This is a genomic window from Brevundimonas sp. (assembly GCF_046299535.1).
Taxonomy (GTDB): Bacteria; Pseudomonadota; Alphaproteobacteria; order Caulobacterales; family Caulobacteraceae; genus Brevundimonas.
This window is the reverse complement of sequence record NZ_JBKBIB010000001.1, coordinates 54,118-109,402: the sequence shown is the minus strand read 5'-3', so window position 1 is coordinate 109,402 and position 55,285 is coordinate 54,118. Positions and strand designations below refer to the sequence as shown.

Sequence of the window (55,285 nt, the reverse complement as noted above, 5' to 3'; positions counted from 1 at the left end):
CCAGCTGGCCTTCCTGCGCACCATGGCCGGACTCGAGGCGGTGGAGGTGATCCGCTACGGCTACGCCATCGAGTATGACTACATCGACCCGCGCGAGCTGGACCCGAGCCTTCAGATGAAGCGCCTGCCGGGCCTGTGGTGCGCCGGCCAGATCAACGGCACCACGGGCTATGAGGAGGCGGGGGCCCAGGGGCTGGTGGCCGGGCTGAACGCCGCGCGCGCCGCCTCCGGCGCCGACGCCGTCACCTTCGGCCGCGACGAAGCCTATATCGGCGTCATGATCGACGACCTGGTGACGCGCGGTGTGACCGAGCCCTACCGCATGTTCACCAGCCGGGCCGAGTACAGATTGACTCTGCGGGCCGACAACGCCGATCAACGCTTGACCGGACGCGGTGTGGACCTGGGTCTGGTGGGCCCCGGGCGCGCCGCCGCCTTTGCCCACAAGGCCCGCCTGCTGAAGGCGGCCGATGAGGTGGTCCGCACCACCATCTTCACTCCCAATGAAGCGAAAGCCCTGGGCGTGGCGGTCAATGCGGACGGCCAGCGCCGTTCGATCCGTGACCTGCTGGCCTATCCGGGCGTGACCCTGGACAACTTCTCCGCAGTCGTCCCCGCCATGGCCGACTGGCCCGAGGGGGTGCGCGAACAGGTGGTCATCGACGCGGGCTACGCGGGCTATATCGACCGCCAGCGGATCGAGGCCGAGTCCCTGCAGCGGGAAGAGGCCCTGATCCTGCCCGACGGGCTGGATTACGCCGCCGTGGGCGGCCTCTCCAACGAGGTGCGCGAGAAGCTGGAGCGCATCCGCCCGCGCACCCTCGGTCAGGCCGGCCGCATCGAGGGTATGACCCCCGGCGCCCTCACGGCCCTGCTGTTTCACGTGAAACACCGCCGGACCGTCGCGGCGTGAGCCTGACTGTGGAGCAATTTCAGGCCCTCAGTGGCGCCACCGACGCCCAGATGGCCGATCTGGAGCGCTTCCGGGTCCTGCTGACCGAGGCCAATCAGGTCATGAATCTCGTCGGACCCTCAACCTTGCCCGACTACTGGGCCCGCCACGTGCAGGACAGCTGGCAACTGTTCGAACACGCGCCCGAGGCCCTGACCTGGGCCGATCTGGGGGCTGGGGCTGGCGTGCCCGGCGTGGTGTTGGCCATCTTCATGAAAGGGCGCCCGGGCGCCCACGTCCATCTGATCGACAGTTTGGGCAAGCGCTGCCGCTTTCTGGATCAGGTGAAGGCCGAGCTGGATCTGCCCGCCACGGTCATCAATGGGCGAGCTGAAGACCAGACGATCACCGTCGATGTCGTCACCGCCCGCGCTGTCGCCCCCATGGACAAGCTGCTCGGTTATGCACAGCCCTACATGGATCGCGGTGCACAAGGTCTGTTCCTCAAGGGAGAAAAGGCCCCCGACGAGTTGAAGTCGGCGCGCTTATCCTGGCATTTCAAGGCTCAGCTCCATCCGTCGCGTCTCACCGACGGCCGGGGCCATGTTGTTCACGTCCGGGGATTGCGCCGTGCCCGCTGATCGTCACCAGACCCGAGTCCTCGCGGTCTCCAACCAGAAGGGCGGGGTGGGCAAGACCACCACGGCCATCAATCTGGGCACCGCCCTGGCCGCCATCGGCCAGCGCTGCCTGATCGTGGACATGGATCCCCAGGGCAACGCCTCCACCGGTCTGGGCGTGGGCCGCGAATCCCGCACCGTGACCATCTATGACGTGGTGGTGGACGGCCGTTCCATCGACGACGCGGCGGTGAAGACCGCCGTGCCGGGCCTGGACATCGTGCCCGCCGATGCGGACATGTCCGGGGTCGAGATCGAACTCAGCCAGGCCGATCGCCGCGCCTATCGCCTGCGCGACGCCCTTCGCGCGCAAGGCGAGGGCGGCCATACCCGGTATGACTATGTGCTCATCGACTGCCCGCCGTCCCTGAACCTGCTGACCCTCAACGCCATGAGCGCGGCGGACGCGGTGCTGGTGCCCCTTCAGTGCGAATTCTTCGCCCTGGAAGGCCTGACCCAGCTCATGAAGACCATCGAAATGGTCCGCCAAAGCCTTAATCCGGCTCTGGAAATTCAGGGATTGGTGCTGACCATGTACGATCGGCGCAACAGCCTGTCGTCCCAGGTGGAGGCCGATGTGCGGGCCCATTTCGGCGACAAGGTCTATGACGCCGTGATCCCCCGCAACGTCCGGGTGTCCGAGGCGCCGTCCTTCGGCAAGCCGGCCCTGATCTATGACCTGAAGTGTGCGGGCAGCCAGGCGTACCTGCGTCTGGCGCGCGAACTGGTGGCCCGGGAGAAGTCCCGCCGCCAGGCCATCGCTGCCTGATTAGTGTAACGGAATCAAACAAGTGGCTGAACGTCAAAGAGGATTGGGTCGGGGTCTGTCGGCCCTGATCGGGGACACCGCCGAAGCGGTGGCCGCGGACATCGAGGCCCGCGCCGGCGTGCGCGAGATCCCCATCGAGCAGCTGCACCCCAATCCGGACCAGCCCCGCACCCATTTCTCGGACGACGAGATCGCCGAACTGTCCGCCTCCATCCGCGACAAGGGCGTGCTCCAGCCCCTGCTGGTGCGCCCGGCGCCCGGCGGAGACGGCTGGCAGATCATCGCCGGCGAGCGGCGCTGGCGCGCCTCCCAGAAGGCGGGCCTCAAGACCATTCCCGTGCTGGTGCGCGAGCTGGACGACGGACAGGTGCTGGAAATCGCCATCGTCGAGAACGTCCAGCGCGAGGACCTGAACCCGGTGGAGGAGGCGCGCGCCTACCGCACCCTGATGGAGCGCTTCAACCGCACCCAGGACGTGGTGGCCGGCGTGGTGGGCAAGAGCCGCAGCCATGTGGCCAACACCCTGCGCCTGCTGGCCCTGCCGGACCCGGTGCTGGACCATGTGGTGGCCGGGCGCCTGTCCGCCGGCCACGCCCGCGCCCTGATCACCGCTCCCAACCCCGATGAGCTCGCCGACACCATCATCAAGAGCGGCCTGTCGGTACGCCAGACCGAGGCCCTGGCCCGTCAGGCGGCCGAGGGGCCCAAACCGGCCAAGGCGAAGCCCGCCCTCGACCGCTCCGCCGACACCGTGGCCCTCGAACAGGATCTGGGCGACGCCCTGGGCCTCAAGGTCGAGGTCCGCGACAAGGGCGGCAAGGGCGAACTGGTCATCCGCTACGGCGCCCTCGAGCAGCTGGACGACCTCTGCCGCCGCCTGACGCGAGGCTGAGACAAAGCGGTGGAGGGCTCTGCTTCTCCCTCCCCGTTCGGGGAGGGCGGTCGGCGCGAAGCGACGGCCGGGTGGGGCGGGCGCGGCGACGAGGGCGCTGTTTCGCCTTAGCCGCCCCCCCCCGCTTCGCCTTCGGCTCAGCGCCCTCCCCGAACGGGGAGGGAGAAAAAAGCGGGACGAACTCCGTCCCAACACCCGCATTTTTCCGGGCCAATGCATTGGCGGACAAGGGTTCGAGAACATTCTTCGTCCAGTTTTCCGACCGCGTTCCCCCGGCCCGTATGCTTTTCCCATCCCGTCGCACGGGAAGGGCGCTCGGCCGGCGACCTTGCGGCGACGGGCTGTGATCGAGCGGGACTCAAGCGGCGGGGCGGATTACTCGCCGGGTCCGGGACATGGAGCGCTGTCCATGCCCGCCCGTTCAGGGCCTAAACACCGGCTAGCGCCTAAGACGCGTGCCTACCGGGGGCTCTGGCAGAACGATCGCGCGGGGCGTCAGCCTTCGTCGAAACGGTATTTGTCTATCCCTACACCGGGCGATGGCCCGGCGCCCCGTTCCCTTCCCATCAACCCGCACCGACGGGCGCTTCAGCCTGTCCGGCGTTCAGGAACCTGCGCAATGACTCGACCCCGACCGCCCCGTCCCGAACCTGTCGATCCGCTGGACCGCGAATTGGCCGAGGCGTGCGCTGAAGCCGAGGAGATCGAAAAGCGTGACTTTCTGGCGCTGATCCGGCGCGCTAACGCTGAATGGTGGGACGAACAGCCCCGCCAGCCCTGCGCCCCGCGTCCCTAGAGCCCCAGACGCCGGGCCCGGCCCGCCACCTCGAGCAGAAGCCGCTCGGCCAGCAGGGCGTCGGGGGAGCCGGCCGTCTTGCACGCCTTCTCACATTCGAGAGTGTTATCAAGGACTTGTGACAAGTCCTCATGCCGCCACGACCGCATCTGGCGCAGCATTTCCGCTTCCTGCTTCCAGAACACGCCCGCAGCCTTTGTGGCCTCCTTGGGCCCGGCGCCGTTGTCGGTCAAGGCGCGGATGCGGCGCAGGCGGTTCAGGTGGCCGCTGACCGCGCGCACGGCGGCCACGGGGCTTTCGCCCTCCGCAAAGGCCCGGCGCACGTTGGCTTGCGCCTGCGCCGCCCGTCCCCCGAAGGCCTGCAGCGCCGCCTCGAACAGGGAGGCGTCCGGCTCCACCCCCAGATGCTGCTCCAGTTCGTCGGGGCCCAGGGTCCGGTCGCTGCCCGGGCCGATGAACAGGGCCAGGCGCTCGATCTCCTGGCGCATAAGGCCCCGTTCGCGGGGCAGGCGGGCGGTGAACTGGGCCAGGGCGTCGGACGTCAGGCCCACCCGGTCTTTCGCAAGGGCCTCGCGCACCATGCGGGCCACATCGCCCACCTCGTCCTCATAACAGGCGATGCTGACGGCCGCCTTGGACGCTTCGGCGGCCTTGCGCAGGGCAGACTCCCGGCCAAGCGCCCCGGCCTCCACCACGAACATGGCGTCGGGGTTGAAGCCGCCGTCGGCGTGAATCTTCAGCGCCGCGGCCACGGCCTTGTCGGTCGACGCCTTGTCGGTGGACAGACGCAGCCGCACCAGCCGCCGTCCGCCGGTCATGGACTGGGCCGACAGGGCGTCGTCCAGCGCCGCGCCGTCGGCTTCCACATCGCTGTCGGTCAACAGGGTGACGTCGAAGGGGTCGTTCAGGTCGGGCACGATCTTCAGGCACAGGGCCTGACCCCGTTCGCCGACGCCGCCCCGGTCCTTGCCGTGGATCACCACCGCCCGCACCGCCGGGTCCGGCGCGGCCAGAAACCGCTCGACCTCGGGGCGCTTGGACAGGATCATTTTTGGCGGGTCAGTCCCAGCGGGTGAAGACGCCGCCGCCCTCGTCCCATTCGCCGCCGGCGTCAAAGGCGTCGTCGAAATTGAGCAGCCGGTCCAGCACCACGCCGGCGATCAGGCCCAGCCCCGCCACGGCGATCAGGGTCGCAGCCGAGCCGATGCCGATCTTCTGGGCCCCGGTCAGGGGCGCGCGCACGGCGCGGACGGCCTTGCGGCGGGCGTTGGCGCGGGCCATCATGCCGCCACCCGTTCGCGCATGACCTTCTTGACCTTGGTCATGGCCCGGTCCCGGCGCAGCCGCGACAGGTGGTCGATGAACAGCACGCCGTTGAGGTGGTCGATCTCGTGCTGGATGCAGACGGCGTAAAGGCCGTCGGCCTCTTCCTCCACCGTTTCGCCCTCGCGGTTCAGATAGCGCAGCCGGATCCGCGCCGGCCGCTGAACCTCGTCGAAATACTCGGGGATCGACAGGCAGCCTTCCTCATAGGGCGTGGTCTCTTCCGACGCCCACAGGATCTCGGGATTGATGAAGAAGCGCGGGTTGGGCTTGCGCGCGTCCTCGCTCTCGGGGGCCTCGCCGTCCTCGCCGCCGTCGCCCAGATCCATCACCACGATCCGGCGCGTGTCGCCGATCTGTACGGCGGCCAGGCCGATGCCCGGCGCGTCGTACATGGTTTCAAGCATGTCATCCATCAGGGCGCGCACCTCATCCGTCACCGTCTCCACAGGGGTGCAGACGGTCTTGAGCACCGCCAGGTCAGCGGGATTGTTCACGGTCAGGATGCGACGAATAGCCATGACTGGGAGGTAGGCGCAAAGGCCCCGCCGGTCAAGAAATCCGCCCCTGGCGCAGGGTCACTCCCCGCCGGGCAGGGGCCGGGGCTTGCGGTCCTGATCGATGGCCACATAGGTGAACACGCCCTCGGTCACGCGCACCATCTCGTCCTTGCCGCGGCCCCGTTTCCAAGCCTCCACATGCACGCCGATGGAGGTGCGGCCGGTGCGGATGACCTTCGCATAGATGCTGACCTCGTCGCCCACGGACACCGGCTGGTGAAACACCATGGAGTCCACCGCGACGGTGGCGCAGCGGCCCCGCGCCAGATTGAAGGCCGGCGAGGACCCGGCCAGGTCCATCTGCGCCAGCAGCCAGCCGCCGAAGATGTCCCCCTCGGGATTGGTGTCGGCGGGCATGGCGATCATGCGACCCACGGGCGGCTCGTCGGGCGGGCAGGGGGACAGGGCGGCTGTATCGGTCATGGGCGCGGATTAGCGCCCGGTACGGGGCAAGTCTATTGCGTCTTGCCTGCGTCTGACGCGCTCTCGATCAGTTCGGGACGGCTCAGGATGCGCGTGGATTGCTCCACAGGCGCCAGTTCGGGCAGATCCTTGCCCTCGTGATCGACCTGCAGGTCCTCGAACCGGCGGGCCTGCACCATCACCTGGCTCTCCAGCGAGCCGACGAACTGGTTGTAGCGCTTAACGGCCCGATCCAGATCCGCCCCCAGCGAGGAGGCGTATCCGCCCATGGTGGCCAGGCGCTTGTAGAGCTCCTTGCCCAGCCGGGCCACGTGCTCGGCGTTGGCGCTCTGCTCCTCGGCCCGCCAGCCATAGGCCACCGCCTTGCACAGGGCGAACAGGGTGGTGGGGGTGACGATGACCACCCGGGAATCCATGGCCTGGGTCATGATGTCGGGCGCATGGTCCAGCGCCGAGGAGAGGAAGGCGTCGCCGGGCACGAACAGGGCCACGAAATCGGGGCTGGGCTTGAACTGGTCCTGATAGGCCTTGGACGCCAACTGGCGCACATGGGTCTTCAGGCTGGCGGCGATGCGCAGCGAGCGGGCCTGGGCCCGGCTGTCCTCGTCGCCCTCCTCGTCGGCGTCGAAGGCCAGCGGCACCTTGGCGTCGATCACGAACATGCCGCCGCCCGGCAGGCGCACGATGAAGTCCGGCCGCGACTGGCGGCCCTCGTCATTGGCCTGGGACGTCTGTTCCTGAAAATCGAAGCGGCCCGCCATGCCGGCGGCCTCCAGCACATTGCGGCAGGTCTGCTCGCCCCAGCGGCCGCGCCGCCCGGTGTTGCCGCGCAGGGCCTCGGTCAGCTTGCGGGTCTCGTCCCGGGTGGCGGTGTGGGCGGTCATCAGCAGGCCCAGCTGCTCCTTGAGCCCGCCGGTCTCCTCGGACCTTGCCTTCTCCAGCGCCTGCACGTGCTCCTGAAACTTCGCCAGGGTCTCGCTGACCGGCTTCAGCTGGGCCTCCATGCGCTCGCGGGCCACCCGGTCCTGGGCCTGAAAGGTTTCGGTGGCGCGGGCCACCATCTGGTTGGCCACCGACTGGGCCGATTCCGCCGCCTGGGCGCGCAGATAGTCGGCCATGGAGGCTCGGGCCTCCTCGATCACCTCGATCTTGTGGTGGGCCGCGTCGGCGGCGGATTTCGCCTTCTGCCAGCCCAAGAAGGCCCAGACGAAGGCGGCCGAAGCGGCCACGAAAAGCCCGGCGAAGACGAGGATCAAGGTGTTCATGCTCCGTTCCTAGCCGGAGTCGGCGTCAGGCGAAAGCCGGAGGGCGTCAGGCCGGACGGCGCTGCCGCATGGCCTGGACGATGGTGCCGTCGTCGAGCCAGTCCAGCTCGCCGCCCACGGGCACGCCCCGGGCCAGGCTGGTGATCTGGACCTCCGTCCCCGAAAGCCTGTCGACCAGATAGTGGGCGGTGGTCTGGCCGTCGACAGTGGCGGGCAGGGCCAGCACCACTTCCTTGACCGCGCCTTCGCGGGCCCGGCCCACCAGCTCGCTGATACGCAGCGCCTCGGGGCCTACCCCGTCCAGAGCCGACAGCAGGCCGCCCAGCACATGGTATTTGCCGCGAAAGGCGCCGGACCGCTCCATGGCCCACAGGGCGCCGGCCTCCTCCACCACGCAGATCAGGCCGCCATCGCGGGACGTGTCGGCGCAGATGGAGCAGGGATCGCGGGTGTCCGGCGCGCCGCAGACCGAACAGGACCGAACCTTGGCCGCCGTCTCCGCCAGCGACGCCGCCAGCGGTTCCAGCAGTTGCTCGCGCCGCTTCAACAGAGCCAGCGCCGCGCGGCGGGCCGAGCGCGGGCCCATGCCCGGCAGCTTGGCCAGCAGGCCGATCAGGCGCTCGATCTCGGGTCCGGCGGACGCGGCCATGGAGGCGTCAGAACAATTTGGGCATGCCGGGGATGTTCATGCCCGCCATGGGACCGGCGGCCTCGCGCATCAGCTCGGCGTTTACGGCATCCAGCTTGCGCTTGGCGTCGGCGTGGGCGGCCACGATCAGGTCGGCCAGGATTTCCCCCTCGCCGGGCGCCATCAGGCTGTCGTCGATCCGCACATGGGTGATGTCGCCGGGACCCTTGAGGCCTACCGTCACCAGACCCCCGCCCGAGGTGCCCTCGGCCGAGGAGTCCGCCATCTTCGCCTGGGCGTCCTGCAGCTTCTCCTGCATGGCCTGGGCCTGCTTCATCAGTTCGTTGAGGTCCTTCATGACGCCTATCTAATCGTCCCTGCCGAAGGATGACAGGGGGCGAAGACGATTGCCGCTCAACAGTCGGTGCAGCGCACCTGCTCCACCTTGCGGGGCCGCAGATAGTAGGTGTGGCTGAATCGCGTCAGCCCGGGCAACAGTTCGCCAAAGGGCGATTCGTAGTCATAGACGATCTCGGTCATCACCAGGCTTTCGCCGTTCGCGATCAGTCCGGCGGGAATGTCCACCGTCGATCCGGCGCCTCGCGCCGTCATGCCTTCGGCGCGGGACCAGTCTACGCGGATCTGGCCGTTGTCGCGTCGCGTCACAGCGGTGACCCGTTGCTCCAGCGGACGGGCCGGGAAGGGCCGCATCATCAGTACGCCCACCTCAAACACATCGGCGATGTCCGCGCGCGTGACCGTCTCGTTCTGGGTGACGAGGTCGGCCACGGTGGCGGCGGTCCGACCCATGCGCTTCTGGGCCATGAAGCCCTGACAGAACTCGGCCAGACCGAAATAGAACAGCAGGATCACCGGGGCGATCAGGGCGAATTCCACCGCAGAAACGCCGCGCCGGTCGCCGCGGAGGCGTTTCAGCAGGCCAGGCGTGCGGTTTCCCTCCACCACTAGAACGGCTCGTTGCGGAAGGCGGTGGTGACGTTCAGCACCCTGTGGCCCGCCACCCGCTCGGCGCCCTGGCTGACCAGGGGCGTGAACAGGGGCTGGGGATACCATGCGCTCAGCAGGATGATGTCGCGGGGTCCGCCGATGGCGAACAGCAGGCCGCTTTCCGAAAGCTCGCCGTCCGCGTCCACGGGATCGGGCGGCGTTTGACCGGTAAAGCGGGGAATCACCCGCACGTCCACCAGAAGCCGGTTGTCGCACTGGCTCTCGAACACTCCCATCCGTGAGCAGACGTCCTGCTTGAACTCGGAAACGGTCAGGGCGCGATCATGGGCCTGGCCTGTGCGGACCAGCCGCCCGGTCTGGCTGACCGCCGATTCCAGGGCCACGTCGACCACGAACAGCACGCCCAGTTCGATCAGGGCGAACATCATGAAGAAGAAGGGCGCCGCCACAAAGGCGAACTCGATAGCGGTGGCGCCGCTTTCGTCACGCCGAAAGCGGCCCAGACCCCGCCGTTTCAATGCTGATCGTCCCATCATCCTGGCCCCGGTCTGTGTCAGGGGGTTCCGTCGGGCGCGGAGGCGGGGGCCGGCGCCTGATGCTGGCTCGGCGCGCAGCCGGTGGTGCACGACATTTCCGTCGCGACGCCGCCGCGCCATACCCGCACATGGCCGGCGGACGGCGCGGTCACATTGATTACGGACTGGAACAGGGTTCGCCCGATGGCGTCCACAACCACAACCTCGGTGGAGCCGTAGCCGCGCCCGGTCACGTAAAGGGTAGAGGCGTCCACCACAGTGACGTCGGCCACAGCCGGGTTGGCCACGATCACCGAAGAGGCCGCGCCGCGCAGCTGGACGCGCTGCGCGCGGTCGATCTCCACATCCATGCCGCGGCTCTGGGCCAATGCGGGAGCAGCGGCGGCGAGCACGGCGGAAAGTGTCAGGAGGAGGCGCATGGGCGGTCTCATTCAAGGAGCGCGTAAGCGCGCGCGAGAGCCGACACCCTGGCGGCGAACCCTCAATAAATTCTGAAGGTGGAAGGGGAGGCGCCGGCATGGTTAACAGATATTCAGCGTAAATACTTGGTAACTATAGAAACTGCCGGAACTTCTTTGTCATTTTACTTGGTATTAACAGGAGCGCGGGCATTGTCGGTCGCGTAAACGGGGGTCTGGCGGGCAATCCGGCGGCCCTTACCAACCGTCAAGTTGCTCGCTTGGATAAAAGGAAAATCCACATGAAGACGTTCATCAACAAGTTCGCCAAGGATGAGTCCGGCGCCACGGCCATCGAATACGGCCTCATCGCCGCGCTGATCGCCGTGGTCATCATCGGCGCCCTGCAGCTGCTGGGTGGAAATATGCGCGATGCGTTCAACTCGGTGGCTGACGCCGTCGGCACTGAATAAAGATCCCGTAGTTAGGCGTAACGGGGGCCGTGGCGGAACGCTGCGGCCCCTTGTTATTGGCCGATGTGCGAAACACGTTCTTAAGGGATCGCCCGCCACACCCGCCCCATGGATGTTCTGACCATCGTCTTCCTCGCCATGCTGCCAGTGGTCGCCGTGATGGCGGGCGTGCGCGACCTAGCCACCATGACCATTCCCAACTGGATGTCGCTGATCCTGATCGCCGCCTTCATCCCGGCTGCCCTGTTGGCCGGGCTGGGATGGCAGGCCTTGCTGGTTCACCTCGGCATCGGCGTTGCGGCGCTCATCATCGGAATAGGCCTGTTTGCGCTTCGGGTGATTGGCGGCGGCGACGCAAAGTTGATGGCGGCCCTGAGCCTGTGGATGGGCCCAGAAGCGGTTCTGATGTTTGTGCTTTGGACGGCAATGATCGGCGGGCTGTTCAGCTTGGGCCTGATCCTGGCCAGGCGCCACTTCGCCGACTTCACCCCGCTCGGCCTGGCCTGGGTGGGCCGCCTTCTTGAGCCAAAGGGCGACATCCCTTATGGCGTGGCCATCGCAGCCGGCGCGCTTCTGGCCTGGCCGTCCAGCGCCATGATGGCCGCCGCCTTCTGAAATTCCCGGCTTAGGGGCGCGTTAACCCGCGCCCGGCATGTTCGTTAACGGCAAGGGAGTCGGAGTCCGATTCCGCTCGCTTCTTCGGAGACGGACAGGATGAGACCCGCCCGCATCGCAGTCATCGGCATCGCCGCTGTCGCCGCCGTCGCGCTGGCCCTGGTGGTGCGCGCAATGGGTAATTCCGGCCAGCCCGCCGCCACGGCCGAGGCCGCAGTCGAAGCGCCCCGCATGGCGAGAGTTCTGGTCGCCGCCAGGGACATCCCGGTCGGCAAGCGGCTCGACGCCGGCGACATGGAATGGAAGGACTGGCCCATCGAGGGCTTGAATCCGGCCTATGTCACTGACGGATCCGTGCCTCTGCCGGCCTCTGCGCCTGCGCCCGCCAGCGAGGCCGCTTCACAGAATCAGGTGGAAGGCGCCGTCGAGACCGTCACCCGCGCTGTAAACGCTGTCGCCGGAATCGGCGCCCAGTCCGACTTCGTAGGGGCCGTGGTCCGCGAAGGCTTCGTGGCCGGCGAACCCATCGTCACGCGCAAGATCGTGCGTTCGGGCGACAGCGGTTTCCTGGCCGCCTATCTGGAGCCGGGCATGCGCGCCATGGCCATCCGCGTCTCGGTCGAGACGGCCGCCGGCGGCTTCATCCTGCCGGGCGATCGGGTGGACGTGATCGTGACCCGCGAAATCCGCAATGACAACAATCAGGGGGGGGGCGCCCAGCGCCACACCACGGCGACGGTCATGCAGAACGTCAAGGTCCTGGCCATCGACCAGACATCGCAGGCGCAAGATGACGCCCAGACCGTCGTCGGCGCCACCGCCACCCTTGAGGTTTCCCCCGGAGACGCCGAAGTGCTGTCCCTGGCCCGCGCCGAGGGCGACCTTTCGCTGGTGCTGCGGTCCTACGCTGATGCGGCCGGGCCATCGGGACGCACGGGTCGACTGGCGTCGGGCGGCGGGGAATCGCGCGTCGTGCGCATCCATCGCGGGGATCAGGTCGAGACGGTGGTGGTGCAATGAGACGCTCCCTCGCCCTCCTCTCGGCTCTCGCCCTGGCCTTGGCGCCGCTGTCAGGCGCTCCCGCTTCGGCCCAGTCCAGCGTCCGCGTAGCGGTGGGCGGAGAAAGCCAGTCCCTGAACCTGCCGCGCGGCCGTTCCGCCGCAGTCGACCTTCCGGTGGACGCCCGCGACGTCATCGTCTCCAACCCGGCGGTTGCCGAAGCCATGCTGCACTCACCGCGCCGTATCACCGTGGTGGGGATTGCGCCGGGCGAGACGGACGCGGTTTTCCTGGACGCATCGGGCCGGGCTATCCTCAATCTGTCCATTCGCGTGGACGCCGGAGTCGGCGCCCTGTCAGACACGATCGCCCGCCTTCTGCCGGGATCCTCCATTCGCGCCGAGGCGGTGAACGAGAGCATCGTCCTCACCGGCACGTCCCCCACGCCTGCCGAGGCCGATCGCGCCGTCCAGATCGCCCGCCAGTTTGTCAGCGACCCCGACCGGGTGCTGAACCTGATTGGCGTCGACAGCCCTGATCAGGTCACCCTGCGCGCCCGGATCGTGGAGGTTCAGCGGTCTTCGGTGAAGCAGTTGGGCATCGATCTGGACGCGATCATCGCCGACGCCAGTGATAACCTCGCCTTTGTCCAAGGCTCCACATTTCCCATCAATTCGGGCCAGCAGGGCGGGGGCCTGCTCCGCTACGAGCATACCGGACCCGACGGCGGCGTCGCGGGGACCTTGCGAGCCTTCGAGCGTGTCGGCTTGGTCCGCACCCTGGCCGAGCCCAATCTGACGGCGGTCAGCGGAGAGAACGCCAACTTCCTGGCGGGCGGAGAGTTTCCGGTTCCGGTGGGCCGCGACCAGCAAGGCAACATCCTGGTGGAGTTCAAGCCCTACGGCGTCTCCCTGTCCTTCCGGCCCATTGTCCTCAGCGGCGGGCGCATTTCGCTTCAGCTTTCCACGGAAGTGTCCGAACTGAGCAATGCGGGCGCCCTCACCCTGGGGGGCGGCGCCGACAACGCCATCACCCTGTCGGGACTGAATGTACGCCGGGCGCAGACCACGGTGGAGATGCCGTCGGGCGGCGCCATGATGATCGCCGGTCTACTGCAGGAATCGACGCGCCAGAACATTGACGCCCTGCCCGGCATGACAAGCCTGCCAGTGCTGGGCGCGCTGTTTCGGTCGCGTGACTATCTGATGGGCGAGACCGAGCTGGTGATCATCATCGAGCCTTTCATCGTCTCACCCACCGGCCGCGGCGTCCAGCAGACCCCCGCCGACGGCCTGCAGATCGCCGGCGACGCCCAGACCATCTTCTTCGGCCAGTTGAACCGCAGCTACGGCACCCCCGCCCCCTCCGCCGCCTCGGCCGGTTGGCAGGGCCCGGTGGGCTATGTGATCGAATAAGGAGACGGCCATGTCGCTCACCCGCCCCTTCATTCTGATTGGCGCCCTGGCCGCCGCCGCCGTGCTGTCCGCCTGCGCCGGCGGAGCGGGCACGACCACGCCCCTTCCCCTGAACCCGACCTCCCGCTGGAGCCTGCAGGTGGAGGAAGGCCACGACCGGATCGCCCTGGCCGTGCATCAGACCGGTCTCTCCGCCAATCAACGCGCCGCCCTGTCGGCCCTGGCGGGGCGCTTCGCGCAAGCCGGCGGCGATGTTCTCGTGGTTCAGGCGCCCGCCGGGAACGATCCTGTAGCCGGCGAGGCGGCATGGAGCGCACGCGCGGCCCTTCAGGATATGGGCGTACCCCCCCACCGTATCCGCGTTGAAAGCTATTACGCCCCCGATCCCCGTGCGCCGATCCTGGCAGGGTTCACGACGGTTCAGGCGCGCGTCCCCAGATGCGGCACGGCCTGGGAAGGCCTGTCGCAAACCGCGTCCAACCAGTCACAGTCCAACTTCGGCTGCGCTGTGAACGCAAACCTGGCCGCCCAGATCGCTGACCCGCGTGACATCGTCCAGCCGCAGGCCATGACGCCCGGCGACGCCGCACGCCGTACGGTGGTGTTCGATAACTACCGTGCGGGCCAACCCACCTCGGCCCCCCAGGAAGACCTGGTGCGCAGCCGGGTCTCCCAGGCTGTGGACTAGGAGCGGGCAAGACCGATGACCAACGCCTTCGCGCCGCAGCCTTATGAAGAGTTCGAGGACGACCTCGATCTTGATCTCGGTCCTCCGCCCGGTGCGGGCGCTACGCCCGACACCAGGCGGCAGCCCGCGCAGGTCATCGGACCGAACGAGCCCGTCCCCGCGCCGCTCCCGGCTGCACCTCCACCCTTCAATCCCGTAGGCGAGCTGGTGGCCGGCGCCGCCACGGCCCTGACGCCCGTGGGCGCCCAGGTGGCGGTTTCGGTGCCTCGCATCGCCATCCACATCTTCGCCGAACGTCAGGACACCCTGGCCGCCGCCGAGCGGGCGGGTCAGGACAGGCGCTTGTCTCGCGCCACCACCCAGGTGCGGCTGGGCGGTGTCGCGGCGGCCGTGGAGACCTATGGCCATGAGCCGACACCACCCCTGATCGTGGTGGAATGTCTGGCCGGGGCGCAGGATCTGCTCAACGAGATCGATCATCTGGCCCAGGTCTGCGACCAGGGCACCAAGGTGGTGGTGATCGGTCCCACCAACGACATCCTGCTGTACCGCGAACTGATGCGGCGCGGGGTCAGCGAATACCTGGTGGCTCCCATCCAGCCGCTGCAGCTGATCGCAGCCATCGGCGGGCTGTTCAACGACCCGGCGCAGCCATTCGTGGGCCGCTCGATCGCCTTCGTGGGCGCGCGCGGCGGCGCTGGCGCCTCGGCGGTGGCCCACAACACGGCATACGCCATGTCCGAAAGGATCGGCGCCAACACCGTCATCGTGGATTATGACCTGCCGTTCGGAACGGCGGGTCTGGATTTCAATCAGGATCCCCTGAACGGCGTCGCCGACGCCCTGGGCCAGCCGGAGCGGCTGGACCAGACCCTGCTGGACCGCATGATGGTGCGCTGCACCGACCGGCTCAGCCTGTTCGCGGCGCCCGCCACCCTCGACGGCGACTGGGACATCGCGCCCGAAGCCTTCGAGGAAGTCACCACCCGTATCCGCCAGACGGCGCCGTTTGTGGTGCTGGACCTGCCCCATCTGTGGTCGGGCTGGATGCGCCGGACCCTGATCGCGGCTGACGAGGTGGTCGTGGTGGCGACGCCGGACCTGGCCTCGCTCCGCAACGCCAAGAACATGATGGATCTGATCCGTCAGGGCCGGCCTAATGACGCACCGCCCCGGCTGGTGCTGAATCAGGTGGGCGTGCCGGGTCGGCCCGAGATTCCGGCCAAGGATTTCGGCGCGGCGCTGGGCGTTCATCCCAGCCTGACCATTCCGTTCGAGCCCAAGGTGTTCGGCGCCGCCGCCAACAACGGCCAGATGATTCTGGACGCTGCGGCCCGATCGAAATCGGCCGAGGCCTTTCAGACCCTCGCCCAGATCGTCTCGCGTCGCGAGATCGCCGCCGCGCCATCCGCCAGAAAGTCGGGTGGCAAATCGTTGTTCGGCAAGCTGTTCAAGCGCTAGGGAGGCAGGGCTGCATCGTGTTCGGCAAGCGCACAGGATCGGCCGGCCAGACCCTGGCGCCCGCACGCCCGGCGCCGGCCCAGGCCGCGCCCGTCGAGGCATTCGGATTCGATGACACGGATGTGGTCCCGGCGCCGGGACAGGGCCGTCAGGCCCAGCCTTATGTCTCGCCGCCCCTCGACGATCCCCCGTCCGATCGGCTGGAGGCGCTGGCTGCCCGGCCCCAGGTGAATCGCCCCGCCTCGCCTTCGGGTGGAAGCCCTCGCCCGTCCGGATCCGGGCCCCGCGCCACCCCCGGCTTCGAGCAGCTGAAGAAGGCCCAGGCGGTCGCCGAGATCGTCAGCGAGCAGTCCGACTATTACCACGCCACGAAGACCACCATCTTCAACGCGTTGATGAACACCATCGACCTGGCCCAGCTGGCCCAGCTGGACACCAAGGCCGCGTCGGAGGAGATCCGGGACATCGTCGCCGAGCTGGTGGCGATCAAGAACGTCTCCATGTCGGTGGCCGAGCAGGAGCACCTGGTCCAGGACATCGTCAACGACGTCCTCGGCTATGGCCCGCTGGAGCCGCTTCTGGCCCGCGACGACATCGCCGACATCATGGTCAACGGCGCCACCCGTGTGTTCATCGAGGTGGGCGGCAAGGTCCAGCTGACCAATGTCCGATTCCGCGACAACACGCAGTTGATGAACATCTGCCAGCGGATCGTGTCGCAGGTCGGCCGCCGCGTGGATGAGAGCTCCCCGATCTGCGACGCCCGCCTGCCGGACGGGTCTCGGGTCAATGTCATCGCCCCGCCGCTGGCCATCGACGGCCCGACCCTGACGATCCGGAAGTTCAAGAAAGACAAGCTGACGATGAAGAATCTGGTGGAGTACGCCTCCATCAGCCCCGAGGGCGCGCGCGTGCTCGGCGTCATCGGCGCCTCGCGATGCAATCTGGTGATCTCGGGCGGCACCGGTTCCGGCAAGACGACCCTTCTGAACACCCTCACAGCCTTTATCGACCCCACCGAGCGGGTCGTGACCTGCGAGGATGCGGCCGAACTTCAGCTTCAGCAGCCGCACGTGGTGCGGCTCGAGACCCGCCCGCCGAACCTTGAGGGCCAGGGCCAGATCACCATGCGCGATCTGGTCAAGAACTGCCTGCGCATGCGTCCCGAGCGGATCATCGTCGGCGAGGTGCGCGGCCCGGAAGCCTTTGACCTGTTGCAGGCCATGAACACCGGCCACGACGGCTCCATGGGCACCCTGCACGCCAACTCTCCGCGCGAAGCCATCAGCCGGATGGAGTCCATGATCACCATGGGCGGCTACGGCCTGCCCTCCAAGACCATCCGCGAGATGATCGTCGGCTCGGTGGATGTGATTATCCAGGCCGCGCGTCTGCGCGACGGCTCGCGCCGCATCACCCACATCACCGAGGTGGTGGGGCTGGAAGGCGACGTGATCGTCACCCAGGATCTGTTCGTCTACGAAATCACCGGAGAGGACGAAAACGGTCGCGTCATCGGCCGTCACCGCTCCACCGGCATCGCCCGGCCCCGTTTCTGGGACCGCGCCCGCTATTACGGGCTGGAGCGCGAACTGGCCGAAGCCCTGGACGCGGCGGAATAGGCCATGCTGGAGCTCACCGCCGCCGTTCTCGCCTTCGTCGTCATCGCCAGCCTGGGCTGGGTGTTCGTAGGCGGCGAGGATTCCTCGGGCCGGGCCGTCAAACGCGCCCAGGCGTTCGGAAATCCCCGGAAGGCCCAGGCCGCCCGCGCCGCCGCAGCCAACACGCCCGAACAGCGCCGCAAGCAGATCATGGATCAGCTGAAAGAGGTCGACCGCAAGGAGCGCAAGGCCCGGGTGACCATGTCCGCGAGACTGCGCCAGGCGGGCCTGGCCATGAGCATGCGCACCTTTATCGTGTTCAGCCTCATCTCCGGTCTTGTGTTCGGCCTGATCGCCTTGGTGCTCGGCCTCAATCCCCTGTTGACCCTGGGAGTCGCGCTGGTCACGGGCGTGGGCCTGCCCCGCTGGGTGGTGGGGTTCCTGGCCCGGCGGCGGATGAAAAAATTCTCCGGTGAGTTCGCCAACGCCGTGGACGTAATCGTGCGCGGCATAAAGTCGGGTCTGCCAGTCCACGACTGTTTCAAGATCATCGCCCGCGAAAGTCCCGCCCCACTGGGGCCGGAATTTCAGCGGCTGGTGGAGGGTCTGGGCGTGGGCCTGACCCTGTCGCAGGCCCTGGACCGGATGTACGAACGCATGCCGACCCCGGAACTGCGCTTCTTCGCCATCGTCATCGCCATTCAGCAGAAAACCGGCGGCAATCTGGCCGAAGCCCTGGGCAACCTGTCCACGGTCCTGCGCGCCCGCCGCATGATGGGCGAGAAGATCAAGGCCATGTCGTCCGAGGCCGTGGCCTCCGCCGGCATCATCGGCTCCCTGCCCCCGGCGGTCATGCTGATCGTGATGATCACCACACCGGCCTACATGATCCTGCTGTTCACCGATCCGCGCGGCCAGATCATGCTGCTGATCTCGGCCCTTTGGATGTCCATGGGGATCTTCGTGATGAAGCGCATGATCTCGTTCAAGTTCTAGGGGCGGTTGATGGACCTGATCGCCTTCTTCACGGACGTGCAGAACCTGCTCTCGATCGGGGTCGGCGTGCTTGTGTTCGCCACCGTGGTCACGGTTCTGGGGTCCATGAGCCAGGGCGCGCAACTGGAAGGTCGCATGAAGGCGGTGGCCGTGCGCCGCGAGGAACTGCGCCGCCGTTCGCGCGAGGCCATCGTCCGGGCGGCGCCGGGCGGCCTGCGACACACCGACGACGGCTTCAAGAAGCGGGTTGTTGAGCGGCTGAACCTCACCAAGTTGCTGGAAGACCCGAAGGTCGCCGACAAGATGGCCCAGGCGGGCTTTCGCGGCCCGCGGCCGCTGACCACCTTCTACTTCTTCCGTTTCGCGACACCCTTCGTTTTCCTGTTTGTCGCGGTCTTCTACTTTTACGGGCTGGGGGTCATGGACCTGCCGTCCATGTCGCGGCTGGCGGTGACGGTGCTGGCTTTCGGAATCGGCTTCTATGCGCCGAACCTGTATCTTGAGAACCGCATCGCCAAGCGCCGCACCTCGATCATGCAGGCGTTTCCCGACGCCCTGGACCTGATGCTGATCTGTGTGGAATCCGGCATGTCCGTGGACGCGGCCATCGCCAAGGTCAGCCAGGAAATCGGCGGTCGCTCCATAGAACTGGCCGAGGAAATGTCCCTTCTGTCGGCCGAGCTCAGCTATCTGCCGGAGCGGCGGATGGCCTATGAGGGCATGTCCCGGCGCACAAACCATCCCGGAGTGAAGGCGGTCATGACCTCCATGATCCAGTCCGAACAGTATGGCACGCCCCTGGGCACGGCCCTTCGCGTCATGGCCAAGGAGAACCGCGACCTGCGGCTGTCGGCCGCTGAGAAGAAGGCGGCCTCCCTGCCAGCCAAGCTGACCGTGCCGATGATCCTCTTCTTCCTGCCGGTGCTGTTCATCGTCATTCTTGGGCCGGCGATCATCAAGATCCAGGACACCATGTAGGGTCCGTTATCCGCGTCCGCCTCGTGGACTCCCGGGGCCAGAAAGCCTGTTCCCCCAGGTTCAGGCGTATGACTTAACGGCCCGACAGCGACTCCCATGTGCGCTGCGTGCTGGCGTTCGACGGCGTCCCCGCCTGTTCGCCCAGCCACTGAAGATTCCGGTCGGCCTGTTCGGGCGGCAGGTGGCGGCGCAGGATCTGTTCGGCCTCCGCCCGATTTCCGTTCAACCCCAGCACCAGGGCGAGGTTCTGACGCATCTGCAAGGTGGCGCCCGGCTGGGCCACAGCGCGACGCAAAAGCGGCTCTGCCCCGCCAGAGTCTCCACCGGACACCATGGCCATGGCCATGTTGGACAAAACCGTTGGATTCTCCGGAGACAGTCGCAGGGCCGCAGTCCAGGCGGCCTGGGCGTCTCCAGGGCGCCGGACCTGTTGATAGGCCACGCCCAGAAGCGAAAGTGGTCGCCAGTCGTCCGGCGCCGCATCGCGCGCCTGCTCCAGGGTCGCTATTCCATAGAAGGCCTGTCCCCGGGCGATGTGGGCGCGACCTACCTCCAGCATGGCGTCAACATTGCCGGGCTGCACCATCAGCACGCCCTGGGCGGCCTCGGCTGCGCGGTCATGGCGCCCCAGCTCGCGCAGCGCCTGGGCCAGGCGAACGCCCGCCACCGGGTCATTCGGATTCAGCTCGGCCTCGCGCGACCAGAACACCGATCGGGCAAGCGGATCAGCCCGGTCATAGGCGGCGCGCTCCTGGGCTGTGGCGGCGCGCGGACCGGGGGCGGCGTCCTGGGCCATGGCCGGGACAGAGGCCAGCATCAGGGCTGCGGTTGCGGCGAGGGTCAGCTTGCGCGACATGGGTCGGGTCCGAACGGTTTCCTGCATTCCCGAGTCTGGCCCGTTCGCGTCAATCCTTGGTTAATCCGTGAAAGGCCGCCATGCCCAACGCCGTCATTCCCTCCACCACAGGACGCGTCGTTCCCATTCGCCTTGTCGCAGAGGGGGTGGAGATCATCGGCAATCGCGCTGCGGCATGGGCTGAAGCCAATGGCTTCAAGGGCGGGCGCGGCGAACTGCTGGCGCTTCCGGACGATGACGGCGGCCTCGATGCCGTCCTGTGGGGCGTGGGTGAAGCCCTCGACCCGATGACAGCGCGCGCCCTGCCCTCCCGGCTGCCATCAGGGGATTATGTTTTCGAGGGCCTGGACGACGACGCGGCGCTGGCGGCGCTGGCGTTTGCTCTGGGCGCCTACCGGTTCGACCGCTACAAGCCCTTGAAGGACAGCAGCCTGGTCCGTCTGGTCGCCCCGCCCGGTGTCGATCTGGAGGAGATCACCCGCATCGCCGCCGCCGCCGCCCTCGCGCGTGAAATGGTGGACACGCCCGCCGCCGACATGGGCCCGCTGCAGATCGAGACCATCGCCCGCGAGATCGCCGAGGAATCGGGCGCTGTGATCACCACGACGACCGGCGAGGACCTTCTGACGGCGAACTATCCGGCCGTCCACGCCGTCGGCCGCGCCGCCGCACCGCACCGGGCGCCGCGTCTGATCGAGATCGGCTGGAATGTGGATCAGGCCGACCTGCCGCTGGTGGCGCTGGTGGGCAAGGGCGTCGTGTTCGATTCCGGCGGGCTGGACATCAAGCCTGCCGCAGGCATGCGCAACATGAAGAAGGACATGGGCGGCTCCGCCCACGCCCTGGCTTTGGGGCGGCTGGTCATGCAGGCGGGGCTGAAGGTGCGACTGGTGGTGCTGGTGGCCGCGGTCGAGAACGCCATCTCCGCTGACGCCTTCCGGCCCGGAGATATCCTGTCCACGCGCGCCGGTCTGACCGTTGAAGTCGGCAATACCGACGCAGAAGGCCGGCTTGTCCTCGCGGACGCCCTGACGCGGGCGGGTGAACACGAACCGGATCTGACCATGGATTTCGCCACCCTCACCGGGGCCGCCCGTATCGCCCTCGGGCCGGAGCTGCCTCCGGTCTACACCGATGACGACGCCCTTGCCGCCGATCTGATGGAAGCAGCCCGGCAAGTGCGCGATCCGTTGTGGCGCATGCCTTTGTGGGCCGGCTACAACGACAGCCTCAATAGCGGACTGGCCGATCTGCGCAATGACCCGGCGTCATGGGCGCAGGCGGGCTCGATCACCGCCGCCCTGTTCCTGAAGCGGTTCGCGCCAAAGACGGGGTCCTGGGCGCATCTGGATATCTTCGCCTGGAATCCACGCGCCCGCCCCGGCCATCCGGAAGGCGGTGAGGCGCAGTCTCTTCGGGCCTGTTTCGCCATGCTCAGGACGCGGTATGGCCAGAGTAACCATCGATATTAACCGCCCCTTCGCCTTCGCGGTGTAGGGATGACGCTCCTGATCGACGGACGTCCGCCTCTTGCCCCTGCCTTCCGACCACGATCCGCGCGTCACGCTCGCCCGGCCCGACCTGGCCGCGCTGGTGTTCGAGGGCGTGCTCGAGGCGGAACGATACCGCGCCACCATGCCGATGCAGTGCGTGGTTCCGGCCACGCCGGTGCGCGCCGGGACCGACGACATGGCGGAGCTGATCGACCAGCTGGTTTTCGGTGAAATCGTCGACGTTCTGGAGGTGTCGGACGGACGGGCCTGGGGCCGATCACGCCGGGACGGCGTCGTGGGCTACGTCGCGATCGACGCCCTGAGCGAAGATGTGGTTGAGCCGACCCACCGGGTGGCGTCGGTTGAAGCGCGGGCCTTCGATGCGCCAGGCGATGCGGAGCGGGACGTGCTCCCCCTCAACGCCCTGGTGAGGGTTTTGGAGACGAAGGGCGGATTCGCCCGCCTCGCCCGGCTGGGCTGGATCGCCCTTGCCGACCTCGCCGATTTCCACGCCTTTGATCCTGAACCCGCGGCTGTCGCCGAACGCTTTGTCGGCGCGCCCTTCAGGCCGGGCGGGCGCGACCGCACGGGCCTCGACGCGGCGGCCCTTGTGCAACAGGCGCTGTACGCCTGTGGCCTGGGTTGTCCCCGCGCGCCGGATCAGCAACAGGCCCTGGGCCGCGCCGCCGCTGTCGAGAGCCTCATGCGCGGTGATCTCATTTTCTGGCCCGACCATGTGGCGATCATGCTGGACGCCAGGCGATTGATTCACGCCGACGCCGACAAGGGCGTGGCCGTCGAGACTTTCGCAGAAGCCGTGGCCCGCCGGAACCAGCCCAGCGCCTGCCGTCGACTCTAGGCTTTTGGACGCAGAAACACCGCCCGGACCTGAAAGGGGCCGGGCGGTGTTTCGGGATATCTGATCTCAGTTCTGGGGCGCGCTGGTTGCCGCGGGCTGTGCCGGGCTTGTGGCTTCCTCCTCCGGCTGGGCGGCGGCGCCGTCCTCAGGCGTCTGCTCCAGCCCCTGACCGTCCACGGCCTCGCCTTCAACAGGCTCTTCTGTCTGGGCGCCGGGCTGGCGCGCCGGATCGGGCGCGGGAATGGCGTAGCCGGTGGAGCCTTGCGACCGGAGGTAGGCGATCAGGGCCACGCGCTCCTCGGTGTTGCGAATGCCGGCGAATGACATCTTCGTGCCGCGCACCAGTCGAGACGGCGCCGTCAGGAACTGATCCATATCGTCATAGGTCCAGGTCGGGTTCTGGGCGGCGTATTCGCGCAGGGCCGGCGAATAGTCATAGCCCGGCCGGTGCAGGACCGGCCCGCCGACCGTGCCCCACAGATTCGGTCCGATACCGTCGGCGCCGCCCTGGTTGAGGGTGTGACACGCGGCGCAGCGCGCGAACGCCCGCTCTCCCGCAGCCATGTCGGCCACAGGCAGGACCGTGCCCCAGTCCACGGGCAGGGCTTCCTCCGCCGGTCCGCCCGCGACTTCCTCGGGCGCGTCGATGAAGTAGCCCATCTTCTCTGGCGGCGCGCTGGAGTAGACCATGCCGGACACCTGGTTCACCGCCAGGATGGCGAACACGGTCGCCAGACCGGCGCCGAAAATCTTGTTCCACTTCAGATCGCCGCTCATGCGCGTGGTCGAGTCCCGTGTAGAGGGCCGTAATCCGGCCAAGGTCCATGGTTTGCGGCTGTCTTACACGGCCCGGCCGGGTTCGCAACCGCCTGGACGGCGTCCCGGCGTCGCAGGGGTCAGTCTTCGGCGTCGACCCAGGCCTGAAGCAGGGTGCGGGCGATGGCGATGGGCGGCGGGGCCAGAACCTCGGCATGGGTTCCGGCAAGCACGGCGCGGGCCTCCTCGCGGGTCAGCCAGGCCACCGCCTCCAGCTCGGTCTGGTCCGGGGCGGCCCGGTCGTGGCTGACGCCGCAGATCAGGCCGATCATCAGCTGGGATGGGAAGGGCCAGGGCTGGCTGGAGTGATAGCGTACGGCGGTGACCTCAAGACCCGCCTCCTCCTCCACCTCGCGGGCGCAGGCCTCCTCGATGCTTTCGCCCGGCTCCAGAAATCCCGCCAGCGCCGACATGCGCCCGGCGGGCCACGAGGCCTGACGACCCAGCAGGCAGCGGCCCTCAAAGGTCGGCAACATGATCACAACCGGATCGACCCGCGGAAAATGCTCGGCCCGGCACGCCGGGCAGGCCCGTCGCCAGCCGCCGCCGGAATCCCGGGTCTCGGTCCCGCAGGCGGCGCAGAAGCCGTGGCGCCTGCGCCAGTCGAACAGGGACTTGGCCGCCCCCGCCATGGCCGCCTCGTGGCCGGGCAGCAGGGCGGCGGCCGCCCGCATCTCGTGAAAGGCGCCCAGACCCATGACCGGCCCGGCCGCCGGATCGGCCGCACCCTCGAACTCCACCGCGAACACCGGCGCGTCCTTCCACAGGCCCAGAAAGGCGCGGCGGTCTCGGGTCAGGTCCATGGCGTGGGGCATGGACAGCCAGACCAGGCGCGGCCCGTCGGCATGTTCCTCGATCAGCGGTCGACCCTCCCACAGCGCCAGCGCCATGGCGTGGGGATTCTCCTCCTGTTCGGCGATCCAGTCGGGATCGTTGCGCCGGTCGCTGACGCGCTCCAGCGGGTTGCCGGAAAAGGTGTTCTGGAGAAAGGCCATCGCCGCCTATCTAGGCCCGACCGGCCGGCGCCGGAAGGCCCCGCTTGATCAATCGGCGTTTAGACGCCATATCCCCTCTCGGAGATCGGTGCGGGCGGAGGCTTCGCCAACCTGGTCAGGGCCGGAAGGCAGCAGCCACAACGAATTCACCTTCGGGTCGTGTCGGTCTCCACCTTCATTCTTTGTTGCCCTATCGCTCGGCCCGCGGGGCCTCGCTGCTTGAGGGCGCTCTTCGAAACTGTTGGAAATCGAGCGCGCCGTCTTCGCAGCGGCGGACTTCGCGCGCTATGACAGGGCATGAGCGACACGGACCTGAAATCGGACGGGCCTCCCTGGGAGGACGACGCCCTCGACGGAGGCGAGGCTGACTCCGAAGCCCAGGAGCGGGACCCCAACACTGAAGACATGTTCGGCGCCCCTGCAGAGCCGGCTTCCGCAGCACAGATCGAAGCCCCTGCGCCCGCCCCGCCGCCGACCTCTGACGTCGCCTACACCGTTCTGGCGCGCAAATACCGGCCGCTCACCTTCGAGGACCTGATCGGTCAGGAGGCGATGGTGCGCACGCTCACCAACGCCTTTTCCAGCGGCCGCATCGCCCACGCCTTCATGCTGACCGGGGTGCGCGGGGTGGGCAAGACCACCACCGCCCGCCTGCTGGCCCGGGCGCTGAACAACGAATCCGACACCATCGACCGCCCCTCCCTGGCCCTGACAGCCAATGGCCGCCACGACGCGGCCATCATGGAAGGCCGGCACATGGACGTCATGGAGATGGACGCCGCCAGCCACACCGGCGTGGGCGACATCCGCGACATCCTGGACAGCGTCCGCTACGGCCCGGTCGAGGCGCGCTACAAGGTCTATGTGCTGGACGAGGTGCACATGCTCTCGACCCAGGCCTTCAACGCCCTGCTGAAGACCCTGGAAGAGCCGCCGCCCCACGCCAAATTCGTCTTCGCCACCACCGAAATCCGCAAGGTGCCGGTGACGATCCTGTCGCGCTGCCAGCGTTTCGACCTGCGCCGGGTCGAGCCCGAAACCCTGTCCGAACACCTGGCGAAGGTGGCGGACAAGGAGGGCATGAAGATCGACAGCGAGGCCCTGGCCCTGATCGCCCGGGCCGCCGAGGGATCGGTGCGCGACGGTTTGTCCCTGCTGGATCAGGCCCTGGTCCAGGCCGAGGGCGGCCAGATGGTCAGGGCCGAGGTGGTGCGCGACATGCTGGGTCTGGCCGACCGCACCCAGACCATCGGCCTGTTCGAAAGCCTGATGGGCGGCCGCACCCCCGAGGCGCTGGAGATGTTCCGCCAGCTCTACGGCTTCGGCGCCGATCCGACGCAGGTGGTCAACGATCTGCTGGAGCACTGCCACGCGGCGTCAGTGTCCAAGATGCTCGGCCCGGCCGCCACTCGCCTGCCCAATGATCAGGCCCAGAGGCTGGCGGCGCTGGGCGCTTCCATCTCCGCCGGATCCCTGTCGCGCGTCTGGTCCATGCTGCTCAAGGCCCACGAGGAGGTGCGCCGCGCGCCAAATCCGGCAGACGCGGTGGAGATGGCCATCGTTCGCCTCGCCTACGCCGCCGACCTGCCCGGTCCGGAAGAGGCGCTGAAGAAGCTGCAGTCCGGCGACCCCATGGGCGGCGGCGGCTCCGGGCAGTCCGCGCCGCGTGGCGGGGGCGGCGGAGGCGGGGCCAGCGCCCAGATCGCAGCGCGGCCCAGCGCCCAGGCCGAGACGCTTCCCGATCCCCAGACCTTCGACCAGACCGTCGCCCTGATCGGGGAGAAGCGCGACATCGGCCTGCAGATGGACGTGCAGCGCTATGTACGCCTGATCGCCTTCAAGCCCGGCGCCATCACCTTCGAGCCGGTCCCCGGCGCGCCCCACGATCTGGCGCGGCGGCTGGCCTCCCGTCTCAAGGACTGGACCGGCCGCACATGGCTGATCGCCGCCAATGGCCAGGGCGGCGGCGAGACCCTGATCGAGCGCGACCGTCGCGAGAAGGACGTGGCGCGTCAGGCGATTCTCGACGATCCCTTCGTCAGGGCGGTCATGCAAACCTTCCCGGGCGCCGAACTGGGCGAGGTCCGCACCCTGGCGCCCGCCGCGCCCGAAACGCCGGCCATCCCGGACGATGATCCCGACGAGAGTTGACGGGGGCAGGCGCGTTCCGGCTCCCCCGCCGAAAAGGGAGCCGATCGCATCCGCTCGTTGCTATCGCAACGTGGCGCTGTCCAGGTTCAGGTCTTCCAGCGCTATGACCTCGGTCTGCGGATAGGCGGCCCGCAGATCGTCGATGAACAGGGACGCATCGCCGACGATGACGAGGCTGACCTCGTCCACAGCCAGGGCCCGCCCGGCGGCGGCCTGCACTTCGGCGGGCGTGACGGCGTTGACCCGCCCCGCGTACTCGGCCAACTCGCTCATGGGCAGGTCATAGAGTGCCAGGTTGGCGACCCAGCTTCCCAGACCGTCCACGGTCTCGAGCGACCGGCCGAAACCGCCCACCAAAGTGGCCTGACGCGGGCCGAGATCGGCTTCCGAGGCCGGTTCCGCCGACAGCCTGGCCAGTTCGGCCAGGATCAGCCCGGCGACCTCGGCGGCGTTTTCATTGGGCGTCTGGGTCGAGGCCGTGAACACCCCCTGCTCCGCGCGCGCCCCAAGCGAGGCGCCGGCGCCGTAGGACAGGCCGCGCTTGATACGGATTTCCTGGTTCAGACGCGATGAGTAGCCTCCGCCCAGAAGATTCGCGCCCACCAGCAGCGGATAATAGTCGGCGTCGTCCCGCGCCACGCTGCGGCGCGCGGCAACCACCGCCGCCTGTCCGGCGCCGGGCTGGTCGATCACGACGACGCGCGCGGCGACCGACGCTCCCGCCGCATCGTCAACGGTCGCCGCCGGAATCGAGGGCTCGGCCCAGTCGCCGAAAGCCTGCTCGGCCAAAGCGTAGGCCGCCTCGGGCGTGATGTCGCCAGAGAACACCAGGGTCGCCGTGGAGGGGCGCCAGTTGGCGGTATGGAAGGCGGCCAGATCGTCACGCGTGATCGCCGGCACGGTGGTCAGGGTGCCCGACCCCGGCGCTCCATAGGGCGCGTCGCCGTAGATCACCCGGCCCGCCGCCTGGGAGGCGATGGAGCCCGGCTGGCTCAACGCCACCCGCAGGCCGTCCAGGGTCTGGCTCTGCTGACGCTCCAGCTCTTCGGCGGCGAAGGCGGGATCCCGCACCAGCTCGGCCATAAGGGTCAGGGTCTGGCCGAACACGTCGGAGGGCGCGTTGGCGTAGACATTGGTGAAGTCCACGCCGGCGCCTGCCCCGACGGCCGCGCCCAATTGCTCGATCTGGGTGGCGATCTCCGGCGCCGACAGGCGTGAGGTGCCCTGGGTGATGAGGCTGGCGGTCAGGGCCGCCACGCCGGCGCGCCCCTGCGGATCATCGGACGATCCTGCATCAAAGCTGAGCCGGGCTGAAACCAGCGGGAGGGTGTTCGTGGGCGCCACCAGAACGCGCAAGCCGTTGGTCAAGGTGTGCTCACTGACGGTCGGGGTGAGCGGCGCCAGGGGTTCGCCCGGATGAGGCAGGGGAATGCGTTCCGCCTCCGGCGCCAGGGTCACCGGCTCGCCAGCCTCGACCATGTCGGCCAGAGAAATCGGCGCGGCTACCTCAAGGGGCAGGTCGCTGGGGGAATTGGCATCGTCGGCGTTCAGATAACGAACAGTGACGGTGCGCTGGTCGGTCAGGTAGCGTCGCGCCACCCGCTGAACGTCCGCCGCCGTGACGGATTGCAGGGCGGCGATCTCGTTGTCGGCGGCGGCCGGGTCGCCGGTCATGATGAGCGACCAGCCGAGCGCCATGGCGCGCTGGTCCACCGTCTCGCGCTCACGCAGGGCGGCGGCGACCAGTTCGTTCTTCGCTTCATCCAGCTCGGCCGCGCTGACAGGCGCGTCGCGCAGACGCGCGATTTCGGCGCGGATGGCGGCGATTCCGGTCCCGGTGTCGTGCTCGCCCGCCATGATGGCGTAAGCCGCCAGATACCCGGCCTGCTGTTCAAAGCCGGGCATGGAGCTGGCCTGGGCCGCGATCTGCTGATCATAGACCAGCGAGCGATACATGCGCGAGGATTCCCCCGTGGACAGGATGCCGTCCAGAATCGTCAGGGCCGCGCGGTCCGGGTGGCTGTAGGGGACCGTCGGCCAGGCCAGGACGACCGCCGGCAGAGGCACGTTCGGCGCATAGAAGGTCGCCTCCCGCGGAGCGGTGATGTCCGGCTCGGCCACGTCGTGGGTCGGCATGGGACGGTCAGGCCGTTCGATCGGGCCGAAATACTGATCAACCCAGGCGTCCAGTTGCGCCTGATCGAAATTGCCCGCCACAATCAGGACGGCGTTGTCCGGGCGATAGTAGGTGGCGTGGAAACGTTGCGCGTCTTCCAGGGTCGCCGCGTCCAGTTCCGGGATCGATCCGATTCCGGGACGGCGGTACGGATGTTCCTGGTACACCACTTGCGGCATGAACAGGCCGAACAGACGGCCGTAGGGGCTGGCCAGAATTCGCTGGCGATACTCGTTCTTCACCACGTCGCGTTCGGAATCGAAGCTGGCCTCGTCCACTACCAGCGAGCCCATGCGCTCAGCCTCGGCGAACAGGATACGCTCGATGTGGTTCGCCGGCACCACCTGATGGTAGGTGGTCATGTCGTTGGTCGCGAACGCGTTGTTGAAACCGCCCACATCCTCGGTCAGCCGGTCAAAGGTTTCTTCCGGCAGGTTGCGCGTGGCCTTGAACATCAGATGTTCGAACAGGTGAGCGAAGCCGGAGCGACCCTGCGGGTCGTCCTTTCCGCCGACGCGGTACCAGACCTGGACCGTCACATTGGAGGTGTTGACGTCGCGCGCTGAATAAACCTCCAGCCCGTTTTCCAGCACCCGGCGCTGGAAGCCCAGGGGGGGCACCTCGACGCCGGCCGGCGCCTGGGCGACCACTGTATGGGCGGATGCGCCGGAAGCCTCGAAGGCGACTGCGGGCAGCGCCGCTCCCATCAGAAGCGCCGTGGCGGCGGCGGTGACGATCAGGCGGCGTTTGAACATGGAAGCTCCCCTTGCAGACCATGTGACCATAGGCGCGCGAACCGAAGGCCGCACCTTACTGACCTGTAATGTGAGGGGCTCAGGTGTCGGCCCACATCCGGAGCAGGTTGCCGATGGTCTTGTCGGCGAGCAGGCGGGGCTCTCCTTCGGGCGTCGACCAGCGCAGGCGCTCCAGATCGAACAGGATTTCCCGCTGGTCCTGACGCCGGACCAGGGACTGGATCCACCCCACGGCGGCAAGGCGCTCGCCGGCGGTGACGGGGGTGACCCGGTGCAGCCGGCCGGTCTGGTAGATCACCGCTGAGCCGGCGGCGGGGCGAAACTCGCGCTCCCCGTCCAGATCGTCCAGCAGCAGGGCGCCGCCTTGATAGGTTTCGGGATCCGACAGGAACAGGGTGAAGCTGAGGTCGGTGCGCATCCGCTCTCCGTCCTCGCTGCGCATGGCGGCGTCATCGGTGTGCAGGCCGTACTGCTGGCCCCGGGAATAGCGCGAGAAAATGAGGTTCGACCACCGGGCCGGGCGTACCAGCGGAGGAAATACCGGGTGCCGCTCCAGCGCATCCTGCACGAAGCGGGCCAGGGCCTGGACCCTGGCGTCGTCGCTCCGGGCCTGAAGGTTCTCCTTGACCTTGCGGGCGGCCGGACCAGCGGTGGTCCGGCCGTCCCGGAACGGCGTCGTGGCCAGCGCGGTTCGGACGCGTTCGAGGTCGTCAGCAGACAGGACATCGGCCAGAACGATCACGGGGGGGGGCTCCATCATCTTCGGTCTGATCGTTGGCGCCCGCAACCGTGGAGCGCAACCCCGCCGCCAGCTTGAGCGTTGCAGCCCTGAACAATCGAAGGAGGGCCCGCCCATGACCGCTCGCTACAAACCCCTGACCGCTCTTGCCGTCGTGGCCGCCCTGTCGCTGGGGGTCGTGGCCTGCACCGAGGCCGAGCAGCAGCAGGCCGAACGGGACGCCGAAGTCGCCGGGGAACGGATCGAGCAGGGTGCGGCCGAACTGGGCGAACGAATCGAGGCGGGCGCGATGAAGGCCGCGCGCGGCGTTGAGGACATGGCCGGAAGCGCCGCCGAGCGCCTGGAAAACAACCAGCGTGAAGCCGCCGCCGAAAGCCGCGACGGCGCCGTGGACCCGGATACGGGCGAACGGGTGGAGTAATTCATTTCCGCAGCTCGACGGCCAGACGAGTGCTGGCCGTCATTAAATTACTGTCATGCGCATCCGCAGGGCTGTCGCGAGGGCTCTCCTTCCAAATGTCGAAGGAAGAACCGCCATGCGCGTCATCGCCGCTTTCGCCCTGATTCCGATGCTGCTGGGACTGGCCGCCGCACCCGCCCCGGCCCAGACGCCGGGTGCTTTCGATCCGCGCGAGCACCGGCACCGCCTGCACGGAGAACCGACCCGGGTGCTGGTTATCGGCACGCCCCATCTGTCCGGGACGCCGGATGATTTTGACCCCGCTGTTCTGGAGCCGCTTCTGGAAAGGCTGGCGGCGTTCGGTCCTGATGTCATCGCCATCGAGAATCTCTCCGGCGAGAGCGTGCATGCGCTCAAGACCTATGAGGCTGTCTATCCGGAAAGCGCCGACTGGTTCGGCGGACGGTTCCTGCGTCTGGCCGCCGTTGCGGAAGCGGAGACCGGCCTGGGGATGCCCGCCGCCGAGGCCGAGGCCCGCCGCCTGCTGGCCGCGTTTCCCGAAAACCCGACGCCCGCCCAGCGCCGCCGACTGGCGGCCGTGCTGACGGCTGCGGGTGACGCCCATTCGGCCCTGGTGCAGTGGTGGCGCCTGGACGCAGCCGAGCGCCGCGCCGGGGATGGGATTTCGGACGAGCTCGCTGGTTTGCTTGATGAATACGAAACGCGCCGCAACGAAAGCCATATGATCGCTGTGCGTCTGGCGGTTCGTCTGGGTCTGGACCGCGTTTATCCCGTTGATGACCACCACGGCGACGACATCATGGGTGACGGCGTGATAGACGATATGCGGGTCTTCATGGAGCAGGAGGACTTCGCCGCCCTAATCGCCTCGCCGGAGTTCCAGTATCTGGCCGAGGCTTCCCAGCGCCTCGGAACGCCTGAAGATGCGCTGGAGACCTACCGGTTTCTGAACAGCCCCGAGGCCGGGATCACAGACGTGCTGGGACAGTGGGTCAGCATGATCGACCGCGCCAGCCCCAATAGCGTGGGACGAGTCCGCATCGCAGAATGGGAGACCCGCAACCTGCGTCAGGTGGCCCATATCCGCGAAGCCGTGGCCCAGTCCCCGGGCGGGCGGGTGCTGGTGATCGTAGGCAGCGCGCACAAGCCCTGGTTTGACGCCTATCTGGGCATGATGATCGATATGACGGTGGTGGATGCGGGGGAGGTGCTGCGCTGATTTGTGCCGGGTCACTTCGGCGTCTGAGAAGCATTTGCATCTTTGGCGCTCCGGTCTATAGGTCACGGACCTTTCCGACCGGAGCGCTCTTCCCATGTCCGACACCCGCCTGTTCCGCCCCCGTCTGTGGACCGCCGCCGGCTCCGCCCTGCTGATCGCGGGCGTCGCCGCCTGTTCCGACCAATCCGGCGAGGCCCCGGCCCAGCCGACCGCCGCGCCTGCCAGCGCGGCCGGGGAAGGCGAGGGCGAGGGCGGTGAAGCGGGCGCGGTCAGCGCCTATGGCGCGGTGCCGGAAGAGAGCCGTCTGGCGCTGCGGCTTCAGCATCTGAAGGGTTTCTTCCTCGTGGCCCAGGCCGCTGCGCCGGTGGAAGGCGAGGAATCCGCCGCCGCCCTGGCCGGTCAGGGCATGCTGGAAGTCTATGATCCGGCCAAGGCCGACTATGACGCCGCAGGCGTGGACGAGGACGTGCTGCGCCGCGCCGCCGAAAGCGGGGCCCCCGGCGCGCTGAACGCCGCCATCGCCGAACTGGACCGCGCCGCGCGTCAGGCAGGCGGGAACGCCGGCGACGTGATCACCGGGCTGCTCAACATCTCGACCGGCCTCTATGCGCTGGTGGTCACCGAAGACGGCGTCGATCCGATCGAGTGGCAGCACTCCTACGGCGCGGCTCTGGCGGCCCAGCAGGTTGCGGCCCGCGACGGCGCCCTGCGACCGGTGCGCGAGGAGATCGACGCCTTCGTCGCCAACTGGACCGCCGTCACCGCCCCGACCGACCCGGCCGAGGCCACGGCGCCGGGCGCGCTTCAGGCCCAGGCCTCGCGCATCGAACTGAGCCTGTCGGGGGTCTGATCCGGGCGCGTCCCGGATTTGAACCCGGGGGGCGCGGGGCTTAAGGAGGGCCTTATGACGCCCGCCGGGCGCGCCGTTCACGGAGCCCTCTCATGATCCGCCCCTCCGCCCTGGCCATCGCGGCCGCTCTCGCCCTTTCCGGCGGTCTGTCGGCCTGTGCGACAACGCTTGCGACACAAGCTGCGGGCCCGCAGATCCCGACCCAGGTTCAGTACGTGGCCGACGCCCACTCCCACGCCCGGCCCGAGATCGCGCGCGTCCACCACGTGGACCTGAACCTGATGGCGGACTTCGACCGGCGCATGCTGGCGGGCACGGCCAGCCTGGACATCACGGCCGAACAGGGGGCGAATGAGATCATTCTGGATATCCGCGACCTGGACATCCACGGCGTAAGCTCGGACGACGGCCCGCTGGACTACACCATCGGCGAGGAAAGCCCCTTCATGGGCAAGCCGCTGGTCATCGCGATCCCCTTCACCGAAGGGCGCATCCACATCGATTACTCCACCCGGCCCGACGCGGCGGCCCTGCAGTGGCTGACGCCCGAACAGACTGCCGGCGGGCGACTGCCCTATCTGTTCAGCCAGGGTCAGGCGATCCTGACCCGCACCTGGATCCCGACCCAGGACAGTCCCGGCATCCGCCAGACCTATTCGGCCCGCATCAGTGTGCCCGAGGGAATGACGGCGGTGATGAGCGCCGAGATGCTGACGCCGCAGGGTGAGCCGGACCCGCGCGGCCGCGCCTTCCGCTTCCGTCTGGATAATCCGGTGCCGCCCTATCTCATCGCCATCGGCGTCGGCGACATCGCCTTCCAGCCGCTGGGCGCGCGCACCGGCGTCTACACCGAGCCGTCCATGCTTCAGCGCTCCGCCGCCGAGTTCCCCGAGGTCGAGGCCATGGTCGAGGCGGCCGAGGACCTCTACGGCCCCTACATCTGGGGCCGCTATGACATGCTGGTGCTGCCGCCCAGCTTCCCGTTTGGCGGCATGGAGAACCCCCGCCTGACCTTCGCCACGCCGACCATCATCGCCGGCGATCGCTCGCTGGTGTCGCTGGTGGCCCATGAACTGGCCCACAGCTGGTCCGGCAACCTGGTCACCAACGCCACCTGGGACGACTTCTGGCTCAACGAGGGCTTCACCGTCTATTTCGAGAACCGGATCATGGAGGCCATCTACGGCCCCGAACGGGCCGAGATGCTGCGCGCGCTGGAGTGGACGGATCTGCAGGCCGCACTGGCTGAACTTCCCGAGGCGGACCAGAGCCTGCACCTGGAGCTTGCCGGCCGCGACCCGGACGAGGGCATGACGTCCATCGCCTATGACAAGGGCGCCTTCTTCCTGCGCACCATCGAGCGCACCGTCAGCCGTGACCGGTTCGACGGCTGGCTGCGCGGCTATTTCGATCGCAATGCCTACCGCCCCATGACCACGGCCATGTTCCTGGCCGACATCCGCGAACATCTGATCGCGGGTGATGCAGCGCTGGAGGCAGAACTGCAGATGGACGCCTGGATCTACCGTCCCGGCCTGCCGTCGAATGCGGTGCAGCCCGCCTCGAACGCCTTTACCGAGGTGGAGGCCCAGGTCCAGGCCTTCGTGAACGGAACGCCCGCGGCGCAGCTGAACACCGGCGACTGGGTGACGCAGGAGTGGCAGCACTTCCTGGGCTCCCTCCCCGGAACCATGACCGACGCCCAGCTGGCCGATCTGGATAACGCTTTCGGTCTGTCCCAGGCGGGCAACAGCGAGATTCTGTTCGGCTGGCTGATGATCGCGGTGCGCCATCAGTACGACCCGGCGGTCCCGGCGCTGGAGCAGTTCCTCACCGGCATGGGCCGCCGCAAGTTCACCCAGCCCCTGTACGTGGCCCTGATGGCCGAGGGCGACTGGGGCCGTCCGCTCGCTCAGCGCATCTATGAAGAGGCGCGGCCCGGCTATCACCCCATCACCACCGGTTCGGCCGATCCGGTGGTTCGGGGGCAGTGAGCTAGAGCCTGATGCTGGACCGAAATCTGAGCCCACTTGGGCTGCGCCCAACGGGACCGATTTCGGTCTAGAGGTTCACCACCTCGAAGCCGTCCTCGCGCGCCAGCCGCTCGGCGAGGACCGAGCGGTGGCACCCCGCGTGATCGGCCTCGAAGCACAGCAGGGCGACGGGCCGTTCGCGCGCCAGATCGCGCAGCTGCTCGAACGCCAGCTGACTGTCGGGCTCGGCCATGTGATCGGCGAAGATGGCGCGCATCTCGTCGATCCGGCCCTTGCGGGCGGCGTCGCGACCCGACTTGGGCGTCCCCAGCGCGCGCAGATGGACATAGTCGATGTCCGCCGCCTTCAGGCTTTCGCCCAGCACGGCCTTGGAGAACCCGGCCCGGCGCGAGGCGGCCACGGCCCGCACGTCGATCAGACGCTGGACCCCGGCGGTTTTCAGCCGCGCGATCACGGCGGCCTGGGGCTCGCCCTCATATCCGATGGTGAAAAGTTTCATGGGGTGAATATGGCCTGTCCGGCCCCGGACGCCAGCGGCGCCGGCAGTCGTTCATGCGGAAAGCCTTTCACCGGGCCCGCGTGCTCGCCATATAGGCCCCATGGCGATGCGTGGTGAGCGCTCGGGCCGTCGACGCGCCGACCCGGAGGTCCGCGCCCAGATGGCCGGGGTCGAGATGAAGGCGGAGGGACCGGGGACGCTGAACGCGCTCATGGATCTGGCGCGTCTGGTGGGCCGCTCGCGGGCGCCGCTCCTGAGAACCCGTCTGACCGGCGCCATCCTGCTGACTCTGATCGGCAAGGCGCTGGGCGTGCTGGCGCCGCTGGCGCTGGGCGCGGCGGTCAACCGGCTGGCGGCTGATCAGGGCGCCGCCGTCGGCGTGGCGGCGGGATTCGTCGCCTTCGCTGTGGGCTGGGCGGTGATCCGGTTCCTGTCTTCCACCGCGCCGCAGCTGTCGGACATGGTGTTCGCGCCTGTGCGTCAGGCGGCCCAGCGGACCACGGCGGCCGAAACCTTCGCCCACGCCCTGAACCTGTCGCTGGATTTTCACCAGACCAAACGGTCGGGAACCCTGTCGCGCACGGTGGAGCGGGGCTCGCGCGCCGTGGATTTCCTGCTGCGCATCCTGGCCTTCAACCTGATCCCCACGGGGCTGGAGCTGATCCTCGCGGCGGGGGTTCTGGCGGGCGCCTACGACTGGCGCTTCGGGGCTGTGGCCGTGGCGGTGGTGGTGATCTATGCGGTGATCACCTTCGCCATCTCAAACTGGCGGCTGGAGCATCGCCGCATCATGAACGCGGCGGACTCCGAGGCCGCGGGCCAGGCGGTGGACGCCCTGCTCAACTACGAGACGGTCAAGGCCTTCGGGGCCGAGGGCCGCGCCGCCGACAGCTATGAGCGGGCGCTGGGCGTCTATGGCGATGCGGCGGTCAAGGCCAACAACTCCCTGGCGGTCCTGAACATGACCCAGGGCCTGATCATGAACGTCGGCCTCGGCGTCATGGCGGTCATGGCCGGGTTCGAGGCGGCGGCCGGGCGCATGGGGCCGGGCGACGTAACCGCCGCCGTGCTGATCCTGATTTCCCTCTACGCCCCCCTGAACATCCTCGGCTTTGCCTATCGCGAGATCCGCCAGTCCTTCATCGACATGGAGGAGATGCTGAAGGTCACGCGCCAGTCGCCCCAAGTGGCCGATGCGCCGGACGCCCTGGACCTGCCGCCCCCCGCTGACAACCGGGGCGGGGCCGTGGTCTTCGAGGGCGTGGGCTTCCAGCACGCCTCGCGCGCCACGGGTCTGGACGACATCAGCTTCATCGCCGCGCCGGGAACGACCACGGCGCTGGTGGGGCCGTCGGGGGCGGGCAAGTCCACCATCGTCAAACTGGCCCTGCGCCTGCTGGACCCACAGGTCGGACGGGTGCTGATCGACGGGCTGGACGCCCGCGCGGTGACCCAGGCGTCCCTGCGCCGGGCCGTCGCGCTGGTGCCGCAGGACGTGGCCCTGTTCAACGACAGTCTGGCGGTCAACATCGCCTTCGCGCGACCGGGCGCGTCCGAGGCCGAGGTCTGGGCCGCCGCCGACGCCGCTGAACTGGGCGACTTCATCCGGGGCCTGCCTGAGGGCATGGAGACAAAGGTGGGCGAGCGTGGCCTCAAGCTGTCCGGCGGCGAGCGCCAGCGGGTCGGCATCGCCCGCGCCCTGCTGGCCGATCCGCGCATCCTGATCCTTGACGAAGCCACCAGCGCCCTGGACAGCCGTACCGAACAGGCCATCCAGAAGACCCTGTGCAAGGCCCGCGCCGGACGCACCACCCTGGTGGTCGCCCACCGCCTGTCGACCATCGCCGACGCCGACCAGATCCTGGTGCTGAAGGACGGCCGCATCGTGGAGCGCGGGACCCACATGGAGTTGGTGGCCCGTCAGGGCGGCGAATACGCCGCCCTATGGCGCAAGCAGACCCGCGGCGCCCGCACGGTGACCTGACCGTCGACAGGTTTCGTGGTCTTGCCGAAGGTCCGGTTTCGTCGCCAAACTGAAGCGGAAATCAGGGCGCACGCCCGAATGGAGGCAGAATGTCCTTTAGGCTTGGTCTGGTCGGAGCGATGGCCCTGTCCGCCGTCTCAGCGGCAACCGCGCGGGCGGAAAACACCGTGCTGGACTGCGAGGTCCAGGTCCAGGTTCTTTCGCTGCCCGATGGTCGTGTCGTAGGCGAAGCCGAGGATCGCGGGACCTGGAGTCTGAGCATCCACCCCGGCGAAAGGACGACCATCCACCTCACACGATCAAACGCCTACCTGCCACCCAACGTCTTCCTGAAGGATCCTCTCGCCAACCATATTGATGACGACGTCTGGGTCACCGACGATGCATACAGGTTCTGCCTCGAAGCCTTTGGACGCTGCGGCGAGGCCTGCATCGAGATCTATGAAGCCTGCGGATCAGAGATCACGGATCGGCATGTGGAGGCCGGCTGGCATCGCGTCCATGAGGCGCGGCTCGACCGGCGCCGGAGCACCTTCGAGGTCATGATCGACGTCTTTGATCCGGCCGTCGGCGCGCTGAGGCGCCAAGTGTATTCAGGGCCTTGCACCCGACTGCCCGAACCTCGGTTTTGAGCGGTCAAGGTATGGCCTTCTAGCCGCCGTTCAGATCATCAAGCGCGGCCCTGTGCGCCTCGATGCGCTTTGTGCAGCGGTTCTGGTGACGCAGGTAAAAAGCCAGGCAGCCCAGCAGGAACACGGCCGCCCCGGCGTATAGTGCGACCGGCGGCCCCTCGACCGCATCGCCGGCGGCTGCGGCCCCGCCGAACACCGCCGCGCCCATGCAGACCGCTATCCCCGCCTGCGCCCAGCGCCGACCCGCCTGGGCCTGACGGATGGCGGCGTCCAGGGCCTGCTCCGGCGTGTCCAGATCATCGGGCGTCGGCCCGCCGCGCGCCCAGAGCGTCATGGCGGCGGCGAACAGGCCGAAGATCACCGCGCCTGAACCCAGCAGCCAGTGGGTCTCCGGGCGGGTCGCCAGCACCCAGCCTCCGATGATCGCGGCGAGCACACATCCCGCCATCTCGAAGATATAGTTCAAGCGGCCCAGCCGGCTGCGGCGGCGCACCTGCCGGGCAAGGTCGGCCAGTCCCTGATCGTCTCGGCTTGGCGCGGTCCAGGCGTCGCTCAGGTCGGTCCAGTCTTCGTTCGGCGTCATGACGAGGCCTCCGGGTTCATCAGATCTTTCAGGGCCGCCTTGGCGCGGGTCAGGCGGATGGAGACGGCGTTGGCGTTCAGGCCCAGCATCGGGCCGATCTCGGCGGGGCTGAATCCCTCCAGCGTCAGGACCGCGGGCTGGCGCAGAGACAGGGGCAGGGCCCGCACCGCCTCGGTCAGCCGCGCCCGCAGATCCTCGGCCTCCACCTGATCGTGGGGCGTGGGATCGTCGGACGGCATGGCCTCGTCCAGCGGCGCGCGGCGCGGCTGCACCGCCTCCCTTGAGACATGGGTCACGGCCCGGTTGTGGGCCACCCGCGCCAGGAACGCCTTGATCGGCGCTTCGCCGCGAAACCGGGGCAGGGCGCGCCAGACCGCCAGCAGGATGTCCTGCTCCAGCTCGCGGCGCCGCTCGGGATCGGCTTCATAACTGCCGGCGATGCGGCGCAGCATCGGGCCGTGCTGGGCCATCAGCGTCTCGAAGTCCCGGTCTCGTCCCAATCCCATGCCCCCGACCATCGGCGATACGATTTCCACCGTCACCTCTGAAAGACTCCCGGCGGAGGCGAGACTTTCATTTCCGAAGGCGGATTTCCGCCGATTGAATGAGGAGACCCCCATGACCATCGAAACCCCCGCCGCCGCGCCGGAAAAGACAAGCGTCCTCAAGAAGGGCCGCGGCTTTCTGATCGGGCTCAGCATCGTCGTCGGCGTCGCCGCTGTCGCCGCCTGGATCGCCCTGGGCGTCGGGCTCTACATGGATGTCTCGCGTCAGACCCGCATCATTCTGGCCGTGGTCGCCGCCGTAGCCACCGAAGCCCTGTTCTGGAGCGTCGCCGCCACCCTGGGCCTGTCGGTGTTCGAGGCGCGCAAGCGCATCTGGCGCAAGATCACCGGTCGGGGCTGAGCGACGGGCGGCTTCACCGCCGCCCGAACAGCTTCTCCAGGTCGTTCAGCTTCAGCTCCACATAGGTGGGGCGGCCGTGGTTGCACTGGCCGGAGTGGGGCGTGGCCTCCATCTGGCGCAGCAGGGCGTTCATCTCGGGCGCCGACAGCACCCGGCCCGAGCGCACCGAGCCGTGGCAGGCCATGGTCCCGCACACCTCGCCCAGCCGCTCGCTCAGGGCCAAAGCCGAGCCGTGTTCCGACAGGTCGTCGGCGATGTCGCGGATCAGCCCCTGCACGTCGCAGTCGCCCAGCAGGGCCGGCGTCTCGCGCACCAGCACGGCTCCCGCCCCGAACGCCTCGACGATCAGCCCGAGCGCCGCCAGTTCGTCAGCCCGGTCCGCCACCCGTTCGGCCTCGGCCGGGTCCAGTTCGACCACCTCGGGCGTCAGCAGGGCCTGGCGCGCCACGGCGCCCTCGGCCATCTGGGTCTTCATGCGCTCATAGACCAGCCGTTCATGGGCGGCGTGCTGATCCACGATGACCAGACCGTCGCGGGTCTGGGCCACGATGTAGTTGGCGTGCAACTGCGCCCGGGCGGCGCCCAGCGGGTAATCCAGCGGGTCGATGAACCCTGCGGCCTCGCCCGACGGCGGGGCATCCGGGGGTGCCGGCCATGCCGTCTCCACCCGGGCCGAGCGTTCGTTCAGGCCGGGGATGACCTGGGCCGCCGCCTCGGGGCGGCTCCAGCCCGTCCAGCCGCTCCATCCCTCTGCGGCGGGACCGGAAGAACTGTGGGCTCCCGTAACCCCCGCGTGGGGCTGGAACCCGGACAGGGCGTCCGTCGCCACTGTGGTGGAGGCCCGGTGCCCCGCCGCCGCCAGGGCGTGACGCAGGGCGCCGACGATCAGGCCGCGCACCAGCGCCGGGTCGCGGAACCGCACCTCCGCCTTGGCCGGGTGCACATTGACGTCAACGGAAAGCGGATCGATGTCCAGGAACAGGGCTGCCGCCGGATGCCGGTCCCGCGCCAGGAAGTCGGCGTAGGCGCCGCGCAGCGCGCCCTGCAGCAGCCGGTCCTTCACCGGCCGCCCATTGACGAACAGATACTGGTGGGCCGCATTGCCCCGCGAATAGGTGGGCAGGCCCGCATAGCCCGACAGCCGGATTCCATCGCGCGATTGCTCGATCAGCAGGGCGTTGTCCTCGAAGTCCCGACCCAGCAGCGCCGCCAGCCGCTTCAACCGCCCCTCGTCGCCCGGATGTTCGGCGGGCAGGCGCAGGGTGGTCTTTCCGTCCAGGGTCAGGGTGAAGGCTGTGGCCTCGTGGGCCATGGCCTGGCGTCTGATCTCGTCGGAAATGGCCATGGCCTCGGCGCGGGCCGACTTCATGAATTTCAGCCGCGCGGGGGTGGCGTAGAACAGGTCGCGCACCTCGACCCGCGCCCCGTGGTCGCCGGGGAAGGCGCCGGGCGCGATGGGCCGCTGGTCCCCGCCTTCCACCGCAACGGCCCAGGCTTCCGGCGCGCCCATGGCCCGGCTGGTGATGGTCAGGCGCGCCACCGAGCCGATGGACGGCAGGGCCTCGCCGCGAAAGCCGAGGGTGAAGATGCGCAGCAGGTCCACGTCCCCCGCGTCATCCGCCTCCAGCTTGGAAGTGGCGTGGCGCTCCACCGCCAGAGGCAGCTCGTCTTTCGGAATGCCCTTGCCGTCGTCGGCGATCAGGATGCGCGACAGGCCCCCGCCGTCGGCCTGGATGTCCACCCGGCGCGCGCCCGCGTCCAGCGCGTTCTCGACCAGTTCCTTGACGGCGCTGGCCGGGCGCTCGACCACCTCGCCGGCGGCGATGCGGTTGACGGTTTCAGGGGGGAGGCGACGGATCGGCATGCGAGCAGCCAGTCTAGAACGAAACCGGCCCGGGCGCGATCACGCCCGGGCCGGAAATGTCTGGATTGAAGAGCGGACGGTTCAGAGCCCGGGCAGCTTGATGCCGCCGCCGCCGCGCTGGATCACCACGTCCCGCCCGCCGGTCAGGGCGCGCAGGCGCTCGGCCTCCGTCGCTTCGTCGATGGTGGTGACGCCTTCCGCAGTCCGGACCTGGGTGGCGGCTTGTGAAGCTGCGTCGCCGCGGCGCCAGAACATGACGCGGTTGGCCCAGCCCTCTTCCTTGTGAGCCAGATCTCCGAACTCGTCGTCGATGACATAGCGCGCCAACGGATCGGCCTGGGCGGCGCCGGCCGCGGCCACGAGGGACTCCTCGCCCGCCGAGCGGGTGATGGCCTGTCGCTGGCCCAGAAGGATCTGGCGGGCCGAGCTTTCCGGCGCCAGTTCGGCCGGGCGCGGCTGGCCGGGTGCGGGCGGGCGCAGGCCGTACTCTGGCGGCACGCTGAGCGGAGCCTGGGAAATGACGCGGAACTCATCGGGCGTGACCCGCTCCAGGCCCACGCCCTGGCGGATGCTGTTGCAGCCGGTCAGAACGACGGCGGCGGCGGTGATGGCGCCGAGGGTGAAGGCGGAGTTCAGTCGCATGGTCAGCTGCTCTTTCAGGCGGTCGTGCGTTCGCGCTCGCGATTAACCGGGGTGATTACGACTTTTCATGGGCCGCGCCAACCTTCACGCCCCGTTCTGAGATGAAGCTGTCGGCGATCAGAAGCACCACCCCGATAGAGATGGCGCTGTCGGCCACGTTGAAGACCCAGGGAAAATACAGACCCGAGAAATCAAGAAAATCCACCACGCCTCCGAAGCGGATGCGGTCGATCACATTGCCCAGCGCCCCGCCCATGATCAGCCCGATGGCCGTGATCAGCAACCGTCGGTCCGCCCGCGTGGCCCAGAAGGCCAGCAGCCCGGCAACCGCGATGGAAAACACGGTCAGAAGCCAGCGCCCCGTCTCTCCGCCCGTCAGCAGGCCGAACGACACGCCGCGGTTGAGTACGAAGGTCAGATTGAAGACGGGCTCCAGCACCTGGATCTGGCCGACTTCGCGCAGATGCAGGCCGTGCAGCATCCAGGCCTTGGTGATCTGGTCCAGAATGATCACTGTGGCGGCGAAGGCGTAGGCGGCCCAGGTGATGCGGGGAATGGTCATGCGCGTTCCGTAGGGATGGGAACGGCGTCGTTAGCAGGCGGCGAAGCCGGGGTGAAGGGCGCTTGCTCAGGCGCCTTTAGCAGGAACCGCGCGGCACAGGACTTCGCCCACGCCGTTGAACACCACCCGCGAGGACTGGCCGGCGACGATGTCATGGATGCCCGTGGCCGCGCCGGTGGAGATCAGGTCGCCTGCCTTCAGGGGCCGCCCGCGCCGGGCGTTGAGGTTCAGCAGAAAGGCCAGGGCCTCCAGCGGCCCCCCCGGAATGGTGGCGGCCCCGCCCGTGCCGACGCTTTCGCCCTCGATGAAGGTTTCGCACGTCAGGTCCATCAGGCGGTCGCGCCAGTCCGGAACCTCGTGACCCAGAATAAGGCCTGCGTTGTTGCCGAAGTCCGAAGCGACCACCGGCGGTCCAAGAACATTGATGGTGGCCAAGGGGCTGCCCGCCGGTTCAACGCCGACAATCAGGGTCTCGACCAGATCCGCGGCCTCCGCGGCGGTCCAGTCTGTGCGGTCCGCCGGAGCATCCTTGGCAAGCTTCAGGATGAATTCGGCCTCGACGGCGGCGAACCCGCCTTCGAAGACGGGGAAATCCAGAACTTCGCCTTCCACAGCCGTCCAGACGGCGCGGCGGAAGATGGGTCCGGCCAGACGCGGAGCGTTCAGGCGTTCCAGCCAGGCGTCGGGGATGCGGCCGATCTTCCAGCCGGCGACCTGATCGTCCCACAGGCCGATGGCTTCGTCCTGAATTGCGTAGGCGGCGTCCATGCCGTCCGGAACCTGTCCGGGATAATCCGGCAGGGCGACAGCCTTGCGACGGGCGTCGACGAAGACCTCCGCGATCGCCTGTCCGGAATTGCTGCTGGTGTCGGCCCCGCCCAGGGGTTTGATCGCCATGGTCACGCTATCTTGTTCCGTCTGTTTCACGCTGTCGGGATCGTCGTCCCGCGACCCGGGCGTTCATTGCGCCGGTGTCTGCACTCCCCATGGTCGTGACATTGCGGCGATGGGAAACCGGTGTCAATTTCATTTCGCCACCGGTGGACATTTGCCCGGCTCCTCACAGGTGGCGCGTCGCGTCCCGCGGGGCTATGCAGGGATCGGGAGACGCGAGAGGGACGGACTGCAGTTGAGCACGATTGAAGACGACGGCGGTGACGCTGGCGCAGCCGACCACGGGCTGACTCCAGGCCGGGCCGCGACCATCAATGACATCGCCCGCATCGCCGGGGTGTCCAAGAAGACCGTGTCGCGGGTCATCAACCAGTCGCCCTTCGTCAAGGCGGACACACGCGAGAAGGTCGAGGCGGTGATCGCCGAGCTGGGCTTCTCGCCTGACCCGCAGGCCCGCGGCCTGGCGTTCCGGCGCTCGTTCCTGATCGGCATGATCTACGACAACCCCAGCCCAAACTATGTTGTGAACATGCAGCAGGGCATCCTGGATGCCGTGCGGGGCTCAGGCCTCGAGCTGGTGGTGCACCCCTGCGACCGGACCAGCGACGACTTCATGGCCAATGTGCGCGGGTTCGCGGTGCGCCAGAAGCTGTTCGGCGCCGTCCTGCCGCCTTCGGTGTCCGAGGACGAGCGGGTCACCGGCATGCTGACGGAAGTGGGCTGTCCCTATGTGCGCATCGCCTCGGTGTCGCTGGATGCGCCCGAACGCATGGTGGTGACCAACGACAGTCTGGGTGCGGCCGAGGCGGCGCGGCATCTGGTCGGGCTGGGGCATCGGCGAATCGCCATGATCACGGGTCCGGATCTGTTCCGCTCGACCCATGAGCGGGGCGAGGGATTCCGCAGCGGTCTGGCCGAGGCGGGCGTCACGCTGGATGACGACATGGTCGTTCGCGGCGCCTACACCTTCGACTCCGGCGTGGCGGCGGCGCGCGAACTGCTGTCGCGCAAGCTCCGGCCCACCGCGATCTTCGCCGGCAACGACGAAATGGCCATTGGCGTCTATCAGGCGGCGCGGGACGCCGGACTGGATGTGCCGTTCGACCTGTCCATCGTCGGATTCGACGACGCGCCCATGTCATCGCGCATCTGGCCGACCCTGACGACGGTCAGGCTGCCCATCCGCGACATGGGCCGCATGGCTGCGGAAAAACTGCTGGCGAAAAGCCGTGGACTGGACCCGGCCAGGCTGGATCAGCCGGTGGTCACTCCCGCCCTGATCGCGAGGGATTCCAGCGCCCCGCCGCGCCGGTGACGGCGGGCGGGGCCTGCGGCATTCAGCGCCCGACGACGCCCTGGATGTAGTCGCGAATGCCCTGATCCGTGGCGTTGGCGAAGAAATACTCAGAGAAGCGCTCGCCGGCGACGGCGGCCTTGAGCAGGTCCTGGTCGACGGCCTTCAGGACCGTCAGCATATCGTGGCAAGTCACGGCCTTGAGATCCTTCAGGATGCCGCGGTTCCTGGCCATGATCTCGGCCCGCTCCTTGGGATAGCCGAGGCCGCGCTCGCCTTCGAACAACTTGCGGTAGACGTCCTGCAGGTTCAGCTCCGCCGCCCAGCCGAAGCCCTTGGCGTAGGGCATGGCGATGGCGTTGCCGTCGTTGATCTGGCCGAACAGGAAGGCGTCAGTGGGGTCGATGATCAGACCACAGAAAACGCCCGGCATGGCGTTGGCGGCCAGCATGGAGCCGGTCCCCGTGCCGCAGCCGGTGACCACGAAATCGGCCGCGCCCGAATTGATCAGGATGCCGGTCAGCAGGCCGTTCATCACATAGGTCAGCGAGGCCTTATCCTCGGGCGTGTACATGCCGTAGTGGAAGACCTCATGGCCCAGCGGCTCGGCGACCGCGGTCAGGGCGTCGTGGACGATCTGGCTCTTGGCCGCCTGGCTGTTTTCGATGATCAGGGCGATTTTCATGGAAGTCCTTCAAGGCAAAGAGGACGGGAGCGCTGGTCGGTCGCTCTGGCGCCGGAGTCCCCCATCGGTTGCATCCTAGTATGACACCGGTTACCACCTGAGACAAATCCGCACCACAACAGGCAGCAGGGAAATCCGGGATGTCCGTTTCTTTCGATCTTTCGGGGCGCTGCGCCCTGGTCACCGGCGCCAACACCGGCATCGGCCAGGGCATGGCCGTGGGTCTGGCTGAGGCCGGCGCCGACATCGTCGCCGTGGGCCGTTCCGATGCCGACGAGACGGGCGACAAGGTCCGCGCCCTGGGCCGCAAATTTCACTTCATCACGGCCGACCTGAGCTCCATCGCCCCCATCGAGACGGTGGTGGCCGAGGCCTGGGACAAGGCGGGCGGCGTCGACATCCTGATCAACAACGCCGGCATCATCCGCCGCGCCGACAGCCTGGACTTCTCGGAAGAAGACTGGGACGCGGTGATGGACACCAATCTGAAGGTCTTGTTCTTCCTGAGTCAGCAGGTCGCCCGTCGCTGGGTGGCCGAGGGCCGCAAGGGCAAGATCATCAATATCGCCTCCATGCTCAGCTTCCAGGGCGGCATCCGCGTGCCCTCCTACACCGCGTCAAAGTCCGGCGTGGCGGGGCTGACCAAGCTGATGGCCTGCGAATGGGCCTCGAAAGGCATCAACGCCAACGCCATCGCGCCGGGCTACATCGCCACCAACAATACCGAGGCCCTGCGCAACGACGAGACGCGAAACCGGGACATCCTGACCCGCATCCCGGCTGCGCGCTGGGGCGACCCTTCAGACATGGCTGGGGCGGCTGTATTCCTGGCGTCTTCGGCGTCCGACTATATGCACGGGGCCATTGTTCCGGTCGACGGGGGCTGGCTGGCTCGCTGAAGCGCACCCGAAACGCCGCACTTGCGCCCCAATCGATTTTGGAGTTAGTGTCGCTCATTGATACCGGTGTCAGAAGTTCAGCGCAGCTTCATGACACCGGTGTCAAATAATCAAGTCAAATGACCGGGGGGCAATGCTCTCTCCGGCGAAGGCCGCAAAAGGCCGAACATGGGAGGAGGATCCGATGACCCAACAGAACCTGTACCTGCGTGCGCGCAAATTCGGCGTTTCGCTCGGCGCGATGAGCATCGCCATGGCTTCGGCCGGGGCTGTCACGGCGCAGGAAGCGCCCGGAGCCACCGAAGTCGAGGAAATCATCGTCACCGGCTTCCGCAGCAGCCTGGCCCAGGCGCTCGGCGCCAAGCGCAATGAGGCCGGCGCCATCGACGTCATCATGGCCGAGGACATCGCTGATTTTCCCGACCAGAACCTGGCCGAAGCCATTCAGCGGGTGCCCGGCGTCACCATCACCCGCGACGCGGGCGAGGGCCGCAACATCTCGGTCCGTGGTCTGGGGCCGGACTTCACCCGGATCCGCATCAACGGCATGGAGGCCCTCGGCACCACCGGCGGCACTGACTCGTCCGGCGGCGCCAACCGCGGCCGGGGGTTCGACTTTAACGTCTTCGCTTCCGACCTGTTCAGCAGCATCACCGTCCGCAAGACCGCCTCGGCCGAAACCGAGGAAGGCTCGCTGGGCGCCACCGTGGATCTGCGCGCAGCTCGTCCCTTTGATCGGCCCGGCTTCAACATGGCCGTGTCCGGCCAGGCCGGCTGGAACGACCTGTCCCAGAATCTGGATCCGCGCGGCGCGTTCCTGATCTCCAACACCTGGAACGATCAGTTCGGCGTCCTGTTCTCGATCGCTGCCTCCAGCCGCGAGGGTCTGGAAGAAGGCCACAGCACGGTTCGTTGGGTCGGCGGCCCCATCGGCATCGACGGCCAGGGCGCCGGTCAGGTCAACGCCTTCACCCCCCGCCTGCCCCGTTACGGCATTCTGGAGCATGATCAGGACCGACTGGGCGCCACCCTGTCGCTGCAATGGCGTCCGTCAGCCGCGACCGACATCTCTCTGGACGTGCTCTACGCCGACTTCAGCGCCAACCGCTTCGAGCACTTCCTCCAGGCGCCGACCTTCAGCGCGGGCGGCGCGACGGGCCGGGCCGGCATCGTGGTTCAGGATTACGAACTCGATGCCAACGGCAACATGATCTACGGCGTCTTCGACAATGTGACGACCCGGGCCGAGTCCCGTTTCGACAGCCTGTCCACGGAGTTCACCCAGGTCACGCTGAACTTTTCCCATGAGTTCTCGGATCGCTTCGCCATCGACGGGCTGATCGGGCGGTCGGAATCGGATCACGACAACCCGATCCAGACGACCCTGTTGTTCGATAACCCCGGCACCACCGGCTACAGCTACGACTATCGTGAGAACCGCAATCTGCCGGTCATCAACTACGGCTTCGACGTCACGGATCCGTCCAACTACCGCCTCAGCGAAATCCGCATCCGGCCCCAGACCGTGGACAATACCTTTGACACGGTCCAGCTGAACGGCCGCTGGTCGATCAACGATACCTTCACCCTGCGCGGCGGGGTATTCTACAAGAATTACACGTTCGAAACGACCGAGCTGCGTCGCGACCCGACCTCATGTGGCCTTGCCCCCACGGGCAACGCCGAGGCCTGCGTGGCCCAGATCGGCATCGATCCCTTCGCCACCGGCGGCATCAGCCGCGTGGTTTCGCTGGCCGATCAGTGGGACATCCCCGGTGGAAACACCATGCGGTGGTTGATCCCCGACTATCACGCGGCTGACGCATTGTTTGACTTCGGTTCGTTCCCGCTGAGCTGGATTCCATCACGCGGCAACAACCGGTCCGTGGAGGAAGAGAGCCGCGGCGCCTTCGTGCAGCTGGACTTCGACAGCCTCGTCGGATCGGTGCCGGTTCGAGGCAATATCGGCGGTCGATACATCAGGACGGACCAGAGCTCCACGGGCTTCCAGCTTGTGGCCGGCGCGCCTGTCCTGGCTGAAGCCAGTCGTTCCTATGATGACTTCCTGCCCGCCGCCAATGTCGTGTTCGAGGTGACGCCGGAGTTTCTTGTCCGGGTCGGCGCGGCCGAGGTCATGACCCGTCCCGGGCTGGGCAGCCTGACCCCCGGCGGCACAGTCGCCGTCTCGGGAAACAATCGAACCGTCACTTCGGGCAACCCTGAGCTGGACCCCACCCGGGGCAAGACCTACGACATTGCCTTCGAGTGGTACTTCGCGCCTGAATCGATCCTGTCGCTGGCCTTGTTCCACAAGGAGATCGAGAGCTTTGTCGCTAACGAGACGATTACCCGCCCCTTCACGGGAAACCCCCTGGGTCTTCCGGACAGCGTTGCGACCGACGCCTGTGGCGCGGTTGTCGGCTGTTCGCCTGGCGCGGACTGGAACTTCAACCAACCGGTCAACACCGATGGCGGCGACATCTCGGGGTTCGAGATCAGCTACCAGCAGCCGTTCACCTTCCTGTCGGGCGTCTGGTCGAACTTCGGCGTTCTAGCCAACTACACCTATGTGGACTCCGAAATCGAGTATCCGAACGGAACCACCAACACCCTGACGAACCTTTCCAAGCGCGCCTACAACGGCACCTTGTATTATGAGGACAGCCGTCTCAGCGCGCGGGTTTCGGGCACCTACCGTGACGGCTACCTGACCAACGTTCCGGGGCGTGACGGCAACGCCATCGAGGGGGTGGTCGACACCTTCAACGTGGACGCCTCGGCGGCCTGGACCATCAATGACAATCTCCAGTTGACGCTGGAGGGCATCAATCTGACCGACGAGGTGGCCACCCAGTACGTGGGCGACTACGAGCTGGTGAGCGTCCACCATCACACCGGCCGCCAGTTCTTCGCCGGCTTCCGCTACCGCTTCTGATTTCTGACACTTCCTGAGCAGACTGGGCGTCGGACCTTCGGGTCCGGCGCCCTCTTTTTTCCCGTTGACACCGGTGTCATCATCCGGTTTTCTACGCTCAACGAGAGCCCCGCTCGAACGGCGGCTTCGCAGGGACGGTTGAAGACTCCGAACCAGGCCTGTGCTGAATGCACCCGATGGGCGCCGCCCGGCGCGCCTGTCGCCTCCGAACGGCCGGGCCCGAAACACGAGGGAAAACGCCGTGGCCGACAACATCCTGAACATCCGCCCCGCCAGCGAGACGCGCTGGGACTGCGCGTCGTTCGGCGAGGTCATGCTGCGCTTCGATCCCGGCTTCGGCCGCGTGCGCAACGCCCGCACCTTCCAGGTGTGGGAGGGCGGGGGCGAGTACAATGTGGCCCGCGCCATGCGCAAATGCTGGGGCAAGCGCTCCACCGTCGTGACCGCCCTGCCGGTCAACGACCTGGGCTGGCTGGTCGAGGACTGCATCATGCAGGGCGGCGTGGATATGAGCCACGTGGTCTGGCGCGAGTTCGACGGCCTTGGCCGCAACACCCGCGTCGGCCTGAACTTCACCGAAAAGGGCTTCGGCGTCCGCCCGGCTCTGGGCTGTTCGGACCGGGGCCATTCGGCGGCCTCGCAGATCCGCCCCGGCGAAGTGAACTGGGAAAAGCTGTTCGGCGAGGAAGGCGTGCGCTGGTTCCACACCGGCGGCATCTTCGCGGCCCTCGGCTCCAACACCGCCGAGGCGGTGATCGAGGCGGTCGAGGTCGCCCGCAAACACGGGACCATCGTCTCCTACGACCTGAACTACCGCCCTTCCCTGTGGAAGTCCCAGGGCGGCAAGGAAGGGGCGCAGAAGATCAACCGCAACATCGCCCAGTACGTCGATGTCATGATCGGCAACGAGGAGGACTTCACCGCCTGCCTCGGCTTCGAGGTCGAGGGTCTGGACGAGCACATCTCCTCCATCGACCCGGCCAACTTCAAGAAGATGATCCAGACCGCAGTGAAGGAATTCCCCAACTTCAAGGTGGCCGCCACCACCCTGCGCAACGCCAAGACCGCCAGCGTCAATGACTGGTCCGCCATCATCTATGCGGGCGGCCAGTTCTATGAATCCATGATGCGCGAGGATCTGGAGATCTATGACCGCGTCGGCGGCGGCGACGGCTTCGCCTCCGGGCTCGCCTACGGCTTCATGGAGGGCAAGGGCCCCCAGGCGGCGGTGGACTACGGCGCGGCCCACGGGGCCCTGGCCATGACCACGCCCGGCGACACGTCCATGGTCAAGGCCGCCGAGGTCGAGGCGGTGATGAAGGGCAAGGGCGCCCGCGTCATCCGCTGATTCTTTTTCCCGAAACCCGCCCGCGCATTGTCCTCTCCCAAGGCGCGCGGGCGGCGCCGGAACCGGTCCTTTGTCCTCCCCGAAGGCCGGTCGCCCCGACGCCCGCTCTCCCTCACCGGAGCGCGGGCGTTGTTGCATTCCGCTTCAGTCTGTCCGCGGCGTCGCCATGTGGGCGGTCATCATGTCGGCGAGCTCGGCCATGGCGTCCAGCAGCACGTCGCGCCGGTCCGCCGGCAGGGCGGCGAAGGCGTCCTCGAATCCCCGGCTCAACAGCCCCGGCGCCTGACCCAGCGCGGTCTGGCCCCCCGGCGTCAGGCGGGTGTGCACCACCCGCCGGTCCACCTCCGAGCGATAGCGCTCGATCAGCCCCTTGGCTTCCAGCTTGTCCATCACCGCCACCACCGTGGCGGGCGACATCGACGCCTCCCTGGAGACCGCCTGCGTCGTCACCTGTCCCAGCTTCCTGATCGACTGCATGACGATCAATTGGGGGATGGTCAGGCCGCTGGTGCGGGCGATTTCGCGCGACCGCACCTCGATGGCCTGGGCGATGCGGCGCATCGATTTCAGCACAGCCGCGTTGGGGTCAGCATTGCGGGAATTCTGCGGCGTGTCGGTCAGCTTGACCATGCGGGTTGAAATCCTTTGTGTGCGAACTATTTGTGCACACTGTTTCCACATTGCAAGACGACTTCCGGGGGGTGCCCATGTGCGGCCTGAATGGCGAGATCAATTTCGACGGCAAGCCCGCTGACGCCGGCGCCCTGCAGCGCATGTGCGACGCCTTGGCCCCGCGCGGGCCTGACGGATCTGGCGTGGTCCTGCGCGGCAATGTGGGCCTCGGCCACCGCCGTCTGAAGATCATCGACCTGTCCGAAAAGGCGCAGCAGCCCATGGTCGATTCCGACCTCGGCCTGTCCATCGCCTTCAACGGCTGCATCTACAACTACCCCGAACTGCGGGGCGAGCTGGAGGCCGCGGGCCACCGGTTCTTCTCGCACGGCGACACCGAGGTCATCCTCAAGGCCTGGCGTCAGTGGGGCATCGAATGCGTGGACCGCTTCAAGGGCATGTTCGCCTTCGTCATCCACGAGCGCGACACCGGCCGGGTGGTGATCGCCCGCGACCGCTTCGGCATCAAGCCGCTGTATCTGGCGGAAAAGGGCAAGCGCCTGCGCTTCGCGTCCACCTTGCCGGCCCTGCTCGCCGCAGGCGACGTGGACACCACCATCGATCCGGTGGGCCTGCACCATTACATGACCTTCCACGCGGTGGTGCCGCCGCCGCACACCATCATCAAGGGCGTGACCAAATTCCCGCCGGCCACCATCCGGGTGATCGAGCCGGACGGTACGTCGAAGGACCGCCTGTACTGGACCCCGGTGCTGGAGCGCGGCGCCGGCGACGCCGAACGCTCCGCAGAGGAATGGCGCGATCTGGTGCTGGACAGCCTGCGCACCGCCGTGGAGCGCCGCATGGTGGCGGACGTGCCGGTGGGCGTGCTGCTGTCGGGCGGGGTGGATTCCAGCGTCATCGTCGGCCTGCTGGCGGAAATGGGCCAGAAGGACCTGATGACCTTCTCCGTCGGCTTCGAGGAGGCCCACGGCGAGAAGGGCGACGAGTTCGTCTATTCCGACCTGATCGCCAAGCATTTCGGCACCAGGCACCACAAGATCTTCGTGCCCCACGACCGGCTGCTGGACGCCCTGCCGGGGACCATCGGCGCCATGTCCGAGCCCATGGTCAGCTACGACAATGTGGGTTTCTATCTGCTCAGTCAGGAAGTCTCGAAGCACATCAAGGTGGTCCAGTCCGGCCAGGGCGCCGACGAGGTGTTCGGCGGCTATCACTGGTACCCGCCCATGCAGGGCTCGGCCGACCCGGTCGACACCTACGCCCGGGCCTTCTTCGACCGCAGCCACGACAAACTGAAGACTCACCTGAATCCCGAGTGGATGGCGGACACGGACGTCAGCCGCGCGCTGGTGGCGGAGCATTTCGCCCGCGCCGGGGCCGAGACGCCGGTGGATCAGGCCCTGCGGCTGGACAGCCAGGTCATGCTGGTGGACGACCCGGTCAAGCGCGTGGACAACATGACCATGGCCTTCGGTCTGGAGGCGCGGGTGCCGTTCCTGGATCACGAGCTGGTCGAGCTGGCCGCCCGCATTCCTCCCGAGCACAAGCTGAGCCAGAACGGCAAGGGCGTGCTGAAGGAGGCCGCGCGTCTGGTGGTCCCGCACGAGGTGATCGACCGCAAGAAGGGCTATTTCCCCGTGCCCGCGCTGAAGTACATTCAGGGCCCCTATCTGGACATGGTCCGCGACGCCCTGGGCTCGCAGGCGGCCCGCGAACGCGGCCTGTTCCAGCAGGGCTATCTGGACCAGCTGTTCGACAAGCCCACCGACCACATCACCCCGCTGCAGGGCTCCGAGCTGTGGCAGGTCGCCCTGCTGGAAATGTGGCTGCAGAACCATGGCGTCTGACTCCCGGCCGCGCTTCAAGGGGCACCGCCTCAAGCGCCTTCGAGATGAAGGCCTGAAGCCGGTGGTGGGCGGGCAGGACGGCCCGGCCATCACCGAGAACGCCATTCTGGACTGCGGCTGGGGCCGGTTGCTGTTCGCCCAGACCTATCCCGAGGCCGGGCCCCTGATCGAGGCCCTGCGCGCCGAGGGGCCGGACCGGCGCGACATCGCCTTCTATGTGCGCAATCCCCACGTCCTGCTGGCCCATGCGCCGCAGGAGGTGTTCCTCGACCCGTCCCACACCTACCGGCTGGACCTGTCGGTGTACCGGGCCGCCCGCCGCCAACCGCGCGGCTTCACCGTGCGCCGTCTGGCCTCCCAGGGCGACGCCGAGGCCATCAACCGCATCTATGCGGCGCGCAAGATGGTTCAGGCCCGCCCCGACTTCATGTGGTCCCAGCGCGAGGGCTCGGCCCTGACCTATCTGGTGGCCGAGGACAGCGCGAGCGGTCAGGTCATGGGCACGGTCACGGGCGTGAACCACCAGCGCGCCTTCAACGATCCGGAGAACGGCTCGTCCCTGTGGTGTCTGGCGGTGGACCCCCAGGCGACCCAGCCGGGCATCGGCGAGGCCCTGGTGCGGCGGCTGGCCGAGCATTTCCAGGCGCGCGGGCTGGCCTACATGGACCTGTCGGTCATGCACGACAACGAGCAGGCCATCGCCCTGTACGAGAAACTGGGCTTTCGCCGGGTCTCCTTCTTCGGGATCAAGCGCAAGAACCCCATCAATGAGTCCCTCTTCACCGGCCCGGCCGCCGACGAGGCGCTGAACCCCTACGCCCGCATCATCGTCGACGAGGCGCGCCGGCGCGGCATCCAGACCGACATCATCGACGCGGAGGGCGGCCTGTTCCGCCTGACCCACGGCGGCCGCTCGATCCGCTGCCGCGAGAGCTTGTCCGAGCTCACCTCTGCGGTGGCGCTCAGCATCTGCGACGACAAGCGCATGACCCGCCGCATCGTCGAGCAGGCGGGGGTCGTGGTCCCCGAACGCATCGACGCCGATGATCCGGGGGCGATCCGGGCGGCGCTGGAGCGCCACGGCGCCCTGGTGGTCAAGCCCGCGCGCGGGGAGCAGGGCAAGGGCGTGGCCGTGGGCCTGAAGGGCACGGACGCTGTCGACAAGGCTATCGCGGCCGCGCGGAAAATCTGCCCCGAGGTGCTGATCGAACAGCATGTGGAGGGTGAGGACCTGCGGCTGGTGGTGATCGACTTCAAGGTGGTGGCCGCCGCCATCCGCCGGCCGCCCCGGGTGGTGGGCGACGGCCGCTCCACCTTCCGCGCCCTGATCGAGCGCCAGAGCCGCCGTCGCGCCGCCGCCACCGGCGGGGAATCCCGCATCCCCCTGGACGGCGAGACGAAGCGCTGTCTGGCCGAGGCCGGCTATCAGCTCGATGACACCGCCCCCGAAGGGTTGGAGGTGGAGGTCCGCAAGGCCGCCAATCTGCACACCGGCGGCACCATCCACGACGTGACCGAAGAGGTTCACCCCGCCCTGATCCGCGCCGCCACGGCGTCGGCGCGGGCCATCGACATTTCGGTCACCGGCATCGATCTGATGGTGAAATCCTGGCGCGAAGCGGACTATGCCTTCATCGAGGCCAATGAGCGCCCCGGTCTGGCCAATCATGAGCCGCAGCCTACGGCCGAACGCTTCGTGGACCTGCTGTTTCCCCTGTCCATGCCCGCTGCGGCCGCCCGGGTCGCGCGGGCGCCGAAAGACCACTGAACGGAGGCTTCCCCTGGCCCGCCTGACCATCGACACCGAATACCTCACCGCCCGTCTCGAGCGTCTGCTGGGGATCGCCAGCCCCACCGGCTACACCGACGAGGTGGTCTGGGAGGTGTGCCGCGAGCTTGGTCGGCTGGGGGTGGACTATGAGCTGACGCGCCGCGGCGCCATCCGCGCCCGCATTCCGGGCCAGGAGCCCCGCCCGGCCCGCGCCGTGGTGGCTCACGTGGACACCCTCGGCGCCCAGGTGAAGGCGGTGAAGGACAATGGCCGGCTCGAGGTCGTGCCCATCGGCCACTGGTCCTCGCGCTTCGCCGAGGGCGCGCGCGGCACGGTGTTTTCGGAAAAGGGCGGCTGGCGCGGCACCATCCTGCCGCTCAAGGCCTCGGGCCACACCTTCAACGAGGAGGTGGACACCCAGCCCGTCAGCTGGCGTCAGGTGGAGATGCGTATCGACGCGCGGGTGAGAAATCGCCACGACGTGCTCAAGCTGGGCATCGACGTGGGCGACATCATCGGCATCGACCCCCAGCCCGAGTTCCTGGACAATGGCTTCATCGTCTCTCGCCATCTGGACGACAAAGCGGGCGTGGCCACCATGCTGGCGGCCATGAAGGCCATCA

At 67.9% G+C, this 55,285-nt stretch carries 55 protein-coding genes and 1 other RNA gene (2 of these 56 running past the window's edge); 32 read left to right on the top strand and 24 right to left on the bottom strand.

Going from position 1 to position 55,285, the window contains the following annotated elements:
• From mnmG to ACK4FB_RS00550, 5 genes are all read left to right on the top strand, one after another.
• On the top strand, positions 1-913 hold the final stretch of the coding sequence (gene mnmG / locus ACK4FB_RS00570) for a tRNA uridine-5-carboxymethylaminomethyl(34) synthesis enzyme MnmG (protein ID WP_409746588.1). 1,022 nt of this gene lie to the left of the window's left edge; 913 of the gene's 1,935 nt are visible here — the last part of the coding sequence; its start codon lies off the left edge, out of view; it ends in the stop codon at positions 911-913.
• A gap of 50 nt (positions 914-963) precedes the next feature.
• Positions 964-1,533 (top strand): 16S rRNA (guanine(527)-N(7))-methyltransferase RsmG, encoded by a 570-nt coding sequence (gene rsmG / locus ACK4FB_RS00565; protein WP_409747068.1) that lies wholly within the window; start codon positions 964-966, stop codon positions 1,531-1,533.
• Positions 1,496-2,341 carry a ParA family protein gene (locus ACK4FB_RS00560; protein ID WP_409746586.1) on the top strand — a complete coding sequence of 282 codons (846 nt, stop codon included), beginning with the start codon at positions 1,496-1,498 and terminating at the stop codon, positions 2,339-2,341. The genes rsmG and ACK4FB_RS00560 overlap by 38 nt, the downstream gene beginning before the upstream one ends.
• A 22-nt stretch (positions 2,342-2,363) precedes the next feature.
• On the top strand, positions 2,364-3,233 hold the full coding sequence (locus ACK4FB_RS00555) for a ParB/RepB/Spo0J family partition protein (RefSeq protein WP_409746584.1): 870 nt from the start codon (positions 2,364-2,366) through the stop codon (positions 3,231-3,233).
• Positions 3,234-3,852: 619 nt separating this feature from the next.
• Complete coding sequence (locus tag ACK4FB_RS00550) at positions 3,853-4,029, top strand: hypothetical protein (RefSeq protein ID WP_409746582.1); 177 nt, start codon at positions 3,853-3,855, stop codon at positions 4,027-4,029.
• Here ACK4FB_RS00550 and holA read toward each other — a convergent pair.
• Genes holA through ACK4FB_RS00500 form a run of 10 tightly spaced genes read right to left on the bottom strand, consistent with a single transcriptional unit; the run spans position 4,026 to position 10,152 of the window.
• Positions 4,026-5,078 carry a DNA polymerase III subunit delta gene (gene holA, locus ACK4FB_RS00545; protein ID WP_409746580.1) on the bottom strand — a complete coding sequence of 351 codons (1,053 nt, stop codon included), beginning with the start codon at positions 5,076-5,078 and terminating at the stop codon, positions 4,026-4,028. The two genes, ACK4FB_RS00550 and holA, sit on opposite strands and share 4 nt — an antisense overlap.
• A 10-nt stretch (positions 5,079-5,088) precedes the next feature.
• Positions 5,089-5,313, bottom strand: coding sequence for a hypothetical protein (locus ACK4FB_RS00540; RefSeq protein WP_409746578.1), 225 nt, complete (start codon positions 5,311-5,313; stop codon positions 5,089-5,091).
• Positions 5,310-5,873 (bottom strand): peptide deformylase, encoded by a 564-nt coding sequence (gene def, locus ACK4FB_RS00535; protein ID WP_409746576.1) that lies wholly within the window; start codon positions 5,871-5,873, stop codon positions 5,310-5,312. The genes ACK4FB_RS00540 and def overlap by 4 nt, the downstream gene beginning before the upstream one ends.
• A 57-nt stretch (positions 5,874-5,930) precedes the next feature.
• Positions 5,931-6,335 carry an acyl-CoA thioesterase gene (locus tag ACK4FB_RS00530; RefSeq protein WP_409746574.1) on the bottom strand — a complete coding sequence of 135 codons (405 nt, stop codon included), beginning with the start codon at positions 6,333-6,335 and terminating at the stop codon, positions 5,931-5,933.
• Positions 6,336-6,367: 32 nt separating this feature from the next.
• Positions 6,368-7,600 carry a DNA recombination protein RmuC gene (locus ACK4FB_RS00525; protein ID WP_409746572.1) on the bottom strand — a complete coding sequence of 411 codons (1,233 nt, stop codon included), beginning with the start codon at positions 7,598-7,600 and terminating at the stop codon, positions 6,368-6,370.
• Between the two features lie 46 nt (positions 7,601-7,646).
• The gene (recR, locus tag ACK4FB_RS00520) at positions 7,647-8,249 is read right to left on the bottom strand and encodes a recombination mediator RecR (RefSeq protein ID WP_409746570.1); all 603 of its coding nucleotides are present in this window, start codon (positions 8,247-8,249) and stop codon (positions 7,647-7,649) included.
• Positions 8,250-8,256: 7 nt separating this feature from the next.
• The gene (locus ACK4FB_RS00515) at positions 8,257-8,586 is read right to left on the bottom strand and encodes a YbaB/EbfC family nucleoid-associated protein (protein ID WP_409746568.1); all 330 of its coding nucleotides are present in this window, start codon (positions 8,584-8,586) and stop codon (positions 8,257-8,259) included.
• Positions 8,587-8,642: 56 nt separating this feature from the next.
• A complete protein-coding gene (locus tag ACK4FB_RS00510; protein WP_409746566.1) occupies positions 8,643-9,194 on the bottom strand; it encodes a TadE/TadG family type IV pilus assembly protein in 552 nt (183 codons plus the stop codon).
• Entirely contained in the window at positions 9,194-9,715 is a 522-nt protein-coding gene (locus tag ACK4FB_RS00505) for a TadE/TadG family type IV pilus assembly protein (protein ID WP_409746564.1), read from the bottom strand. The genes ACK4FB_RS00510 and ACK4FB_RS00505 overlap by 1 nt, the downstream gene beginning before the upstream one ends.
• A 35-nt stretch (positions 9,716-9,750) precedes the next feature.
• The gene (locus ACK4FB_RS00500) at positions 9,751-10,152 is read right to left on the bottom strand and encodes a pilus assembly protein N-terminal domain-containing protein (protein WP_409746562.1); all 402 of its coding nucleotides are present in this window, start codon (positions 10,150-10,152) and stop codon (positions 9,751-9,753) included.
• Between the two features lie 281 nt (positions 10,153-10,433).
• Here ACK4FB_RS00500 and ACK4FB_RS00495 point away from each other — a divergent pair, with 281 nt between their 5' ends.
• The 9 genes from ACK4FB_RS00495 (at position 10,434) to ACK4FB_RS00455 (ending at position 19,357) form a co-directional block, all read left to right on the top strand.
• On the top strand, positions 10,434-10,604 hold the full coding sequence (locus tag ACK4FB_RS00495; protein WP_409746560.1) for a Flp family type IVb pilin: 171 nt from the start codon (positions 10,434-10,436) through the stop codon (positions 10,602-10,604).
• 108 nt (positions 10,605-10,712) lie between these two features.
• Positions 10,713-11,219, top strand: coding sequence for a prepilin peptidase (locus ACK4FB_RS00490; protein ID WP_409746558.1), 507 nt, complete (start codon positions 10,713-10,715; stop codon positions 11,217-11,219).
• A 99-nt stretch (positions 11,220-11,318) separates the two neighbouring features.
• Positions 11,319-12,239, top strand: a complete 921-nt coding sequence (gene cpaB, locus ACK4FB_RS00485) for a Flp pilus assembly protein CpaB (protein WP_409746556.1) — start codon at positions 11,319-11,321, stop codon at positions 12,237-12,239.
• A complete protein-coding gene (locus ACK4FB_RS00480; RefSeq protein ID WP_409746554.1) occupies positions 12,236-13,633 on the top strand; it encodes a type II and III secretion system protein family protein in 1,398 nt (465 codons plus the stop codon). Before cpaB ends, ACK4FB_RS00480 begins: the two co-directional genes overlap by 4 nt.
• A 10-nt stretch (positions 13,634-13,643) precedes the next feature.
• The gene (locus ACK4FB_RS00475; protein ID WP_409746552.1) at positions 13,644-14,321 is read left to right on the top strand and encodes a CpaD family pilus assembly protein; all 678 of its coding nucleotides are present in this window, start codon (positions 13,644-13,646) and stop codon (positions 14,319-14,321) included.
• 15 nt (positions 14,322-14,336) lie between these two features.
• Complete coding sequence (locus ACK4FB_RS00470) at positions 14,337-15,782, top strand: CpaE family protein (RefSeq protein ID WP_409746550.1); 1,446 nt, start codon at positions 14,337-14,339, stop codon at positions 15,780-15,782.
• Positions 15,783-15,799: 17 nt separating this feature from the next.
• Positions 15,800-17,404, top strand: coding sequence for a CpaF family protein (locus ACK4FB_RS00465; RefSeq protein WP_409746548.1), 1,605 nt, complete (start codon positions 15,800-15,802; stop codon positions 17,402-17,404).
• Positions 17,405-17,407: 3 nt separating this feature from the next.
• The gene (locus ACK4FB_RS00460) at positions 17,408-18,379 is read left to right on the top strand and encodes a type II secretion system F family protein (protein ID WP_409746546.1); all 972 of its coding nucleotides are present in this window, start codon (positions 17,408-17,410) and stop codon (positions 18,377-18,379) included.
• A gap of 9 nt (positions 18,380-18,388) precedes the next feature.
• Entirely contained in the window at positions 18,389-19,357 is a 969-nt protein-coding gene (locus ACK4FB_RS00455; protein ID WP_409746544.1) for a type II secretion system F family protein, read from the top strand.
• A gap of 73 nt (positions 19,358-19,430) precedes the next feature.
• On the opposite strand, the gene ACK4FB_RS00450 is transcribed toward ACK4FB_RS00455, so the two are convergent.
• Positions 19,431-20,213, bottom strand: a complete 783-nt coding sequence (locus ACK4FB_RS00450; RefSeq protein ID WP_409746542.1) for a tetratricopeptide repeat protein — start codon at positions 20,211-20,213, stop codon at positions 19,431-19,433.
• An 80-nt stretch (positions 20,214-20,293) separates the two neighbouring features.
• On the opposite strand from ACK4FB_RS00450, the gene ACK4FB_RS00445 reads away from it, so the two are divergent.
• The gene (locus ACK4FB_RS00445; protein WP_409746540.1) at positions 20,294-21,685 is read left to right on the top strand and encodes a leucyl aminopeptidase family protein; all 1,392 of its coding nucleotides are present in this window, start codon (positions 20,294-20,296) and stop codon (positions 21,683-21,685) included.
• A gap of 58 nt (positions 21,686-21,743) precedes the next feature.
• Positions 21,744-22,565, top strand: coding sequence for a C40 family peptidase (locus ACK4FB_RS00440; RefSeq protein WP_409746538.1), 822 nt, complete (start codon positions 21,744-21,746; stop codon positions 22,563-22,565).
• A gap of 66 nt (positions 22,566-22,631) precedes the next feature.
• Here the strand turns inward: ACK4FB_RS00440 and ACK4FB_RS00435 are convergent, their stop codons facing one another.
• Both ACK4FB_RS00435 and nudC read right to left on the bottom strand, forming a co-directional pair.
• Positions 22,632-23,342 (bottom strand): c-type cytochrome, encoded by a 711-nt coding sequence (locus ACK4FB_RS00435; protein ID WP_409746536.1) that lies wholly within the window; start codon positions 23,340-23,342, stop codon positions 22,632-22,634.
• Positions 23,343-23,461: 119 nt separating this feature from the next.
• On the bottom strand, positions 23,462-24,376 hold the full coding sequence (gene nudC, locus ACK4FB_RS00430) for an NAD(+) diphosphatase (RefSeq protein WP_409746535.1): 915 nt from the start codon (positions 24,374-24,376) through the stop codon (positions 23,462-23,464).
• A 79-nt stretch (positions 24,377-24,455) separates the two neighbouring features.
• Here nudC and ffs point away from each other — a divergent pair.
• An RNA gene (gene ffs, locus ACK4FB_RS00425) (signal recognition particle sRNA small type) lies at positions 24,456-24,551 on the top strand.
• Between the two features lie 122 nt (positions 24,552-24,673).
• The gene (locus ACK4FB_RS00420; protein WP_409746533.1) at positions 24,674-26,527 is read left to right on the top strand and encodes a DNA polymerase III subunit gamma/tau; all 1,854 of its coding nucleotides are present in this window, start codon (positions 24,674-24,676) and stop codon (positions 26,525-26,527) included.
• 60 nt (positions 26,528-26,587) lie between these two features.
• On the opposite strand, the gene ACK4FB_RS00415 is transcribed toward ACK4FB_RS00420, so the two are convergent.
• Together ACK4FB_RS00415 and ACK4FB_RS00410 are read right to left on the bottom strand one after the other, a co-directional pair.
• Positions 26,588-29,458 (bottom strand): M16 family metallopeptidase, encoded by a 2,871-nt coding sequence (locus tag ACK4FB_RS00415; RefSeq protein ID WP_409746531.1) that lies wholly within the window; start codon positions 29,456-29,458, stop codon positions 26,588-26,590.
• A 79-nt stretch (positions 29,459-29,537) separates the two neighbouring features.
• Positions 29,538-30,200: a Fe2+-dependent dioxygenase gene (locus tag ACK4FB_RS00410; protein WP_409746529.1), complete on the bottom strand. Its 663-nt coding sequence runs from the start codon at positions 30,198-30,200 to the stop codon at positions 29,538-29,540.
• A 112-nt stretch (positions 30,201-30,312) separates the two neighbouring features.
• Between ACK4FB_RS00410 and ACK4FB_RS00405 the strand changes: the two genes are divergently transcribed.
• From ACK4FB_RS00405 to ACK4FB_RS00390, 4 genes are all read left to right on the top strand, one after another.
• Positions 30,313-30,618, top strand: a complete 306-nt coding sequence (locus ACK4FB_RS00405; protein WP_409746527.1) for a hypothetical protein — start codon at positions 30,313-30,315, stop codon at positions 30,616-30,618.
• 115 nt (positions 30,619-30,733) lie between these two features.
• Positions 30,734-31,837 carry a DUF5694 domain-containing protein gene (locus tag ACK4FB_RS00400; RefSeq protein WP_409746525.1) on the top strand — a complete coding sequence of 368 codons (1,104 nt, stop codon included), beginning with the start codon at positions 30,734-30,736 and terminating at the stop codon, positions 31,835-31,837.
• A gap of 94 nt (positions 31,838-31,931) precedes the next feature.
• The gene (locus tag ACK4FB_RS00395; protein WP_409746523.1) at positions 31,932-32,687 is read left to right on the top strand and encodes a hypothetical protein; all 756 of its coding nucleotides are present in this window, start codon (positions 31,932-31,934) and stop codon (positions 32,685-32,687) included.
• A 92-nt stretch (positions 32,688-32,779) separates the two neighbouring features.
• The gene (locus tag ACK4FB_RS00390; protein ID WP_409746521.1) at positions 32,780-34,681 is read left to right on the top strand and encodes a M1 family metallopeptidase; all 1,902 of its coding nucleotides are present in this window, start codon (positions 32,780-32,782) and stop codon (positions 34,679-34,681) included.
• Positions 34,682-34,748: 67 nt separating this feature from the next.
• On the opposite strand, the gene ACK4FB_RS00385 is transcribed toward ACK4FB_RS00390, so the two are convergent.
• Entirely contained in the window at positions 34,749-35,180 is a 432-nt protein-coding gene (locus ACK4FB_RS00385) for a DUF488 family protein (protein WP_409746519.1), read from the bottom strand.
• A gap of 106 nt (positions 35,181-35,286) precedes the next feature.
• Here ACK4FB_RS00385 and ACK4FB_RS00380 point away from each other — a divergent pair, with 106 nt between their 5' ends.
• The gene (locus ACK4FB_RS00380; protein ID WP_409747065.1) at positions 35,287-37,164 is read left to right on the top strand and encodes an ABCB family ABC transporter ATP-binding protein/permease; all 1,878 of its coding nucleotides are present in this window, start codon (positions 35,287-35,289) and stop codon (positions 37,162-37,164) included.
• Between the two features lie 119 nt (positions 37,165-37,283).
• Entirely contained in the window at positions 37,284-37,796 is a 513-nt protein-coding gene (locus ACK4FB_RS00375; RefSeq protein WP_409746517.1) for a hypothetical protein, read from the top strand.
• Between the two features lie 19 nt (positions 37,797-37,815).
• Here ACK4FB_RS00375 and ACK4FB_RS00370 read toward each other — a convergent pair whose 3' ends face one another.
• Together ACK4FB_RS00370 and ACK4FB_RS00365 are read right to left on the bottom strand one after the other, a co-directional pair.
• A complete protein-coding gene (locus tag ACK4FB_RS00370) occupies positions 37,816-38,379 on the bottom strand; it encodes a hypothetical protein (protein WP_409746515.1) in 564 nt (187 codons plus the stop codon).
• Entirely contained in the window at positions 38,376-38,885 is a 510-nt protein-coding gene (locus tag ACK4FB_RS00365) for an RNA polymerase sigma factor (RefSeq protein ID WP_409746513.1), read from the bottom strand. Before ACK4FB_RS00365 ends, ACK4FB_RS00370 begins: the two co-directional genes overlap by 4 nt.
• A gap of 112 nt (positions 38,886-38,997) precedes the next feature.
• Here ACK4FB_RS00365 and ACK4FB_RS00360 point away from each other — a divergent pair, with 112 nt between their 5' ends.
• The gene (locus ACK4FB_RS00360) at positions 38,998-39,285 is read left to right on the top strand and encodes a hypothetical protein (protein ID WP_409746511.1); all 288 of its coding nucleotides are present in this window, start codon (positions 38,998-39,000) and stop codon (positions 39,283-39,285) included.
• A gap of 13 nt (positions 39,286-39,298) precedes the next feature.
• Here ACK4FB_RS00360 and mutL read toward each other — a convergent pair whose 3' ends face one another.
• The 4 genes from mutL to ACK4FB_RS00340 form a co-directional block, all read right to left on the bottom strand.
• Complete coding sequence (mutL, locus tag ACK4FB_RS00355) at positions 39,299-41,149, bottom strand: DNA mismatch repair endonuclease MutL (RefSeq protein WP_409746509.1); 1,851 nt, start codon at positions 41,147-41,149, stop codon at positions 39,299-39,301.
• A gap of 81 nt (positions 41,150-41,230) precedes the next feature.
• Complete coding sequence (locus tag ACK4FB_RS00350) at positions 41,231-41,791, bottom strand: DUF3035 domain-containing protein (protein ID WP_409746507.1); 561 nt, start codon at positions 41,789-41,791, stop codon at positions 41,231-41,233.
• Between the two features lie 55 nt (positions 41,792-41,846).
• Positions 41,847-42,353 carry a signal peptidase II gene (gene lspA, locus ACK4FB_RS00345; RefSeq protein ID WP_409746506.1) on the bottom strand — a complete coding sequence of 169 codons (507 nt, stop codon included), beginning with the start codon at positions 42,351-42,353 and terminating at the stop codon, positions 41,847-41,849.
• Between the two features lie 66 nt (positions 42,354-42,419).
• On the bottom strand, positions 42,420-43,250 hold the full coding sequence (locus ACK4FB_RS00340; protein WP_409746504.1) for a 2-keto-4-pentenoate hydratase: 831 nt from the start codon (positions 43,248-43,250) through the stop codon (positions 42,420-42,422).
• 241 nt (positions 43,251-43,491) lie between these two features.
• Between ACK4FB_RS00340 and ACK4FB_RS00335 the strand changes: the two genes are divergently transcribed.
• On the top strand, positions 43,492-44,562 hold the full coding sequence (locus ACK4FB_RS00335; RefSeq protein ID WP_409747062.1) for a LacI family DNA-binding transcriptional regulator: 1,071 nt from the start codon (positions 43,492-43,494) through the stop codon (positions 44,560-44,562).
• A 22-nt stretch (positions 44,563-44,584) separates the two neighbouring features.
• Here ACK4FB_RS00335 and ACK4FB_RS00330 read toward each other — a convergent pair whose 3' ends face one another.
• Positions 44,585-45,226 (bottom strand): RpiB/LacA/LacB family sugar-phosphate isomerase, encoded by a 642-nt coding sequence (locus ACK4FB_RS00330; protein WP_409746502.1) that lies wholly within the window; start codon positions 45,224-45,226, stop codon positions 44,585-44,587.
• Positions 45,227-45,366: 140 nt separating this feature from the next.
• On the opposite strand from ACK4FB_RS00330, the gene kduD reads away from it, so the two are divergent.
• From kduD to ACK4FB_RS00315, 3 genes are all read left to right on the top strand, one after another.
• Positions 45,367-46,125, top strand: a complete 759-nt coding sequence (kduD, locus tag ACK4FB_RS00325; protein WP_409746500.1) for a 2-dehydro-3-deoxy-D-gluconate 5-dehydrogenase KduD — start codon at positions 45,367-45,369, stop codon at positions 46,123-46,125.
• A gap of 184 nt (positions 46,126-46,309) precedes the next feature.
• Complete coding sequence (locus tag ACK4FB_RS00320) at positions 46,310-49,060, top strand: TonB-dependent receptor (RefSeq protein ID WP_409746498.1); 2,751 nt, start codon at positions 46,310-46,312, stop codon at positions 49,058-49,060.
• 241 nt (positions 49,061-49,301) lie between these two features.
• On the top strand, positions 49,302-50,408 hold the full coding sequence (locus tag ACK4FB_RS00315; RefSeq protein ID WP_292106283.1) for a sugar kinase: 1,107 nt from the start codon (positions 49,302-49,304) through the stop codon (positions 50,406-50,408).
• A gap of 144 nt (positions 50,409-50,552) precedes the next feature.
• On the opposite strand, the gene ACK4FB_RS00310 is transcribed toward ACK4FB_RS00315, so the two are convergent.
• Positions 50,553-51,038, bottom strand: coding sequence for a MarR family winged helix-turn-helix transcriptional regulator (locus ACK4FB_RS00310; protein ID WP_409746496.1), 486 nt, complete (start codon positions 51,036-51,038; stop codon positions 50,553-50,555).
• A 77-nt stretch (positions 51,039-51,115) separates the two neighbouring features.
• Between ACK4FB_RS00310 and ACK4FB_RS00305 the strand changes: the two genes are divergently transcribed.
• The 3 genes in view from ACK4FB_RS00305 to ACK4FB_RS00295 are tightly spaced (each overlapping or abutting the next) and all read left to right on the top strand, a layout consistent with a single transcriptional unit that may run on beyond the window.
• Positions 51,116-52,891 carry an N-acetylglutaminylglutamine amidotransferase gene (locus ACK4FB_RS00305; protein ID WP_409746494.1) on the top strand — a complete coding sequence of 592 codons (1,776 nt, stop codon included), beginning with the start codon at positions 51,116-51,118 and terminating at the stop codon, positions 52,889-52,891.
• Positions 52,881-54,659: an N-acetylglutaminylglutamine synthetase gene (ngg, locus tag ACK4FB_RS00300; RefSeq protein ID WP_409746492.1), complete on the top strand. Its 1,779-nt coding sequence runs from the start codon at positions 52,881-52,883 to the stop codon at positions 54,657-54,659. The genes ACK4FB_RS00305 and ngg overlap by 11 nt, the downstream gene beginning before the upstream one ends.
• Positions 54,559-55,285 carry the 5' portion of an osmoprotectant NAGGN system M42 family peptidase gene (locus tag ACK4FB_RS00295; protein ID WP_409746490.1) on the top strand. Its footprint extends 563 nt past the window's final position, so only the first 727 of its 1,290 coding nucleotides appear in the window; its start codon is at positions 54,559-54,561; its stop codon lies off the right edge, out of view. The genes ngg and ACK4FB_RS00295 overlap by 101 nt, the downstream gene beginning before the upstream one ends.

Bases quoted from the DNA above. Each gene is read 5' to 3' on its own strand.
- ACK4FB_RS00365 (WP_409746513.1), bottom strand. From the start codon at position 38,885: ATGGGATTGGGACGAGACCGGGACTTCGAGACGCTGATGGCCCAGCAC.
- ACK4FB_RS00420 (WP_409746533.1), top strand. From the start codon at position 24,674: ATGAGCGACACGGACCTGAAATCGGACGGGCCTCCCTGGGAGGACGAC.
- mutL (WP_409746509.1), bottom strand. From the start codon at position 41,149: ATGCCGATCCGTCGCCTCCCCCCTGAAACCGTCAACCGCATCGCCGCC.
- ACK4FB_RS00525 (WP_409746572.1), bottom strand. From the start codon at position 7,600: ATGAACACCTTGATCCTCGTCTTCGCCGGGCTTTTCGTGGCCGCTTCG.
- ACK4FB_RS00400 (WP_409746525.1), top strand. From the start codon at position 30,734: ATGCGCGTCATCGCCGCTTTCGCCCTGATTCCGATGCTGCTGGGACTG.
- ACK4FB_RS00515 (WP_409746568.1), bottom strand. From the start codon at position 8,586: ATGAAGGACCTCAACGAACTGATGAAGCAGGCCCAGGCCATGCAGGAG.
- ACK4FB_RS00380 (WP_409747065.1), top strand. From the start codon at position 35,287: ATGCGTGGTGAGCGCTCGGGCCGTCGACGCGCCGACCCGGAGGTCCGC.
- kduD (WP_409746500.1), top strand. From the start codon at position 45,367: ATGTCCGTTTCTTTCGATCTTTCGGGGCGCTGCGCCCTGGTCACCGGC.
- ACK4FB_RS00390 (WP_409746521.1), top strand. From the start codon at position 32,780: ATGATCCGCCCCTCCGCCCTGGCCATCGCGGCCGCTCTCGCCCTTTCC.
- def (WP_409746576.1), bottom strand. From the start codon at position 5,873: ATGGCTATTCGTCGCATCCTGACCGTGAACAATCCCGCTGACCTGGCG.
- ACK4FB_RS00460 (WP_409746546.1), top strand. From the start codon at position 17,408: ATGCTGGAGCTCACCGCCGCCGTTCTCGCCTTCGTCGTCATCGCCAGC.
- ACK4FB_RS00435 (WP_409746536.1), bottom strand. From the start codon at position 23,342: ATGAGCGGCGATCTGAAGTGGAACAAGATTTTCGGCGCCGGTCTGGCG.
- ACK4FB_RS00375 (WP_409746517.1), top strand. From the start codon at position 37,284: ATGGCCCTGTCCGCCGTCTCAGCGGCAACCGCGCGGGCGGAAAACACC.
- recR (WP_409746570.1), bottom strand. From the start codon at position 8,249: ATGGCCGCGTCCGCCGGACCCGAGATCGAGCGCCTGATCGGCCTGCTG.
- cpaB (WP_409746556.1), top strand. From the start codon at position 11,319: ATGAGACCCGCCCGCATCGCAGTCATCGGCATCGCCGCTGTCGCCGCC.
- ACK4FB_RS00360 (WP_409746511.1), top strand. From the start codon at position 38,998: ATGACCATCGAAACCCCCGCCGCCGCGCCGGAAAAGACAAGCGTCCTC.
- ACK4FB_RS00560 (WP_409746586.1), top strand. From the start codon at position 1,496: ATGTTGTTCACGTCCGGGGATTGCGCCGTGCCCGCTGATCGTCACCAG.
- ngg (WP_409746492.1), top strand. From the start codon at position 52,881: ATGGCGTCTGACTCCCGGCCGCGCTTCAAGGGGCACCGCCTCAAGCGC.
- ACK4FB_RS00540 (WP_409746578.1), bottom strand. From the start codon at position 5,313: ATGATGGCCCGCGCCAACGCCCGCCGCAAGGCCGTCCGCGCCGTGCGC.
- holA (WP_409746580.1), bottom strand. From the start codon at position 5,078: ATGATCCTGTCCAAGCGCCCCGAGGTCGAGCGGTTTCTGGCCGCGCCG.
- ACK4FB_RS00320 (WP_409746498.1), top strand. From the start codon at position 46,310: ATGACCCAACAGAACCTGTACCTGCGTGCGCGCAAATTCGGCGTTTCG.
- ACK4FB_RS00450 (WP_409746542.1), bottom strand. From the start codon at position 20,213: ATGTCGCGCAAGCTGACCCTCGCCGCAACCGCAGCCCTGATGCTGGCC.
- ACK4FB_RS00340 (WP_409746504.1), bottom strand. From the start codon at position 43,250: ATGGCGATCAAACCCCTGGGCGGGGCCGACACCAGCAGCAATTCCGGA.
- ACK4FB_RS00490 (WP_409746558.1), top strand. From the start codon at position 10,713: ATGGATGTTCTGACCATCGTCTTCCTCGCCATGCTGCCAGTGGTCGCC.
- ACK4FB_RS00530 (WP_409746574.1), bottom strand. From the start codon at position 6,335: ATGACCGATACAGCCGCCCTGTCCCCCTGCCCGCCCGACGAGCCGCCC.
- ACK4FB_RS00350 (WP_409746507.1), bottom strand. From the start codon at position 41,791: ATGCGACTGAACTCCGCCTTCACCCTCGGCGCCATCACCGCCGCCGCC.
- ACK4FB_RS00395 (WP_409746523.1), top strand. From the start codon at position 31,932: ATGTCCGACACCCGCCTGTTCCGCCCCCGTCTGTGGACCGCCGCCGGC.
- lspA (WP_409746506.1), bottom strand. From the start codon at position 42,353: ATGACCATTCCCCGCATCACCTGGGCCGCCTACGCCTTCGCCGCCACA.
- ACK4FB_RS00405 (WP_409746527.1), top strand. From the start codon at position 30,313: ATGACCGCTCGCTACAAACCCCTGACCGCTCTTGCCGTCGTGGCCGCC.
- ACK4FB_RS00305 (WP_409746494.1), top strand. From the start codon at position 51,116: ATGTGCGGCCTGAATGGCGAGATCAATTTCGACGGCAAGCCCGCTGAC.
- ACK4FB_RS00310 (WP_409746496.1), bottom strand. From the start codon at position 51,038: ATGGTCAAGCTGACCGACACGCCGCAGAATTCCCGCAATGCTGACCCC.
- nudC (WP_409746535.1), bottom strand. From the start codon at position 24,376: ATGGCCTTTCTCCAGAACACCTTTTCCGGCAACCCGCTGGAGCGCGTC.
- ACK4FB_RS00500 (WP_409746562.1), bottom strand. From the start codon at position 10,152: ATGCGCCTCCTCCTGACACTTTCCGCCGTGCTCGCCGCCGCTGCTCCC.
- ACK4FB_RS00550 (WP_409746582.1), top strand. From the start codon at position 3,853: ATGACTCGACCCCGACCGCCCCGTCCCGAACCTGTCGATCCGCTGGAC.
- ACK4FB_RS00455 (WP_409746544.1), top strand. From the start codon at position 18,389: ATGGACCTGATCGCCTTCTTCACGGACGTGCAGAACCTGCTCTCGATC.
- ACK4FB_RS00370 (WP_409746515.1), bottom strand. From the start codon at position 38,379: ATGACGCCGAACGAAGACTGGACCGACCTGAGCGACGCCTGGACCGCG.
- rsmG (WP_409747068.1), top strand. From the start codon at position 964: ATGGCCGATCTGGAGCGCTTCCGGGTCCTGCTGACCGAGGCCAATCAG.
- ACK4FB_RS00470 (WP_409746550.1), top strand. From the start codon at position 14,337: ATGACCAACGCCTTCGCGCCGCAGCCTTATGAAGAGTTCGAGGACGAC.
- ACK4FB_RS00495 (WP_409746560.1), top strand. From the start codon at position 10,434: ATGAAGACGTTCATCAACAAGTTCGCCAAGGATGAGTCCGGCGCCACG.
- ACK4FB_RS00415 (WP_409746531.1), bottom strand. From the start codon at position 29,458: ATGTTCAAACGCCGCCTGATCGTCACCGCCGCCGCCACGGCGCTTCTG.
- ACK4FB_RS00445 (WP_409746540.1), top strand. From the start codon at position 20,294: ATGCCCAACGCCGTCATTCCCTCCACCACAGGACGCGTCGTTCCCATT.
- ACK4FB_RS00330 (WP_409746502.1), bottom strand. From the start codon at position 45,226: ATGAAAATCGCCCTGATCATCGAAAACAGCCAGGCGGCCAAGAGCCAG.
- ACK4FB_RS00475 (WP_409746552.1), top strand. From the start codon at position 13,644: ATGTCGCTCACCCGCCCCTTCATTCTGATTGGCGCCCTGGCCGCCGCC.
- ACK4FB_RS00385 (WP_409746519.1), bottom strand. From the start codon at position 35,180: ATGAAACTTTTCACCATCGGATATGAGGGCGAGCCCCAGGCCGCCGTG.
- ACK4FB_RS00480 (WP_409746554.1), top strand. From the start codon at position 12,236: ATGAGACGCTCCCTCGCCCTCCTCTCGGCTCTCGCCCTGGCCTTGGCG.